The organism is Haloquadratum walsbyi C23 (genome assembly GCF_000237865.1).
In the GTDB taxonomy this organism is placed as follows: Archaea; Halobacteriota; Halobacteria; order Halobacteriales; family Haloferacaceae; genus Haloquadratum; species Haloquadratum walsbyi.
In genome coordinates this window covers 1,554,236-1,611,906 of the sequence record NC_017459.1, presented here as the reverse complement: position 1 = coordinate 1,611,906, position 57,671 = coordinate 1,554,236, and the positions used below count along the sequence as shown (strand labels likewise).

At 48.0% G+C, this 57,671-nt stretch carries 56 protein-coding genes and 2 pseudogenes (1 of these 58 cut by a window edge); 33 read left to right on the top strand and 25 right to left on the bottom strand.

All coding sequences use genetic code 11. From position 1 onward, the window contains the following. Nucleotides 1-73: 73 nt before the first annotated feature. Nucleotides 74-550 carry a cupredoxin domain-containing protein gene (locus tag HQRW_RS07140; RefSeq protein ID WP_014556061.1) on the bottom strand — a complete coding sequence of 159 codons (477 nt, stop codon included), beginning with the start codon at nt 548-550 and terminating at the stop codon, nt 74-76. Nucleotides 551-863: 313 nt separating this feature from the next. Between HQRW_RS07140 and HQRW_RS07135 the strand changes: the two genes are divergently transcribed. After that, nucleotides 864-1,562 carry a protein sorting system archaetidylserine synthase gene (locus HQRW_RS07135; protein WP_014556060.1) on the top strand — a complete coding sequence of 233 codons (699 nt, stop codon included), beginning with the start codon at nt 864-866 and terminating at the stop codon, nt 1,560-1,562. A gap of 142 nt (nt 1,563-1,704) precedes the next feature. Here HQRW_RS07135 and HQRW_RS07130 read toward each other — a convergent pair whose 3' ends face one another. Next, the gene (locus HQRW_RS07130; protein WP_011571601.1) at nt 1,705-1,986 is read right to left on the bottom strand and encodes a DUF7111 family protein; all 282 of its coding nucleotides are present in this window, start codon (nt 1,984-1,986) and stop codon (nt 1,705-1,707) included. Nucleotides 1,987-2,146: 160 nt separating this feature from the next. On the opposite strand from HQRW_RS07130, the pseudogene HQRW_RS07125 reads away from it, so the two are divergent. The 3 genes and pseudogenes from HQRW_RS07125 to HQRW_RS07115 all read left to right on the top strand — a co-directional run. Then, nucleotides 2,147-2,521: pseudogene (locus HQRW_RS07125) on the top strand (zinc ribbon domain-containing protein); the annotation flags it as partial. 152 nt (nt 2,522-2,673) lie between these two features. Next, nucleotides 2,674-3,747, top strand: a complete 1,074-nt coding sequence (locus tag HQRW_RS07120; protein WP_014556059.1) for a phytoene/squalene synthase family protein — start codon at nt 2,674-2,676, stop codon at nt 3,745-3,747. Between the two features lie 149 nt (nt 3,748-3,896). Next, a complete protein-coding gene (locus tag HQRW_RS07115; RefSeq protein ID WP_014556058.1) occupies nt 3,897-4,757 on the top strand; it encodes a cytochrome c oxidase subunit 3 in 861 nt (286 codons plus the stop codon). Between the two features lie 10 nt (nt 4,758-4,767). Here HQRW_RS07115 and HQRW_RS07110 read toward each other — a convergent pair whose 3' ends face one another. Continuing rightward, the gene (locus HQRW_RS07110; RefSeq protein ID WP_014556057.1) at nt 4,768-6,429 is read right to left on the bottom strand and encodes a potassium channel family protein; all 1,662 of its coding nucleotides are present in this window, start codon (nt 6,427-6,429) and stop codon (nt 4,768-4,770) included. Nucleotides 6,430-6,881: 452 nt separating this feature from the next. Here HQRW_RS07110 and HQRW_RS07100 point away from each other — a divergent pair, with 452 nt between their 5' ends. Together HQRW_RS07100 and HQRW_RS07095 are read left to right on the top strand one after the other, a co-directional pair. Next, nucleotides 6,882-7,106 carry a DUF7123 family protein gene (locus HQRW_RS07100; protein ID WP_011571597.1) on the top strand — a complete coding sequence of 75 codons (225 nt, stop codon included), beginning with the start codon at nt 6,882-6,884 and terminating at the stop codon, nt 7,104-7,106. A 112-nt stretch (nt 7,107-7,218) separates the two neighbouring features. Then, on the top strand, nt 7,219-7,671 hold the full coding sequence (locus tag HQRW_RS07095) for an SRPBCC family protein (protein ID WP_014556056.1): 453 nt from the start codon (nt 7,219-7,221) through the stop codon (nt 7,669-7,671). 498 nt (nt 7,672-8,169) lie between these two features. On the opposite strand, the gene HQRW_RS07090 is transcribed toward HQRW_RS07095, so the two are convergent. Both HQRW_RS07090 and HQRW_RS07085 read right to left on the bottom strand, forming a co-directional pair. Then, nucleotides 8,170-9,003 (bottom strand): RIO1 family regulatory kinase/ATPase domain-containing protein, encoded by an 834-nt coding sequence (locus tag HQRW_RS07090; RefSeq protein WP_014556054.1) that lies wholly within the window; start codon nt 9,001-9,003, stop codon nt 8,170-8,172. Nucleotides 9,004-9,117: 114 nt separating this feature from the next. After that, on the bottom strand, nt 9,118-9,561 hold the full coding sequence (locus tag HQRW_RS07085; protein WP_011571593.1) for a universal stress protein: 444 nt from the start codon (nt 9,559-9,561) through the stop codon (nt 9,118-9,120). A 289-nt stretch (nt 9,562-9,850) separates the two neighbouring features. Here HQRW_RS07085 and HQRW_RS07080 point away from each other — a divergent pair, with 289 nt between their 5' ends. Then, nucleotides 9,851-10,195, top strand: coding sequence for a helix-turn-helix domain-containing protein (locus tag HQRW_RS07080; RefSeq protein ID WP_014556053.1), 345 nt, complete (start codon nt 9,851-9,853; stop codon nt 10,193-10,195). Nucleotides 10,196-10,293: 98 nt separating this feature from the next. Here the strand turns inward: HQRW_RS07080 and HQRW_RS07075 are convergent, their stop codons facing one another. Next, entirely contained in the window at nt 10,294-10,983 is a 690-nt protein-coding gene (locus HQRW_RS07075) for an FAD-dependent oxidoreductase (protein WP_014556052.1), read from the bottom strand. A gap of 608 nt (nt 10,984-11,591) precedes the next feature. On the opposite strand from HQRW_RS07075, the gene HQRW_RS07070 reads away from it, so the two are divergent. Next, nucleotides 11,592-11,804: a DUF7576 family protein gene (locus HQRW_RS07070; protein ID WP_014556051.1), complete on the top strand. Its 213-nt coding sequence runs from the start codon at nt 11,592-11,594 to the stop codon at nt 11,802-11,804. 84 nt (nt 11,805-11,888) lie between these two features. Here the strand turns inward: HQRW_RS07070 and HQRW_RS07065 are convergent, their stop codons facing one another. Next, nucleotides 11,889-13,073 carry an MFS transporter gene (locus HQRW_RS07065; RefSeq protein WP_011571589.1) on the bottom strand — a complete coding sequence of 395 codons (1,185 nt, stop codon included), beginning with the start codon at nt 13,071-13,073 and terminating at the stop codon, nt 11,889-11,891. Between the two features lie 244 nt (nt 13,074-13,317). On the opposite strand from HQRW_RS07065, the gene HQRW_RS07060 reads away from it, so the two are divergent. Both HQRW_RS07060 and moaC read left to right on the top strand, forming a co-directional pair. Continuing rightward, nucleotides 13,318-14,820 (top strand): bifunctional ADP-dependent NAD(P)H-hydrate dehydratase/NAD(P)H-hydrate epimerase, encoded by a 1,503-nt coding sequence (locus HQRW_RS07060; protein ID WP_014556050.1) that lies wholly within the window; start codon nt 13,318-13,320, stop codon nt 14,818-14,820. Further along, nucleotides 14,813-15,352 (top strand): cyclic pyranopterin monophosphate synthase MoaC, encoded by a 540-nt coding sequence (moaC, locus tag HQRW_RS07055; protein ID WP_014556049.1) that lies wholly within the window; start codon nt 14,813-14,815, stop codon nt 15,350-15,352. The genes HQRW_RS07060 and moaC overlap by 8 nt, the downstream gene beginning before the upstream one ends. A gap of 422 nt (nt 15,353-15,774) precedes the next feature. On the opposite strand, the pseudogene hflX reads toward moaC, so the two are convergent. After that, nucleotides 15,775-17,061: pseudogene (gene hflX, locus HQRW_RS07050) on the bottom strand (GTPase HflX); the annotation flags it as partial. Between the two features lie 328 nt (nt 17,062-17,389). Here hflX and HQRW_RS07045 point away from each other — a divergent pair. Both HQRW_RS07045 and HQRW_RS07040 read left to right on the top strand, forming a co-directional pair. After that, nucleotides 17,390-17,722, top strand: coding sequence for an FUN14 domain-containing protein (locus HQRW_RS07045; protein WP_014556047.1), 333 nt, complete (start codon nt 17,390-17,392; stop codon nt 17,720-17,722). A gap of 110 nt (nt 17,723-17,832) precedes the next feature. Continuing rightward, the gene (locus HQRW_RS07040; protein WP_014556046.1) at nt 17,833-19,257 is read left to right on the top strand and encodes an IS4-like element ISHwa2 family transposase; all 1,425 of its coding nucleotides are present in this window, start codon (nt 17,833-17,835) and stop codon (nt 19,255-19,257) included. A 205-nt stretch (nt 19,258-19,462) separates the two neighbouring features. Here the strand turns inward: HQRW_RS07040 and HQRW_RS07035 are convergent, their stop codons facing one another. The 3 genes from HQRW_RS07035 to HQRW_RS07025 all read right to left on the bottom strand — a co-directional run bounded on the left by HQRW_RS07035 (nt 19,463) and on the right by HQRW_RS07025 (nt 21,167). Then, nucleotides 19,463-19,663, bottom strand: a complete 201-nt coding sequence (locus HQRW_RS07035; protein WP_011571584.1) for a hypothetical protein — start codon at nt 19,661-19,663, stop codon at nt 19,463-19,465. A gap of 21 nt (nt 19,664-19,684) precedes the next feature. Further along, on the bottom strand, nt 19,685-20,170 hold the full coding sequence (locus HQRW_RS07030; protein WP_014556045.1) for a 2Fe-2S iron-sulfur cluster-binding protein: 486 nt from the start codon (nt 20,168-20,170) through the stop codon (nt 19,685-19,687). A 112-nt stretch (nt 20,171-20,282) separates the two neighbouring features. Next, nucleotides 20,283-21,167: an NAD(P)H-binding protein gene (locus HQRW_RS07025; RefSeq protein WP_014556044.1), complete on the bottom strand. Its 885-nt coding sequence runs from the start codon at nt 21,165-21,167 to the stop codon at nt 20,283-20,285. A 189-nt stretch (nt 21,168-21,356) separates the two neighbouring features. On the opposite strand from HQRW_RS07025, the gene HQRW_RS07020 reads away from it, so the two are divergent. Beyond that, entirely contained in the window at nt 21,357-22,394 is a 1,038-nt protein-coding gene (locus HQRW_RS07020) for a sodium:calcium antiporter (RefSeq protein ID WP_014556043.1), read from the top strand. Nucleotides 22,395-22,700: 306 nt separating this feature from the next. Continuing rightward, nucleotides 22,701-22,847 (top strand): hypothetical protein, encoded by a 147-nt coding sequence (locus HQRW_RS16105; protein WP_011571580.1) that lies wholly within the window; start codon nt 22,701-22,703, stop codon nt 22,845-22,847. Between the two features lie 418 nt (nt 22,848-23,265). Here the strand turns inward: HQRW_RS16105 and HQRW_RS07015 are convergent, their stop codons facing one another. Further along, nucleotides 23,266-23,958, bottom strand: coding sequence for a class I SAM-dependent methyltransferase (locus HQRW_RS07015; RefSeq protein ID WP_014556042.1), 693 nt, complete (start codon nt 23,956-23,958; stop codon nt 23,266-23,268). 225 nt (nt 23,959-24,183) lie between these two features. Beyond that, entirely contained in the window at nt 24,184-24,975 is a 792-nt protein-coding gene (locus tag HQRW_RS07010; RefSeq protein WP_011571578.1) for a hypothetical protein, read from the bottom strand. A 112-nt stretch (nt 24,976-25,087) separates the two neighbouring features. On the opposite strand from HQRW_RS07010, the gene HQRW_RS07005 reads away from it, so the two are divergent. From HQRW_RS07005 to HQRW_RS06985, 5 genes are all read left to right on the top strand, one after another. Then, entirely contained in the window at nt 25,088-25,378 is a 291-nt protein-coding gene (locus tag HQRW_RS07005; RefSeq protein WP_014556041.1) for a hypothetical protein, read from the top strand. A 203-nt stretch (nt 25,379-25,581) separates the two neighbouring features. After that, a complete protein-coding gene (locus tag HQRW_RS07000) occupies nt 25,582-26,271 on the top strand; it encodes a rhomboid family intramembrane serine protease (protein WP_014556040.1) in 690 nt (229 codons plus the stop codon). A gap of 74 nt (nt 26,272-26,345) precedes the next feature. After that, nucleotides 26,346-26,771, top strand: coding sequence for a DUF4864 domain-containing protein (locus HQRW_RS06995; protein ID WP_014556039.1), 426 nt, complete (start codon nt 26,346-26,348; stop codon nt 26,769-26,771). Between the two features lie 102 nt (nt 26,772-26,873). Further along, a complete protein-coding gene (locus tag HQRW_RS06990; RefSeq protein ID WP_014556038.1) occupies nt 26,874-28,730 on the top strand; it encodes an ATP-dependent DNA ligase in 1,857 nt (618 codons plus the stop codon). Nucleotides 28,731-28,867: 137 nt separating this feature from the next. Next, nucleotides 28,868-29,866, top strand: a complete 999-nt coding sequence (locus HQRW_RS06985; protein ID WP_014556037.1) for an MBL fold metallo-hydrolase RNA specificity domain-containing protein — start codon at nt 28,868-28,870, stop codon at nt 29,864-29,866. Nucleotides 29,867-30,267: 401 nt separating this feature from the next. On the opposite strand, the gene HQRW_RS06980 is transcribed toward HQRW_RS06985, so the two are convergent. Continuing rightward, nucleotides 30,268-31,683: an FAD-binding oxidoreductase gene (locus tag HQRW_RS06980; protein ID WP_014556036.1), complete on the bottom strand. Its 1,416-nt coding sequence runs from the start codon at nt 31,681-31,683 to the stop codon at nt 30,268-30,270. A gap of 104 nt (nt 31,684-31,787) precedes the next feature. On the opposite strand from HQRW_RS06980, the gene HQRW_RS06975 reads away from it, so the two are divergent. Next, nucleotides 31,788-32,405: a peptide-methionine (S)-S-oxide reductase MsrA gene (locus tag HQRW_RS06975; RefSeq protein WP_014556035.1), complete on the top strand. Its 618-nt coding sequence runs from the start codon at nt 31,788-31,790 to the stop codon at nt 32,403-32,405. A 136-nt stretch (nt 32,406-32,541) separates the two neighbouring features. Here HQRW_RS06975 and HQRW_RS06970 read toward each other — a convergent pair whose 3' ends face one another. Together HQRW_RS06970 and HQRW_RS06965 are read right to left on the bottom strand one after the other, a co-directional pair. Continuing rightward, on the bottom strand, nt 32,542-32,943 hold the full coding sequence (locus HQRW_RS06970; RefSeq protein ID WP_014556034.1) for a hypothetical protein: 402 nt from the start codon (nt 32,941-32,943) through the stop codon (nt 32,542-32,544). Between the two features lie 334 nt (nt 32,944-33,277). Further along, the gene (locus HQRW_RS06965; RefSeq protein WP_014556033.1) at nt 33,278-34,477 is read right to left on the bottom strand and encodes an ISH3-like element ISHwa12 family transposase; all 1,200 of its coding nucleotides are present in this window, start codon (nt 34,475-34,477) and stop codon (nt 33,278-33,280) included. Nucleotides 34,478-35,380: 903 nt separating this feature from the next. Between HQRW_RS06965 and leuS the strand changes: the two genes are divergently transcribed. Next, nucleotides 35,381-38,104 carry a leucine--tRNA ligase gene (gene leuS / locus HQRW_RS06960; protein WP_014556032.1) on the top strand — a complete coding sequence of 908 codons (2,724 nt, stop codon included), beginning with the start codon at nt 35,381-35,383 and terminating at the stop codon, nt 38,102-38,104. A 653-nt stretch (nt 38,105-38,757) separates the two neighbouring features. Here the strand turns inward: leuS and HQRW_RS06955 are convergent. Beyond that, a complete protein-coding gene (locus tag HQRW_RS06955; protein ID WP_014556031.1) occupies nt 38,758-39,513 on the bottom strand; it encodes a sugar phosphate isomerase/epimerase family protein in 756 nt (251 codons plus the stop codon). An 89-nt stretch (nt 39,514-39,602) separates the two neighbouring features. Next, nucleotides 39,603-40,286 carry a MaoC family dehydratase gene (locus tag HQRW_RS06950; protein ID WP_014556030.1) on the bottom strand — a complete coding sequence of 228 codons (684 nt, stop codon included), beginning with the start codon at nt 40,284-40,286 and terminating at the stop codon, nt 39,603-39,605. A 172-nt stretch (nt 40,287-40,458) separates the two neighbouring features. On the opposite strand from HQRW_RS06950, the gene HQRW_RS06945 reads away from it, so the two are divergent. From HQRW_RS06945 to HQRW_RS15835, 6 genes are all read left to right on the top strand, one after another. After that, complete coding sequence (locus HQRW_RS06945) at nt 40,459-40,773, top strand: AbrB/MazE/SpoVT family DNA-binding domain-containing protein (protein WP_014556029.1); 315 nt, start codon at nt 40,459-40,461, stop codon at nt 40,771-40,773. Between the two features lie 5 nt (nt 40,774-40,778). Next, nucleotides 40,779-41,243, top strand: a complete 465-nt coding sequence (locus HQRW_RS06940) for a hypothetical protein (protein ID WP_014556028.1) — start codon at nt 40,779-40,781, stop codon at nt 41,241-41,243. 178 nt (nt 41,244-41,421) lie between these two features. Further along, nucleotides 41,422-41,976, top strand: coding sequence for a poly(R)-hydroxyalkanoic acid synthase subunit PhaE (locus HQRW_RS06935; RefSeq protein WP_014556027.1), 555 nt, complete (start codon nt 41,422-41,424; stop codon nt 41,974-41,976). Next, nucleotides 41,973-43,388: a class III poly(R)-hydroxyalkanoic acid synthase subunit PhaC gene (gene phaC / locus HQRW_RS06930; RefSeq protein ID WP_014556026.1), complete on the top strand. Its 1,416-nt coding sequence runs from the start codon at nt 41,973-41,975 to the stop codon at nt 43,386-43,388. Before HQRW_RS06935 ends, phaC begins: the two co-directional genes overlap by 4 nt. 170 nt (nt 43,389-43,558) lie before the next feature. Then, the gene (locus HQRW_RS06925) at nt 43,559-44,302 is read left to right on the top strand and encodes a beta-ketoacyl-ACP reductase (RefSeq protein ID WP_011571561.1); all 744 of its coding nucleotides are present in this window, start codon (nt 43,559-43,561) and stop codon (nt 44,300-44,302) included. Further along, nucleotides 44,283-44,441: a hypothetical protein gene (locus HQRW_RS15835; protein ID WP_158307740.1), complete on the top strand. Its 159-nt coding sequence runs from the start codon at nt 44,283-44,285 to the stop codon at nt 44,439-44,441. Before HQRW_RS06925 ends, HQRW_RS15835 begins: the two co-directional genes overlap by 20 nt. A 26-nt stretch (nt 44,442-44,467) precedes the next feature. Here the strand turns inward: HQRW_RS15835 and HQRW_RS06920 are convergent, their stop codons facing one another. Both HQRW_RS06920 and HQRW_RS06915 read right to left on the bottom strand, forming a co-directional pair. Then, on the bottom strand, nt 44,468-44,854 hold the full coding sequence (locus tag HQRW_RS06920; RefSeq protein ID WP_014556025.1) for a Zn-ribbon domain-containing OB-fold protein: 387 nt from the start codon (nt 44,852-44,854) through the stop codon (nt 44,468-44,470). Continuing rightward, on the bottom strand, nt 44,851-46,017 hold the full coding sequence (locus HQRW_RS06915; protein ID WP_014556024.1) for a thiolase domain-containing protein: 1,167 nt from the start codon (nt 46,015-46,017) through the stop codon (nt 44,851-44,853). Before HQRW_RS06915 ends, HQRW_RS06920 begins: the two co-directional genes overlap by 4 nt. Nucleotides 46,018-46,171: 154 nt before the next feature. Between HQRW_RS06915 and HQRW_RS06910 the strand changes: the two genes are divergently transcribed. From HQRW_RS06910 to HQRW_RS06895, 4 genes are read left to right on the top strand one after another with little or no spacing between them, the layout of a single operon-like run. Continuing rightward, nucleotides 46,172-46,852 (top strand): energy-coupling factor ABC transporter permease, encoded by a 681-nt coding sequence (locus tag HQRW_RS06910; protein WP_011571558.1) that lies wholly within the window; start codon nt 46,172-46,174, stop codon nt 46,850-46,852. Continuing rightward, nucleotides 46,852-47,172, top strand: coding sequence for a hypothetical protein (locus HQRW_RS06905; RefSeq protein WP_014556023.1), 321 nt, complete (start codon nt 46,852-46,854; stop codon nt 47,170-47,172). Before HQRW_RS06910 ends, HQRW_RS06905 begins: the two co-directional genes overlap by 1 nt. A gap of 5 nt (nt 47,173-47,177) precedes the next feature. After that, entirely contained in the window at nt 47,178-47,993 is an 816-nt protein-coding gene (locus tag HQRW_RS06900; protein WP_014556022.1) for an energy-coupling factor transporter transmembrane component T family protein, read from the top strand. Further along, nucleotides 47,990-48,826 (top strand): energy-coupling factor ABC transporter ATP-binding protein, encoded by an 837-nt coding sequence (locus HQRW_RS06895; protein WP_014556021.1) that lies wholly within the window; start codon nt 47,990-47,992, stop codon nt 48,824-48,826. The genes HQRW_RS06900 and HQRW_RS06895 overlap by 4 nt, the downstream gene beginning before the upstream one ends. A gap of 136 nt (nt 48,827-48,962) precedes the next feature. Here the strand turns inward: HQRW_RS06895 and HQRW_RS06890 are convergent, their stop codons facing one another. Further along, nucleotides 48,963-49,826, bottom strand: coding sequence for a 3-hydroxyacyl-CoA dehydrogenase family protein (locus HQRW_RS06890; protein ID WP_014556020.1), 864 nt, complete (start codon nt 49,824-49,826; stop codon nt 48,963-48,965). A gap of 291 nt (nt 49,827-50,117) precedes the next feature. On the opposite strand from HQRW_RS06890, the gene HQRW_RS06885 reads away from it, so the two are divergent. Both HQRW_RS06885 and meaB read left to right on the top strand, forming a co-directional pair. Next, nucleotides 50,118-50,534, top strand: a complete 417-nt coding sequence (locus HQRW_RS06885; RefSeq protein ID WP_011571553.1) for a cobalamin B12-binding domain-containing protein — start codon at nt 50,118-50,120, stop codon at nt 50,532-50,534. After that, nucleotides 50,531-51,805: a methylmalonyl Co-A mutase-associated GTPase MeaB gene (gene meaB / locus HQRW_RS06880; protein ID WP_014556019.1), complete on the top strand. Its 1,275-nt coding sequence runs from the start codon at nt 50,531-50,533 to the stop codon at nt 51,803-51,805. Before HQRW_RS06885 ends, meaB begins: the two co-directional genes overlap by 4 nt. Before the next feature lie 96 nt (nt 51,806-51,901). Here meaB and HQRW_RS06875 read toward each other — a convergent pair whose 3' ends face one another. From HQRW_RS06875 to cobN, 4 genes are all read right to left on the bottom strand, one after another. Beyond that, a complete protein-coding gene (locus tag HQRW_RS06875; protein ID WP_011571551.1) occupies nt 51,902-52,438 on the bottom strand; it encodes a cob(I)yrinic acid a,c-diamide adenosyltransferase in 537 nt (178 codons plus the stop codon). Nucleotides 52,439-52,828: 390 nt separating this feature from the next. Then, nucleotides 52,829-53,611 (bottom strand): cobalt-precorrin-7 (C(5))-methyltransferase, encoded by a 783-nt coding sequence (locus HQRW_RS06870; RefSeq protein ID WP_014556018.1) that lies wholly within the window; start codon nt 53,609-53,611, stop codon nt 52,829-52,831. Then, on the bottom strand, nt 53,608-54,387 hold the full coding sequence (locus tag HQRW_RS06865) for a precorrin-8X methylmutase (protein WP_014556017.1): 780 nt from the start codon (nt 54,385-54,387) through the stop codon (nt 53,608-53,610). The genes HQRW_RS06870 and HQRW_RS06865 overlap by 4 nt, the downstream gene beginning before the upstream one ends. After that, nucleotides 54,377-57,671: the 3' portion of a cobaltochelatase subunit CobN gene (cobN, locus tag HQRW_RS06860; RefSeq protein ID WP_014556016.1), read on the bottom strand. Its footprint extends 638 nt past the window's final position; only the last 3,295 of its 3,933 coding nucleotides appear in the window; its start codon lies off the right edge, out of view; the stop codon is at nt 54,377-54,379. The genes HQRW_RS06865 and cobN overlap by 11 nt, the downstream gene beginning before the upstream one ends.

Sequence of the window (57,671 nt, the reverse complement as noted above, 5' to 3'; positions counted from 1 at the left end):
TTTATCTCTATCTCTCGATTAATTTCGAGAAACTCCAGATTGAATAGCTGTTCTCTCTCGATAGCGAAGTTAGTTACTCAACAGGTTCTACAGTGACCGTCCCAATCATGCCCTGTTGTTCATGTGGGATACAGAGATACTCATATGTCCCTGGTATATCAAAGGTATATTCCCATGTCTCACCGCCGTCAATTAGTCCACCAAGGTCATTTCGAAATGCCTCACGAGCCGCATCCTCAGTTTCATAGCCACCAGTTGCAAAATATGATGCTGCATCAGGAATTCCTGATTCATACGCTGTTACCGTGTGACCACGGGAACTGGTATTCTGCCACACAACACTCTCACCCGCTGTAATCGTGATCTCCTGTGGTGTATACGCAATTGCTGTCATCCCGACATCGTATGCATCACCGCTTCCAGGCTCAGACCCTCCGCCAAGACATCCAGCTATACTTGTCGTCATAACAGCACCGACACCGGTCCCGAATGAAGTAAGAACTTGTCGACGCGATGGAGTATCCGTGTTGTTCACCGCTTTGTCGTTCATACATTATTCTCCAAGCGCAAACGGTATATCAGTTATTTGTAAGGGTATTTTATGATAGTTATCATGTCGTCCACCAGTCGATTATATGCTGAGCAGGCGCAATACTACGGCGTTTAATACTCCTGAAAACTTACTGAGAAATTCAATTCAAAATCTTGGCATAGAGTAGCTGCTGATACTGCTGCATAGGACCGATGGTTCAAAATGTTTCATGAAGTACTATACGCGGAGGAGGATGTCAAAAATCTAGGATGCGGTGATATCGAATAGACAGATGTAAAGAGGTAAATTGGTCCTCTGAATTGCTGGGAGTATGGAACCACGGTTCGTCGGTCGGATTGGGCTTGCCGACGTCGTGACTATCGCCAATGCTGCTGTTGGGTTTCTTGCTACAGTAGCTGCAATAGTGGATATTACACTTGCAGTACGGCTTATTCTACTCGCAGCGATTGCCGATGCGCTTGATGGGGTCATTGCTCGACATCGTGGGGGAACAACTGTCGGTGAATATCTTGATTCACTTGCAGATGTCGCTTCATTCGGTGTTGCACCGGCATCAGTAGTTGCGGTGGTCATCCTTGACGTGTGGCATCAATCAAACTGGTGGGGGCTCGCTCTCGGTGGCACGGCACTGTTCGTCGCCGCTGCAGTCACACGACTTGGTCTCTATACAGCATATGATAGTGCAAGCAACGAGACTGAGGGTGTCCAAACAACATTGGCAGCCACAATTCTTGCTGCAAGCGTGCTTGCTGGATTCACAAATCCAGCGATTCTGTCCGCTCTAGTGGTGATATTGACAGTGCTTATGCTTGCACCAATTACATATCCTGACCTCCATGCACAAGATGCGATTGTGATGGGATCTGTTCAAACAGCAGCGATTGGACTAACTGGATCGTTTGGGCATCACATTGCTGGTACACTCGGAGAAGGATTCGCCTTTGGGCTATTATTCTTATCTCTTGCTTATCTCGTGTTTGGACCGCAGTTTTATTGGCGACGCGAGTGACAAGTATGTCAAGTATGTAAAATATATAAAATATATTATATACGGTCTGAATGCTCGAGTGATTTACTCACGTCTAGTTATTGCATGTGACGTGACTCAGCGCGAGCGAAGGCATGGTCACGAACGCAATTGTAAACAGAAATTACATTCCCATGTCCGAAGCAGGTTCAGGGATTGGAAGATCATGAACATTGACACGAAGGAGTTCTGCAGCGTGATCGAGTGCCATATCAAATCCATAATATCGCTCTAACTCATCACCGTTCGCGTTCGGTCTCACCTTCAACATTGCATATCCCTCTCGGTTCTGTGCAACCGCGGCTGTTTGCCCACCAGTCTCTGATTCGAATTCAAGCACGCGTTCGGTCTCAGTCTCGCGATATCGTGCAACAATACCATCGGCTTCTGTCTCATGCGCAGACATAGTAATCGCTTAGATATCGAGACAGTCGTATCTACCGGCCGTACCATGACCAGCCACCCTGATATAATGAACATACCTCGAATCTATATTCCGTAGCGCTAAGATGTAATCTGATATATTTTTATTTCTTCTACTCAATTTAATGAAATTTCAATACGTGTATTGCCATGATATGTTCTCGAACATCCTCGAATACAAGGCGAAGGGTGAGGGAATCGAAGTTGTCGAAGTGTCAGAGCGCGACACGAGCAAAACGTGTTGTGTCTGTGGGAGAAAAGACGAGAGTCAGCGTGTTGAGCGTGGTCTGTACGTGTGTGAAGAACACGACGACGGCGACGGGGATGCGTTCAACGCTGATGTGAATGGGGCGGAGAACATCCGTCTCGACATCAATCACACAGAAAGTAACTCTGAGTCTGCACCCGATTTGGGTGGTGATAGCAGTACCGGCTGGTTGGCACAGCCTGGAGTCTATCTTCATGACCTTTCCCGAGGATTCCAACCTCGGACAGAGGTGGGAGACTACAAACCGTAATATCCCAACCCAGCGGTGCGGTGCCGTTGGATTCCTCCAAGTTCACGCGGAGGAGGATGTCAATCTGGATAACGTGCACTGAGAGATACTAAATTGGAATCGCTTCCCGCGAACCTTTTTAATCCTTACTTCGTAGTAGCATAATATCCCGAATGTCTCAGCAGGATGACCATCCGAGAGTCGACCAGGCTGATTTACGTTGGTGCCATCGGTCGGTGCAGGGCGTTTCACGGACTTTTGCACTCACCGTCGACGTCCTTGACGAACCGATGTCGTCATACATCTGCCTTGGATACCTTGTTTGTCGAATTGCAGACACAATCGAGGATGCCTCACACATCTCATCAGAAACGCAAGCTGAACTACTTGAAACGTATGATGCTGCGCTTGACCCAGAGAACGAAATAGACGCCGCCACCTTTGCGTCTGCCGTTGAACCGCATCTCCCAACAGGTGAATTAGACGATGACTGGACTGTTGTTCGCAATGCACCTCGTGTTCTTCGTACGTTTGGGGAACTTCCTGACGAGGTTCAAAAAGCTATCATCCCACCTGCAAGGGAACTTGTCCAAGGAATGACTACCTTTGTCGACCGATACTCCGACACTGGCGGACTTCGTATCCAAACGCGTGAGGAACTTGAAGAATACTGTTATTATGCGGCAGGAACAGTTGGAAATCTTATCACGAATCTTCTCACACGAGGTAGTGTCGCCTCAGAGCGACGACAGCAACTATATGAGACAGCAGAGGAATTTGGATTGCTACTGCAGTTAGTGAATGTCTCAAAGGATGTCTATGACGATTATACCGATGAAGATAATATCTATCTCCCAGCAGAGTGGCTTGCTGATGAAGATGTCCCACAAGATCAACTTGTTGATCCTGAGCATGAAGCTGGCGCGGCGACTGTAGTTCGGCGGACGGCATCACTTGCTGGTTCGTTTCTTGATGACGCCGAAACATATCTTGAAACAATCCCCCTTCGAGACGGGAATACACTTGAAGCATGGGCTATCCCATTTTTATTGGCTGTTGGCACTCTTCGTGAACTTCTCTCACGCCCTGAAGATGCCCTTTCGGAGACAGATGTGAAGATTTCTCGTGAAGAGGTATTTGCGGTTGTTGAAGAAATGTCAGGAACGACTGACCGTGATGTCCTCAATCGACTTCGTACACGAATTGCTGAGGAGCCATATCACCGACGTCCAACAAGCGCTGACTAACGCTGATTAGGTCTGACTCTGAAACGACCGCACAAGCACTTGTGCAGTCACGCTGACTAATAGAATAATCAGTATTCTACTGCAGATATCAGATATTGCAGACACATGTTTGAGTGGGTTTTTAATCATCGAATCGCAACGGACTCTATATGGGTACCGAAGAATCACATGACGATCATGGGCATCATCTTCCAGCAGTTGAAGACTGGCCTCGGGGCTTCGGCGAAGCGAGTTGGTGGCCGTTCGTCACTGCAGTCGGGGCAGCAAGTGTCTATGTCGCAGCAGCATTATACATCCTTGGGCAGAGTAATAGTGACCTTGTTGGACCGATGGTGGGTCCTGCAACCATGGTTGTCGCTGTTGGTGTCTTTCTTGCTGGTCTGTATGGCTGGGTGTATCATGCTTTTGTCAGTCACTTTTGGTCACGAGAATCAAGTGGACAAAGTGCGAATAAACTCCGCTGGGGAATGTTAGCATTTCTTGGATCTGAACTAGCAACATTCGGAGCGTTATTTGGATACTATTTCTATATACGCGCTGGAAACTGGGGTTCAATTTTTGTTGGGATTCCAACCCTCACAGGGTCACTTGTACTGATTAATACGACATTGCTGATTGCATCGTCTGTGACGCTTCATTATGCGCATGTTGCAATTCGAAATAACAAGCGAAAGAAATTCATTGGCGGCCTCTTGGGAACGCTTCTCCTTGGAATAGTGTTTATTGGTGGGCAGGTGTATGAATACTATGAGTTCATCATTCACGAGGGCTTCACACTCACTTCAGGTATCTTTGCATCAGCATTCTTCGGATTGACAGGGCTGCATGGAGTCCATGTGAGTCTTGGTGCGGTACTGATCGGCGTCGTCACGCTTCGTGGATTACTTGGACAGTATTCGGCTGATCGGCATGTCTCTGTCAGCACTGCATCCATGTACTGGCACTTTGTTGATGTTGTCTGGATTTTCCTTGTCGTTGTATTATACCTCGGTGCTGAAGTCGGAGCTTAGACGACTTGTTTTATGTTGATGCTAATTTATTGAATCTGTTAATCCCAGCATCAGTGCCAACAACAACGAGCGTGTCCCTCTGTTGAATCACAAAATCTGGACCAATGTTGGTATGTAAGTCATCATCGCGCTCTGCGGCGACGACCGTGCTTCCAGTTCGAGCTCGGATGTCTGCTTCGACAAGTGATTGTCCAGCGAGTCCTGGTGCGTCAGTGCGAACAACCTCAATCTGTGATTGTGCAACAATAACATCCTGCTCAGCTAGGCTTGACGCAAGAATGCGACCACTGACTGTCGATAAGGCAAGCACATACTCAGCTCCGGCGTGATAGAGTTTTTGAACACTCTCAGCATCATTTGCTCGGACGATAATCTCTGTTTGCGGGGAAAGTTGTGAGATGACAAGTGTTGCAAAAATAGCTGCTGTATCATCATCGATTGCAAGAAGAACACTCTCAGCGTTTTCAATTCCTGCCTCATATAATGTCTCAGCATTGGTCACATCCCCAATAATATCAACATTGTCGGGTTTGGACTGATCCTGGTCAATAATGACGTGTGTGAGGTTTGCAGATTCAAGTGTCTCAGCAGCACATCGACCAACCTCACCATACCCAGCAACAACAACACGTCCACGTCGATGTCGTCGTGTTTGTGATTGTGCAAGTACATGGAGTCGCTCAAGTTGCTCTTCACTCCCGGTCACAACCAATACGGAGTGTTCATCAAGTTCAGCTTCCGGTGATGGTGGCGAAACAAACTCACCACGGAACCAAATCCCAATTATATTAACCCCAGTGCGCTGCCCAATTTCGCTGTTGATGATCTTTTTACCAACGAGCGTGCTATCTGGGTGAACAAGCACTTCTGCGATTTCGAAATCATCGCCGATTGGAACCGCATCATTGAATTTCGATGCAATTGGTGATGCAGCCTTTTGTGCAAGACTCTCACCAAGCAGTTGTCGCGGGGAAACGACCTCATCAGCACCGGCGTACTCGTGATAATCGGATACTTGTGGATCCTCAGCAAAGCTCACAATCCGAAGCTCACTTGTCAACTCACGTGCTGCGAGGATAACACTTGCATTTCGGCGGTCGTCACCATCAGCGATAAGCGCACGAGCAGTCGATACGTTTGCATTCGCTAATGTATCGACCGCTTCTGGATCACCGTGTATCACCTCATACCCCTGTTGTGTAAGTTCGACTGCTCTATTCCGATCAGGTTCGATCACAACATGTGAGATACCCTGTGATTGTAGCTCATTGATTAGAACTGCGCCACGATCTGTAAACGCAGAGACAACAACGTGGTCTTCGATTGTCGTTGTCGTTGGAGGGCTTCGTTCAAGCGCCTGCTCAACGAGTGGAACAACAAATAACGGGAGGGTCGTGAAAATAAATGCAACCCCAGTCAATTGCATTAATATTGAAAGCACAAGCAGCGGTGCTGAACTCCACTGGTCAGCATCCTCACCATACCCTGTGGTTGTAAACGTCTCGATGACAACGTGAAGTGCTTCAATCCAACTGACAGAGATACCCTCAAATGTCGCCATTGACCATTGATAAAGAGCGGTAAAAAGTATGATCGAAATAGATGCAGTAAGAATATAAAGCCCAAGTCGCCGTCTCGTATGTGAGACTGGCTGCTGGGTATTAGACGCCATGTCGATTCGACAACGGGGAGGGTAAAAAAATCGCCGAAGCAGGACGCTAGCAGTGATATAGCATTAATTATTGATACATGACCATGGTGAATACCGCAATCTCAAGTACAAGCTCTCTCAATCGTTCAACTGACACAAACTGCCTGCACATCGAATGAGTTCGGTATTCTTCGCGGTTTGCTTGCCGCAAGCAATCAAGCATTGATACCCGCCGGCACGAACTCAGAAGAGCATATCGGTGTGATATATTACGCTCTCTATGTGCTCCAATATATGAAATTTTGACAATAATAATTCCACGATATAAATATGATCCGACATATTCCAGTTCCATCGATGTTTACCAATATCCAGAAATGAAGAATGATCATCAGATATAATAAGTGTGAAGTTGTGTATAAATCGAGTAGACAAGAAACGATTAAGCCCAAACCGAACATACACCCATAATGATGAGTGAGTACACCGAAGAGGAACGGCAGATTGTCGCGTATTTGCGCGATAGCGTCGCTGCGGGGGAGCGATACTTCCGTGCGAAAAACATCGCCGACGCAATTGGCCTCTCGGCGAAGCAAGTCGGTGCGCGGCTGCCTCAATTGGCAGAGAAATCCGATGATGTCGATATTGAGAAATGGGGGCGAGCAAGATCAACGACATGGCGTGTCACCCGTGGATAATAACCAGAGTCTGTAATCTCCCGGAGCAGTTCTATAGACTTACCCTGCCACATGTCGATGTAACCAATTCCAAGGACGGGGTGTTTTTATCATCGCCATGTATAACCGCTGTATGACGGTACGGGTCAGGCGCGTTTTTGAGTTCACGGTACCGCCTTCAGATGTGTGGAAGTTTATTGCTGACCCATCAAAACGGGCGGACGCGATCAGTGTTGTAGATACATATGAAGTCGATACGACAAACACCGATAGCGATGATGTACCAATATCCGCAACGTGGGAGGTGGCGTTGCCAATTCCACTCATTAGTTCAACAGCAACAGTTAACACCGAAGATGTTGACAGAGATCCGCCGACGCATGTCAAGTTTGTCGGGAAGTCATCTGTAATGAATGTGACCGGTGAACATACAATCGAACATGATGAACCAAACCAGACGACACGATTAATCAACGAATTCGTCGTTGATGGTCGTGTTCCAGGTGTTGAACGGTATTTTAAACGGAATCTTGATGACGAACTCGACAATCTTGAGTCAGCACTTCGTCGGAGCTTTGAAGCATAACCAAACGGTTACTCGGTGGATTTATACCGGTACGCTAACTAATTATTATTGCCGACGCAAGACGCTTTTCTCGTCGAGTCGGCAAACCTAACCACCGCACACCGCATCACACTCATACCGCAGTGTTTCGGGGTCCGCTGCGGTTACCGCTCGCTCCCGTCGCTCGCTGTCACCATCGCCTTCGTTCCGCCTTCACTTTCGCCTCCCGGGTTCACTCTGGGTTCTCACCCACCCCTCTTCATATGTAAACTACTATTAATGATCGACTTATCACTCAACAGGTGTTACCCCGTCCTCACGAAACAACCGAAGAGGCCGCAGTAGCGAGAGGATATAGCGTCCGTCAGCGCAAGCAGGGCAAGGATGTCACGACACATTATATTTGCATGAGCAATATCTCAGCAGTATCTTCATCATGAATTATTTTAGTATCTGATATGGAATGCGTTATTAGATATCAAGCAATAAATGAGAAATACATTTCAAGTAGTGTATGTCTTATATTGCTGGATTTGACTCAGCGGATGCAGCTCGCGTTTCGATTTCACCTTTGAGAACAGCAGAATCAAAGTCATGATCCGGACGAATATTAACAAAATCAAGAAAGCGTGCTGCCACAAGGAGCTCTGAGAGCGTATATGAGGAAAGAGCTGCATCAATGGTTGATTTGACACCGAGATGTGGTTCAAGTGCTCCCAGTGCACAGGCAATATCATATGCCATTGCATCAGCAACACTCTCTTCATTCACATTTGTCACATCAATAAAATACACATCATCCTCATACAGAAGAATATTCTCTGCACGAAGATCACCGTGATAGAGCCCATCCTCGTGCATCTGTCGTAACATCTTGAATATGATCGGTGCAACATCTGTCTCTGCTTGTTGATTTAAACTATCAAGCGTCTGGAAATCTGGGAGATACTCAGAGACGAGAATACCCAAATTATCTACTTCAAACGTTTCAATTGGTTTCGGAGCGTTAAGTCCAAGCTTACGCATTCGCTTTGCAGCCGTGAACTCATGTTCTGCCATCTCTAGTGGTGTCGCAAAATGCTCAAAAAATCCCTCGCCTTCGGTTCCAGCAGAAAAGGCTCCGAGGTTTCGACCAGCAGTCAAAAGCGCGTGAACAACAGAATTCTGTTTTGAGATAATCTTAACAAACCACCGCTCATTGACAATCATCGGCGTTGAAAGCCAATTGTCAGCGTCAAGAAACTCAATATGAAGCGAATCAGCCGTGTGACCGTATCGGTCGGCAAGTTCGCGAGCGACCGCCTCTAACCGCGGCCACTCGATGTGCCCACGAACATATCGGCGGACTTCCATATGATAATGTATTGTTACGTGGGTATATTACTTATTCGTCGCTCACTTCACTGCATCTCATTTGGATCTGCAAATAAGCAGGGCGAGTATCTCGGGGCTTATCCCTGAGATACGCTACGTTCCGTTTGCATCTGTACGCACAGTCAGCACTGGGACTGATGAACGCCTGACAGTTCGTTCAGTTACACTCCCAAGAAGATATCGCTCAAGCCCAGTCCGACCGTGTGTTCCTATAACAATGAGATCGATATTATGCTCCTCAGCGTATGTCACAATAGCATCATCAGGAATACCAGCCTCAACTGCCGGTGTGACACTAATGTCAGTGTCAGCAGCACGGTCTGCAACAGCATCAGTCAACTCATGTGCGTTCTCGCGGAGCGTTGATTCGACCTGTGCAGGGCTGATTGTTGGAGCACCGTGACTGACATCTCTTACATCAACGACCGATAATACATGGATTTCTGCGTCATACTGTTCTGCAAGGTCAAGCGCATGCGTGACCGCCTCCTCTGCACACTTGCTGCCGTCCGTCGGTATGAGGATATGATCGTACATATACCAGCAATATTCACCAGCCACTGGCTTATACATGATGGATTATTTCCAATAAATGGGATATCGCATTGCGAATACAAATTAGGCATGATTGATATCCTCTCCGCGGTGAACTATTCCACACTACTCGCTCACTGCGTTTACTCCTTGAGGACGCGGGCTTAGCGCCTGCATCTAGCTAAAATCGCGAGGTATACTCGGTTTACACTACTGCAGTATTACGAATAGTTCATTACCCTCAGACATGCTTAATCGGTATGTTAAAATAGAGGGGCAGAAATGCTACAACATGTTAAATACGGACATACTTGCCGCGATTGGAACTAAGTATAACGCAGATATCCTCCGCGCGAGTGGTCAACCGCAATCTGCACAGGAACTAACTGAGAAGCTTGATATCCCGATCGCGACATGTTACCGTCGAATTGAGCAACTAATCGAAGCCAATCTTCTCACTCTACACGATTGTGTTCTTTCTGATCAGCACCGACAGACGAATATCTATCAACGTCATATCGATGAAATTACGATCCAATTCCGAAAGGATGGCATAGAAATGAATCTGTCTCGTCCATCAGCAGTCATTTCACAACTTAATCGAGTGCGAGACAGTAACTCAAAAGAGGAATTCTAGTACTGTCTGAGCTTTTTTACAATATACGAACACCGCCTGGGCTTGATATCGAGGAGATTCTCACAACAAGAATCCAAGGCTTCAGTCATAGGCGGATTTCAAGCTACTTGTGCATCTTCCCAACCTTCTGTATGCACCCGATCAGATGGAATTCCTAATTCGTCTAATCGCTCCTTTGCAGCGACAACTGCTACCGGCACGCCACAAATGTAGTAATCTGCATCAGATCCCAGCGAATCGGTCACACCTGAGAGTTGTTCTTGAATATACCCAGTGTGACCATGCCATTCTTCACGCGAAAGGGAAAATCTCGTTTCGACTGGGTATGTGAGTTCATATTGTTCTAACAGTGGTTTATACAATAGCTGCTCCTGTGTTTTCTCCCCAAACATAAAGACTGCCTGTGGACCTCCGTTAGCAAGATATTCCTGTAAAAGACCAATAAGCGGTGTAATACCGGTCCCAGTCCCAATAAACACCGCTGGTCGGTCTGTCTGCTGGAGAGTAAGACTTCCAGTTAGTGTTGGTTTCACCTGAATGGTATCTCCAACTGACCGTTCGTCCATATAATCGGCGACACCGTCAGTCCCGTATGCGCGAAGCATAAGACCAATCCGTGTGTCATCAACAGCAAGAACGCTGTATGGTTTCACCCCATTTTCGGTTTGAATTGCTGTGTGTTGTCCAGGCTTACCGTTAAAGCTACCATCATTCAACTCGACAATATATTGTTTACAATCTGGGCTGATCTCGCTAATGCTCGTAATCGTTGCCTCAGAAAAAGCCATTGTATCAAAAATAGGGTCTTGAGAGGGGTAAACCCCTGGTTGAATGAAAAAACTGAATAAATATCAACAGTGGTATCTCAGATGCATTTTGCTGTACTCATGCTATATTGCTTGGTGAACCCATCTTGGGTTCAAGCCGACACCTTTCAGTGACCCGTCATATGCAATCTGATTGGTGATTAGATAGCGATTGTGATGGTCAACGTGTCTGGCTGAGAGTCTCATCACACGGGCGGTCAGACACCACGCATCGTCCAACTCAGAGATAAATTGTTCCAAATCAACGTCATCCAAGAGACGAAGTCTCTCGTGATCACGAAAATCTTCGATTTTCAAACGACCCGTGTAGACTGGAACCGCTCTGAAACGACTCTCTCAGCGAGAGTGGGTTTGTCAATTCTGTCGAAGAAACAGGAAGCCTCGAGGCTTTGATATTGATGTTGATGTGGATGTTGATGTGACCCCGAGGCAGGTTCACAATTATAACGATACATTGACACATATTGGTCAAGAGTCGTAATAAATCGCGATTCAGTCATCACCACGCTGAGGCAATTTCCGCCGCCTGAGACGGAATAAAGTGTGGTCGCCCGACAGTAGATAAAGAGATGGTAGACCCGACTTCGGATCTTGGAGAAGATGTCGACGAATCTAATGCCTCGACATGTGCGACCTGTGGCGAAGCAATCGTGCAGTTACCAACTCACCATGTCGTCACATGGATTGAGGATGGAACTGCTCAACATCGACATTTCTGTTCAGAAACATGTCATACTGAATTTGAGTCTAATTCTAATTTCAATTCCAACAGTGAGAACTGATCAGGCTGAGTTATCGATTAAGTAGTGACACTGTTCATCATTTGACCTTCGTCTCATCCTAGAGAAAAACACATCTCATGTCGTTTATTCACCAGTCGGCTCCACTGCTGCTGGTTGTGGAATCGATCCACCGTGAAAAGCGATGAGCAGTGCTATTAATACAACAGCAACTCCGGCGGCGAAGAGGGTAAACACGGCATCGAAGGTATATCCTGCAGCAGTCAGTAACCCAACAGCACTGCTTCCTGTTGCCTCAATCAAAAGTGCAATTCCACTGAAAACAGCATACGCGCTTGCACGAACCTCAGATGGAAGAACACCAAGCAGCCATGTATCCAATGCCGGAAAGAGACTATGGATTGCGAATCCAATGAGTATTGAGCAGCTAAGAATGCCGACAATACCGGAAACGCGGGTAAGCATAAATAATGATGTAGCGTACACACCGAGCATTGTGAGGATGTATGGGACTGGTGCAAATCGGTCAACGAGCTGTCCTGAGAGCCAGAATGCAGGAACACCAGCCGCAAAGACGATTGTGAGATATCCACCTGCTTGTGCAGCAGGGATTGATTTAGCGTCAATCAGATATGAAACATAAAAATTGAATACACCCTGCCAGACGAATCCGGCAACGACAATCATAATGAGTCCAACGACGACAACACGCCAGTGTGTGAGTACTGCAGAGAAGTCTCTGTCAGGTCCAGTGCCGATTTGTCCTTCAATGGCACGAGCTGTACCAGCAAGCAGTATTGTTGTTACTGCTGTAGTCACTGCAAGCGCCCAAAAGGCTGCACGCCAATCAAGCGCTGTTACCGCAGCAACGGCAATAGGTGCCGCAATGACGGCTGCTATTTGTGCAGCCGTTCCATGAATTCCGATTGATCGACCAACCCGGTCCGGTCGGAGTTCACCAATCAATGGGATGGCAGCAACAAAGTATCCACCAGAAGCAATACCAATTGCAAGTGCTCCTAGTTGAAGCGTCCAAATGGACGTTGCACTTGCAGTAAATGCTGCTGACACCGAAAGGAGTCCGCCCGCTGTAAGAACAACATGGTGTCGTGGAACACGGGTAAGCACGTATCCAACCGGAATACGTGGGAGTGCACTTCCGACCCAGACAAGTGTCGTTACAAATCCAATTGTCGCTGGACCAACACCAAAGGCTACTTGAAGTGGTTCAACGAGTGGTGCAAACACCGTCCGTCCAAAATTAACGAGGAGGACCAATCCACAAAGAGTTCCAAAGAGCCGTCGCGTCACATACTAATTTTAGTTTGGAGCCAACAGAAGGCTTCCGGATTTCGATCACTATGTAATATATTATGCATTTCATGACGATACAGTTCGAAAAATAGGGCGTGACTACAGATATATCGGTAGGGAGCTAATTCCTGTGATCGATGATTCAGGGTGTCTCACCTCTATATATGCTAGTTATTTTTTGTCCTCATGAGGTCATGATTCGACGTTGGATTTTTCGTGGCTGGCCTGCGAGGGTGAGATGATGATCACAAGTGCACGCATGGCAGCTGTGGATCGTAACGCTGAGGCACTGGGGGTCTCTCCACAACAGCTCATGGAATCAGGTGGTAACGCTGTTGCGAAGACAGTGCGGGAGCTGACTGATGTAGACGTTGAATCAGAGACACCACCAGTCGCTGTTATTGTTGCAGGACGTGGAAACAATGGTGGTGATGGCTTTGTTACCGCTCGATTCCTTGATGAGTATATTGTGAGTGTTTTGTTATTAGGGCGTCCAGAGACAATCCGAACATCAACCGCAAAGCAAAATTGGGAGGCACTCATGAAGGGTGGGTACGACACAACAGTTGTTCAAGATACATCGAGTATCGAAATCGTCGGACCAAATGGCGAATCACCAGACATTGTCGTTGATGCAATGCTTGGGACGGGAGTCACCGGTGCTCTTCGCGAACCTGAGGCAACAGCAGCCAGCCAGATCAATCATACTGATGCGACCGTTTTATCAGTTGATGTGCCCTCAGGGGTCAATGCTGATACAGGTTCATCCACAGGTGTTGCGGTTGAGCCAAATCATGTCGTTACATTTCATGATCAAAAACCAGGACTCACGGCGATTGATGCAGGTGTAACAGTCGCAGATATCGGTATTCCACAGGCAGCCGAGCAGACTGCTGGACCTGGTGATCTGTATTCGCTTTCACGCCCTACACAAAGTCATAAGGGTGACTTCGGTGAGGTGCTTATCATCGGTGGTGGACCATACACTGGTGCTCCCGCATTGAGTGCACAAGCAGCACTACGGGCTGGCGCTGATTTGGTTCGTATTGCATGCCCAGTGGCAATCGCTGATGAAATACAAAGTTACAGTGAGAGCCTAATCGTTAGGGCATATCCTGGAGAACGACTTACACCAACTGCGCTTGAACATGTGCAGTCACTTGCGGCGGATCATGATGTCACGGTACTTGGTCCAGGGCTTGGTGATGATGAAAAAACACTATCAGTCGTTGCTTCGTTTCTCCGCGGGCACACTGGAACGGTCGTTGTCGATGCTGATGCACTGTCGGTTGTTCCGACGGTTGACCCTGCTGGTGAGATAATCTGCACACCACATCAAGGCGAATTAGAGGCAATGGGGGGTGAAACAGCGGATGACTGGGAGCATCGAGCAAAGAAAATGTCAGCATTCATCTCAGAACTTTCTGATAGTCATACATTACTTGTCAAAGGAGCAATTGATATCATTAGTAATGGCGAAACAACCCGAATAAATCGAACTGGAAATCCAGGAATGACAGTCGGTGGTACAGGCGATATCCTCGCAGGTGTCGTTGGCGCACTTGCATGCGTTCTTAGCCCGATTCAAGCAGCAACCGTCGGTGCATACGCTAACGGTCGGGCTGGCGATATCACCGTTGAGAAGCGCGGAAATGGGCTGCTTGCAACGGATCTTTTAGAGACAATACCAACTGCATTACAGGATCCAAAAGATGTGACAGCAGGGGTGAGCTCAGATGACTGAGGATATTAATACACAAACAGACACCAAACACTCTGATAATGAAAATCAAAGCCCTGATACAGAATTGACGCATGTCAATGCTGACGGTGATGCACAGATGGTTGATGTCGGAGCGAAACCGGACACAAATCGACGGGCCAGCGCTCGTGGGGAGATCGAACTCACACAAACAACAGTTGATGCGGTCCGCGACAATGAAATTGGAAAGGGCGATGTCCTTGCGACTGCACGGATCGGTGCTATACAGGCAGTCAAACATACATGGGAGACCATCCCAATGTGTCATCAAATCCCAATTACAAATGTCGACACGGTATTTGATCTGCATGAGACTGCAGTTGAGCTACGTGTCACCGTTGAGACAACTGGTAAAACCGGGTGTGAAATGGAAGCACTTGAGGGTGTGACAACAGGATTAAATGTTATTTGGGATATGGTAAAAGCTGCTGAGAAAGATGACGCAGGGCAATATCCTAAAACAGCAATCACCAATATCGAGGTTGTAAATAAACAAAAACAAAGTGAAACGTAGAATGACAAACGAGAAGAGAGAATATACCCCTACTCAGCTTTAGAATTCGTGTCAGTATCGGATGAATTCTTTTCACTCATGAGCGGGTAATTCACATCGATATCTACTGCGTCTATATGATCTTCCTGAGTGACATCATCCTCAGTGACCTGTGACGGATTATTATGGTGAATCTCGCGAGTCGAGTCTGACATGCGATCAGGAGGACTATCTGAAGCAACTTGGTGGGTAGTATCAGACTCCTCATACGATGTCGACTCACGGTCACTTGCTGTGTCCATTCGCTCCGGGTTTGACTCTGATTCCATTATTTCATTGTCATGTCTGCGCTCACTCAGTTGTGCTTGTGTTTTGGTATTCACTCCGTTTGAATCGTGTGTGTTTGCACTTTCATCTGACGCTCCTTTTGATGGGGACTCCTCAAGTTCGGCTGCTTTCGCGCGTGCTCGCTTAACAATCGTTGATCGAGCAGAGAACTCGATAAGCACTGCATCGCCGGTATCAGTGTATTCTTCATTTTCGACATGACCGTGATTATATAACCATGAAACGAGGCTCATTGCATCGTCCGACAACGGCAGAAGCAGCCGCTCGTCGTGCCATGACGGGAGTTCATTCTCGATTCGATTCGTCAACTGCTCAATATTTTCACCAGTAAGCCCTGAAACAGCGACCGGATTCGGTGCTAGCGCATCAAGCGATTGCATCTTCCGATCAAGTTCCCCTTCCTCAACACAGTCGGTTTTATTCAAGACAGTAACAATTGGAGCTTCATTACGCTCATAGAGCGTATCATGGCTGGTGATGAGCTTCTCACGCATTGCATCAATTGACTCTGAGGCATCAACCACAAGTAAGACAAGATCGGCTCGGTACACTGAGTCGAGTGTTGACTCAAACGATTCAACAAGCCAATGTGGGAGATCGGAGACAAACCCAACGGTGTCGGTCAGTAGTACATCTCGCCGTCCGGTATCGGCTCGCCGTGTTGTCGTTCCAAGTGTGGTGAACAATCGATCCTCAGACTCAGCCGTCTGCTCGAGATCTGGATGTCGATTTTTATTCTCGGTAATATCAAGATCATCCGCAAGTCGGCGAAGTAATGTTGACTTCCCTGCATTCGTATATCCTGCAAGGGCAACAAGGTCGAAGCCAGACTCACGACGCTGTTCACGACGTGTTTGCTCTTTTTCAGCAATTGCATCTAGTTCTTGACTGATTCGTGAAATTTGCGCTTTAATATCCCGCTCGCGACTTTCATCATACTCACCAAGTCCCATGAACCCTGGTCGTTCATCACGTTTTGCGAGCGATGATTTTGCCTCCACTCGTGGCAATTCATATCGTAGTTCAGCGAGTTCAACTTGGAGTTGTGCCTTTCGGGTGTTCGCCCGTTGCCCGAAAATCTCTAAAATAAGCGTAAACCGGTCAATAACTTCAACTCCGGTCGGGAGTTTCCCCCCAATGTTATATGTCTGATATGGTCCAAGGCGATTGTCAACGATAACTGCCTCTGCGTCGGTTTGCTTGACCAATCTCGCGAGTGCTTCTATCTTTCCCTCGCCAAAGTGATATGCTGCATCCTCTTCCCGCGATTGTGTAAGGGTATTGCTCACATCATATCCAGCCGCTCTAGCGAGATCAGCAATTTCGCTTAAGTCTGCGACTGCGTTGGGGTCGACTCGTTGTGCAACAATGACTGGAGATATCGTCATAATCTCACCTCAATCCCTTCTGTCTGTGCGATATGACCTCGAACAGTGATTGCAGTAAAGGCGGTCCCAGCATACATCTTCCGTGCTATGCAACCTGTGTTATGCGGTTTCCGCCAATGTATATTTGATTCCTGCACTGTTTCATCATGAATAGAACGTCAAGATACTTGAACACTATCAGCCCTGCTGGCACAGATATACATTATACAAGTACAACAGTTATTATCTGAGTCGATGTGCAGGCGATCGAGTCGACTGCCCTGGGGTGAGTTTAATTGTATCATTACACAAATGATTTATCCGCAAACAGTAGAAACGTAGCATGGTCGACTTACTGCAGCTATCACTGGATCCAACACAACTTGGGATTGAATTTGGTAGCGGAGCGGTCATTGGGGCAGTAATTGGATTTGCGGCTAAAAAGGTTGCAAAGCTGATTGCACTACTCGTTGGGATTGAACTTGCAATATTCAAATTTCTCGAATCACGAGATATCATCTTTGTTGATTGGAGTCGGCTGACTGCTGGGCTTGCTGAAACGACACAAAGCGCGGCTGACGGCACGCCGCCCGGATGGATCTCAACAATTCTCTCGACGCTTTCAGTCTCGGTTGGGTTTACCGGTGGATTTCTCGCTGGATTCAAGAAGGGATAATCTGAGTGTCAAGGCAATACCTATCTTTAATCAGCGAGAGAATCCCGCCGTTTATAACCTGTCTCTTACCCACAAGTGTAATACAAGAGTAGACGAACCAAGATTGGTAGATGGGGCGTCGCTCACGGAGTTGGAAGCCAGAACTCGATGAAGATGGGCAGCTGTGTGACATGGATGTTTCAGGATGGATTCAAACGGAGTTTCGATCAGCCGAGTTTGGAGACAAGCGCCTGAGTGACCGACTAGTACAACTTGGGGATGAACTCGGCAGCTCACCTGCCGAGTCCATCCCTGCTGCCTGCGGAGACTGGGCGTCCACAAAAGCTACATACCGATTTTGCGATAATGAGAGTGTGGATCCCAACGAGGTTCTCTCTGCTCACAAGCAGCAACAGCAATCAAGAGTGAGTCGGTCAGACGAACTCCTGATTGTCTCCGATACCACCGAACTCGTGTTTCCGAGACACCCCTCCAAGGAGGGTCTCGGCGATATTGGCAACTCTGAAATGGATCTCGAAGGTATCAAGCTTCACTCCACGATCGGAATCAATCCACGGACCCATCGAATGACTGGGGTCATCGATCAGCAGCCGCTGATCGAGGACCAGCAGGCCGATGAGAAGTACGATGCCAACGGCAAAGCAGAGCCGATTCAACTTGACAGTGAACATGAGAAATGGAGCCGTGGCGACAGGCAAGCCAGAGACTGGCTTGCCGACGATATCCGCCCGCTATTTATCCATGACCGAGGCGCAGATTCATTCGCGTTCTACGAGGGAGTCACCAGAGAGATGGAAAATGCTGGCTTCATCATCCGAGCGAGTCAAAACCGACGGATTTGGACTGATGATGGTGAACCTGGAAAACTCTTTGACTGGAGCAGCGACCTTGCCGAGCAAGGTCGCAAAACAATCGAGATTCAACAGGGAGGTGGGCGCGAAGCGAGAACAGCGGAGTTGTCGATAGCCACTGGAACGTGTGAGTTGCGCGCGCCAAAGAATAATCCTGAACAAGAGGGTTCAATCGAGGTGAATGTCGTGAGAGTTGACGAGGTCGGTGAAAATGACGACCCGATTCAGTGGGTGTTGCTCACCACTGAATCGGTCGAAGAGTTTGAGGAAACGCTGACACTCATCGACTATTACGGTCTCCGCTGGCGAATTGAAGACTGGCATAAAGTGCTCAAGAGTGGCTGTAACATCGAAGAACGGCAACTGCAGACTTGGGAGCGGATGGAAGTGTTGTTGAGCATGTATTCAGTGATCGCGTGGAAAGTTCTGGAGCTACGAGAACTTGCTCGTGATGATAGTTCAGTATCTCCGGCGGTCCTGCTGAGTGAGGCAGAGCGCACAATTCTGGAAACGAAATTTCCAGAATTGAGCGGTCAAGATGGGAAATCATACGCAGTGAGCGTGGCTAAACTCGGCGGTTATCTTGATCGTGGTTCAGATCCGCCACCAGGGTGGAAGACGATGTGGAAAGGACTCCAGAAGCTACGCATGTGGGCTGAAGGATACGAACTCGGTACTGAATGAGCGCGCTTCGCGGCTCATTCAGCAGAACCCGCCGAAATAACGAGTTCAGCTGAGCTTTCCAAGCGGCTTCATGGATACTTCTCTAATCTTGGGCAGATACTGATGGAAATTTGATTGATTTCTTCTTTTCATGCCTGATTTGGTCGAAATTACCCTCTAGTATTGAGTTATGGGTAAGAGACAGCGTTTATAACGGGCGAGGATGTCACGACCGCGGAAATGTCGCACCACACGTTTGGCAGACATCAGCATTTGTCTCTGAGTGATATTCCAGTCGACCCTCGTCACAAACTCGACACGGTGTATATGTGACAGATTGCCCATAATTAGGTGTCTCTACAGGAGGATCGTCGTTACCCCACATCGTGAGTGCCCCGCGAACGATATCGACTAGTTTTCCAATCATCGATGTAACTCCTCTATGTCATTATTTGTCTTGGTCATCATCAGTGTGATGCCCCCACAGTCCATCGTGTTTTATCACCCTAATGTCGTCAAGAACACGCGTTTGACACGCAAGTCGGAGTTCTGAATCAGATGTGTGTGGCGGGACCGACAGTCGAACGCGCTCAATAGCTGTGCGCGAGTTAATACGAGCAGCTGCATCACCGGATTCGCGATTATTAGTTGAGTTCTGACTACTGGATGTGTCGATGTCGGCTGTCATCTCGACAGAATTGTTAGTATCGGTGGAAGTAATAGTTTCATTCGATGTTCCTGTATCCTTCCTGTGATGGTTATTTGATCGTATTTCGACCGCGCAAGTTCCACACGTCCCATGACCACGACAGTTGATAACTGATGCAGCGCCATTGTGTGGGTCTATTCCAAGGTCATATCGTTGAAGCACGTCACGAAGGATTGCCCCGTGGTCACACTCAATGGTGGTTGTTCCAACCGTAACAGTCGGCATAGTAGATAGTAAAGTCACATCCACAAGTACAAGTGCTCACCGTTCATTTCTGGAATATCTGAGTTGCGTCACCACAGTACACTATTCTTCAGAGCTGAAAATGAAACCCAGACTAGTTTGCTGTGAGTGCCTGATTAATTGCAGTCTTGATTGGGGTCTGATCAATCGGAACGACATTTTGAAGATCCCGATCATCATCAACTGTCACCGGATGTCGCATGCTTTTCGCCAGTGGTCTTGCAATGCGATATTGGACATCGGTCGTAAGTCGAAGCCAATGTGAAGACAACTCGGGAGTTAGCACAGGAACGGGAATAATCAATACGCGTTTGTTTTTGACGTTTGCAGTCATCCGAAGGAGTTCTTCATATGAGAGTACACTTGGACCGCCAATATCGAAGATTTTCCCCCGTGTCTCCGGTACGCTGAGCAATCTCACAAGATACCTAACTGCATCATCAACAGCAATGGGATTTCCTGGAGTGCGGACCCATGTCGGAACCACCATCAATGGAAGACGATCTGTAAGATCATCAACAATTCGGAAACTTGCACTTCCGCGACCAATAATGACGGCTGCTCGAAGGACTGTCAACTCATACTCGCCTCCCTCTAAGACAGCCTCAACTTCTCGTCGTGATGCAAGATGTGGTGAGAGATCCCGCTCATTGCCACTGATTCCACTCAGATAGATAACACGGTCGACGCCTGCTGTCGATGCACGCTGGCGAAATCGGCGTGCGTATGTTCGATCAAGCTCAGCGAAATTCTCAGCGGTCAATGAGTGAATAAGATAATATGCAACATCAACATCATCACACATTCCCTCAAGCGATGCAGGATCGCCAAAATCACCCTCAAATGGCTCGACACCTGAAGGAAATCCAGCCTCACTGGCGCTTCGTGAAAAAGCAACAACGTCGTGATTCTGGTCGTGAAGAGCACGGACTAAACGACGACCAACGAATCCGGTCGCCCCTGCAACGAGGATTTTCATATATATAATATGTGAGCGCACACGTATCAGTTGTTGTATAACGGCTCATGGAATCACACTATTGCTTACGTATCATTATTTAATTTCCACAAACACAGACTGATGGCGATTTTAGAGATAATTTTGAGTTGATTCGGATAGATAATATAATCGGGAGATTCAGGAGGGAGGTCTGCATGGTGAATCATAATGGTTCTTGCAGGCGTGGTGCCACAGACACCATCTGTATTCATTATTGTCATCTTAGTAGCGACTGGACTTGTATGGATTGGGACGGGATGGCTCGAAGGAGCAGCAGAACGTCTCTCAACGTACTATGGGCTTCCACCCGTCGTTCAGGGTTCAGTTGTTGTTGCGATTGGGTCGAGTTTTCCTGAGTTTGCAAGCGTTGTATTCACCGCTGCAGCAGGTGTCTTTAGTATGGGTATTGGCACTATTGTTGGATCCGCAATATTCAATATCCTCGTCATTCCCGCGTTATCTGGGATACTTGCACAACAAGGTGTTGAGTCGAATCGAAATATTGTGTATAAAGAAGCCCAGTTCTATATGATCGCTGTTTCAGCGCTTATTGTGACGTTTGCACTTGCAGTTATTTATCTTCCAGCACCAAATCGTGGAGAACTTGTCGGGATGATTACTCGTCCCCTTGCGGTAATCCCGTTATTTGTGTATTTACTATATTTATTCATTCAATGGCAGGAAGTGAGCGATTATACGCAGGACGTATCAACGGATTCAATCGCTGTTGGACGAGAATGGGGACGGTTGGTCGCCGGATTAATTGCGATTTTGATTGCTATTGAACAGATGGTTGGGGCTGTTGAGGGACTTGGTTCGATTATCGGGATCCCTGAGTTTCTCGCTGGTGTGACGATTATTGCCGCAGCGACGAGTTTACCTGACACACTTGTGAGTGTCCGAGCGGCACGAAGTGGGGATGGGACGACAAGCCTTGGAAATGTCTTAGGGTCGAATACATTCGATTTGCTTGTTGTCATTCCTGTTGGCGTGTTGATTGTCGGGACGGTTCCGGTTAACTTTGCAACGGCTGTACCAATGTTCGGAGTTTTAACACTTGCAACTGTATTACTCTTTACTGTCCTGCGAACTGACCTCACACTCACACAACGTGAGTCATATGTTCTTGGTGCCGCATACACATTATTCATCATCTGGATTATCGCCGAATCAGCCGGTATCACTGGCATATTAAAAACTGTGTGAGATCTCAAATAAATCAGATACTGCAAACAGCGCGTTCGCTTTCTGTGCTATTATACAGATTCGAGGAGAGGAGTACCAGGGGCTAAGATGTGGCACTCCCAGCAGTCCCACTCAACTCGCCACAGTCCGTGAACCCCGAACGGATTCTCACCGTGCTGTGGTTCGGGGGACTGCAAACCTGCAATCTCCACCACTCACGCTCACGCTCAGGATTTCTCCGTGTTCACGCCGAGGAGGATGTCAATATGACAATTAATATATTTGAGGTGGAAAACAATTATACTGAGTTATCTATAATATATATTTATGATGGTAGACGAATCAACTGGACAGACGAAGCGAGTAGAGCTTAATTGTCCAAACGGACATGAAAACGATATTGATGAATGGCGAATGAAACGGTTTCGTGTTACCTGTGATGAGTGCGGCATTCGGTGGAATCCAGCGAGCTAGCGATTATAGAATACAAGGAGAAGACCCGAGTCTTCAGGGCTGTCTCTTAGTTATAAGTTCACCGAGTCTCAAACGGCTGTTTCAGCTACTTTCGGACCCAATCTGTAATCAGAAGATCGAGGCGAGGAGCGACTCAAGTAGGGGATATCGACGGTGGGAGGTTACTGAATGCTGATAAACGAGATCAACAAGATTGTTCCATAGAGGTGTTTCATCCGTGAGTATCAGGATTTTTATCGGATTCATCGATCTCGACAGCGACTCGATTTATGCGTAAAAGACAGGTCTAAAGCCGCGAGAGGATATCAAATTGCTGATAATACTATCGAGTGATGGAGATGCCAGTGTCCACGGGCGGTGTGAGTTGAGCCATTCTGCCCTCTTCCACTGACTCAGGGGAGATAGAGACAGTGCAGACTTATTGCTTCTCATGGGCTTCGTTGGTGCTTTCTCGCCCGGCGTGAATAACAATCGTCCCAAAGAGATGCCGTGTCGTCACGATAGAATCCATTTGTGTTTCAAGTGCATGTCTTGATGCTGCTGTTCGTGTTGCTAATTGCGTAAGCGCATTATTGGTATCACTCGCAAGATCGAACAGTCGCGCATTTAATCGTGTGAATGCCCAAAGCCCAACATTAGCAATCGCATTCTCGCCTGGAACAAAGTTTGCAACTACAACTGTCTCAGCAGTGTGACACCACTCGTTTACAACCACCTGTGGGTTGTCAAATAATGACGTCACAAACGTCGCAACGACAGCGTCAACAGAGTTAATCGGCGGAGTTGTTGCATCAGCGCAAATAACTTCAACATTATCCCAGTCACGGCGGGCAATCAATGACCGAGCACGGTCAATCATTGGTTTTGTCACATCGATACCAATAACCCGCCCAGTCGAACCAACAGCCGCTCGGAGTGCTGGGAAGTTTACTCCTGGTCCACAGCCAAATTCGACAACTGTTGCTCCAGGCTCAAGATTAAGCTGGTCGACACACGCTGCTCGAATACCACCAATGGATGCTGTTGCTCGCGCAAACCAATCATATGCAGGTGCCCATGTGCCATAGTCCGCACGGATACGCTCAAGACGAGAGGTGTTATGTTCGCTCACACTGTCAGGATATTTCTACTGCATATAACTCTTGAACCCAACCACTCAGAATTCATATTTGATCTTTCATCGTTGGATAACTCGGTGAATTGATTTAGCTATGATCTGATTGGGTTTGATATTATGCCCCTATAGCATGTGGTGAACAGACCGATATGTCGAGTACAGATAAGCGAGGAACGAACAACATATGACTGTTTCATGATGATGAGTGCGTGCGAGGTATTATGATAATAATGGTGTCTCGATATCCATTGTAGTCGCGACTGTCGTTGGTGGCATATGCGGCCATTTTCGCTCTGGACTTTCACGAGCAACGGTTGAATGACACTGTGTTGCGTTATTGCATGCTCGTGGTCGTTGATAGTCGATTCCACGCTCTCCCAGATATGTTACATAACCATCATCAACTCGGTCCAGCTTTTCATGACAGACCCAGCGATCACCACACTGCTCGGATCTGATATCTCGATATGGACATGTAAATCGGGTACGTTCAGCACCCCCATCACGCATTGTTTCATCGATACGGACTCCAACAGCTTGATATGCAACTCGGAGTCGACGTGCAACGGCTTCTGGCGTACGTGCTCCGAGAAAGAGTCCGTGGGCGAGTGCGTATCCAAAGTCGTGAAGCATCCGCTCAAAAAATGTCAACTCTTGTGGCGTATCCTCAAGCAGCGATCGAACTCGGTGATACCATTGACTCACCGCAGCCACCGCTTCAGACTTCTCTGCAGCATGAACAAGTCGCTCTTTTCGCTCTCGAAGCGGTGCTGCACCATCGGAGAGATGGAACGAGGGAATTGACTCAACATGTTCAAGTACGTTTTCTCGAAGACATGTTCCTGCTTCGTACGCCTCAACGTACTCGGTAAGTGTATCGTACCATGCGTCGGCTATTGCACTATATGTCCCATTAAGAAGTGCATCTGCTTCAGCAAACCGCTCAGTATCAGGGGGTGCTGGAAATTGATTGACCGCACGTTGCAACTCGGCCGGAGACGGCCCTGCCATATGCAATACTTATCGGGAATAAACTTCAATCTGTATGGTATCAATAAATCAGTGGGTTGATGCTACTGATTACAGGGTAAGGTACTCACGGATGCGAATATAATTATGCTGTATGCCAGATGAACAAAGTGAAGATATCGAAGAGTATCTTGATCCAGATCTTGATTCGGATCTCAGCTCCACGACGTCACAACGTGATGATAAACCACTTCCAGGTCCATTCTCGCTCACCCAACTCGTTGGCGGAATCCACCTCTTAACAGCTGCTGCTGTGACACCGTTTTTATGGATAGCATATCAGAATGGTAACCTTCCGCAGATGGCATCGCTCGGTGGATTGATGATTCTTATCATTATCGCCGGTGCCGCTGCATCTCGAATTGCGGCTCGTCGGGTAGATTGACCGTGAGGAATGCAATATTATGAAAAGCCTCAGAGTATTCGCCTTTTCTGTAAATAAATCTGATTAAACTCCTGCTCGCGCTTCAGCTTCGAAAGGATTCAATGTCGTAGCCACTATTTCAAAACGACGGCTCACCTGCTTGTTCGTCCGGTGAATCCGATATCCATACGAGTGTTTTTCAGTCTAAGCAACGTATATTGACCATGGGCAATCAACAACCGCGGCGGTCACAATCGTCCGGGAAGAGTGGTGATGAAATCCTTCCACGGACCACAGTCCGCGGCGGGCGGAGTCCAACCGCCGAGACAGTTGTACTCCTCTGTGGGTTCTTTCTCATACAGTACCCATTATCTGCAATTGGTCTTGTTGGATTATTCGCATTAAGTCCGATTGTCGTTATCGAACCATGGACGCTCATAACAAGCACATACGCTCATGGTAGCATTGGTCATCTCATGAGCAATCTGATCGCACTTATTCTCTTTGGCGCACTTGTCGAACGAACAACAACGCGGCTTCGGTTTCACACATTCTTCATTCTTACTGGTGCGCTTGCTGGCGTTGCAGAGATTACACTTGGAAGTCTGCTCGCGTTTAGCCCTCGGGCTGTGCTTGGCGCTTCTGGAGCGGTGTTCGCACTGTTTGGATATCTTATCACGAGTAATGCCATCGCAGATACACTCATCGACACAATTGATCGAGTAACAGATATTTCCTGGGCTGTGACTGCAGTGCTTATTATTGTCGCTGCTGTCATGGCTATCCTCCTGAGTGGTCCGGGAACTGCACTCGTTGGGCATGCCGCTGGGCTTGCAATAGGGCTGGTCGCTGGTCGCATGCGGCTACTTAGAATAGATAATTCATCATCGACATCTGCTCAGCGTTCGGTATAGCTATCATCACGACGAATCGATATATCTGAAATCACGAAATACAGACGCACACAATCACAACTCATTAACAACATATGACAACAGAATATACTTATCCGATTACGACAGTTACAGTCCCAGAATCAACATATGATGCTGAAGAGGTTATTGCAATCCAGCTATCAGCGTTTGCAGATAACGATTCACCGGTTCCGGACGCTGGGATTAAAACGGCATATAATTTCGCTTCGCCAGCAAATCGCCGTGCGACCGGACCATTCGATCAATTTCGACAGATGGTCCAAAATAACCGTTACGCACCGATGATTGATCATAATGAAGCAGTGACAGGACCGCTTGAACAAGATGGTGACAGTGCACAACAGCGAGTAACACTCACTGGCGAGGATGGTCAGACCGTCACCTATCGCTTTGGTGTGTCGAAGTATGAGTCCACACCTGAGGACGAAACCATACCAGAACCAAATTGTTGGCTTACAGACCGTGTTCTTCGAGAATAACAGACAGAATTCAAGATTCAAAATGCAAGATGCAAGATGAGGATTGAGAGTTGAGAAAATAGCATATCATCGACATAACCGAGGGTAATATTCAATTAAACTGTGAAGTACTCTGAACTCGCTGAGGTATATACTGACGTCGCTGCGACATCAGCAACGACCCAGAAGGGGACGCTCCTCGCTGATTGTTTCTTAGATGTCTATAATAATACCGAGAAATCGTTGCTTCCGGTTACCGTTCGACTTGTCCAGGGTCGTGTATTCGCTCGCTGGGAAGCAGCGGAAATTGGTGTTTCAACCGCTGGTGCTGCAGACGCGATTAGTAAGGCAACCGGTGTCGAGAGCGAACAGATCGAGACATGGTGGCGAGAGGAGGGTGATCTTGGTGATGCTGCTGCATACGCTGTTGATGATCGCGTACAACAGACACTCACTGCAACACCGCTGACAGTCACCCGTGTATATGAGACACTCCGCGAGGTTGCTAGTTATGCAGGTTCGGGTAGTCAACAAAAACAGCGAGACGAAATTGCTGGACTCATCTCTGATGCATCACCACTCGCTGCTCGATATATCGTTCGAACCGTAACAGGATCAATGCGACTTGGTGTTGGTGAAGGAATCGTTCGTAATGCACTTGCAAGCGCATTCCTTGACATGTCTGATGATGCTGCGGATGCCGTCCAGCGAGCGATTGACTTAACCAACGATGTTGCTGTTGTCGCGCAGCGTGTTGCTGAGCAGGGGCAACCCGGGTTAGATGATGTTGATCTTGAGTTATTTCGTCCAATTAAGCCAATGCTCGCAAAGCAAGCAGAGAGTATTCAGACTGCGGTTGATGAACTTGCCGCAGATCCGAAGCACATTGAGAGAAATCATAATATAGAGTTATCACACAGTGGAGCAGTCCTCATTGAGTTCAAATATGATGGTATTCGTGCTAAGATACACCGCGATGGTGATGAAATACGAGTATATACACGACGACTTTCTGATGTGACAGAGCAGTTCCCGGATGTTGTCTCAGCAGCACGTGATCATATTGATGCTGAGCATTATATTATTGAGGCAGAGCTTGTTGGATACGACCCACAAAGTAACGATGATACCCCAGTCACATTCCAAACGCTTGCACAGCGTATCCAACGAACCGATAACGTCGCCACGATTGCGAAGTCGATTCCGGTCACAACATATGTCTTTGATTTACTTGCCCTCAATGGTGAATCATTGCTAACGGATACGCTTGAGATGCGGTTAGAACGCCTCAATACAATCCTTAGCACAAAGGCGACGTCAGATAGTAAATCCGCCTCGACACATAATGCTCACTCTTCAACGTCTGTTACGACCGTGAGTAATGATCAATATCAATCCAGCTCATCACTGAGACGGGCACAGTGTACGTGGGCAACAACACAGACAACAGCAACGGAGTTCTATGAGGATGCACTTGCTGCTGGTCATGAGGGTGTGATGATAAAAAATCCGACGCGACCGTATCAACCCGGGTCTCGAGTTGGATATCAGCGGAAAATAAAGCCAACAATGGAGCCACTCGATCTGGTTGTTACCCGGGCAAAGTGGAGTGAGGGGCGTAAAAGTGACTTTCTCGGTCGACCGTACCTTGCATGCCGAACTGCTGATGGTAATCTCGCAGAGGTTGGTCGGATGCATACCGGATTCACTGATGATCAACTTGAGACGTTCACAAACCGTGTCGAACCATTGATTGAACATGTTGAAGGGAGAGAAGCAACGCTCACACCTGCTGTTGTGCTCGCGGTTGAATATGAGGAAATACAGATCTCATCAACATATGATTCTGGGTATGCACTTCGATTTCCACGATTGAAACAAATCCGACATGACTGTGACCCATCGCAGGCAGACTCACTTGAGCGCGTTGAGCGGTTGTATGAACAACAATCACTCGATGAGAGTCAAACGAGTGTATAATACAGCAGGTGATGAAGATCGGATAGATGTTAATCCTACGTTGCTCCTGGTGAGTCGTTTGATACACAGAAAGTCTTCGATTTCTTGACAGTAGAGAGAAACCAATAGATACACGCAACACAGAGGTTACTGTACGCGTGGCTCCCGGTGTGTATCTTCGTGATGGTGTTGAAATTGAATTTGCAAGTGGTGAACGAATTGTCTGTGATGGAGTCCCAAAAGGATCCTCAAAGCAAGAGGTAACAACAGCTGTCAGTCATGCTCACGGTGATCATCTGGTTGATACTGCGGGTGAAATTGTTGCCTCTGAGCTTACCGTTGCACTTGCATCTGTTCGCCAGTCAGAGTGTAAGCCAGAGAAAATTACCCATCCAGCAGTTGATTTGATACCAGCGGGTCATATTGCTGGGTCGAGAGCGGTCCTTCTCACTGATCCTGAAACGGATTGTCGGTATCTTTACACCGGTGATTGTCGATTATCTGATCGATTATATCTTGATGGATTCGATCCGGTCGACGCAGATGTCTTGATTCTTGAAACGACGTATGGTGACCCAAAATATCGCTTTCCATCACCTGAAAAAACACATGATCGAATTCGTGAGTGGCTTGCTCAAACGATGGATGATGTCGTAATTTTGTTCGGATACGCACTTGGTCGGGCACAAAAACTACAAGTATTACTTGAATCGACAGCGCGTTCACGCGTGTTCATCACGGATGCAATTGCAGAACTTAATGCAGTCATTGAGTCACACCATGAGATTAGCTTTGATGCACGCCGATATACTACAGATGTCACACTGCAACCTGGTGATGCAGTTGTATTACCGATGCAGACAACACGTCTTGGGTGGATTGAATCACTTATTGAGGCGACTGATGCAATGACTGCCGGATTCTCTGGGTGGGCAATCGATGATTCATTTATTTATCAGCGTGGGGTTGATAAAGGGTTTGTACTCTCGGATCATTGCGATTATGATGAGCTCATTGAGCTCGTCACGACTGTTGATCCAGAGCGTGTTTATACACAACACGGGTTTACTGAGACGTTCGCAACACGACTTACTCGTGAGCACGGATATGATACACAAGCGCTAAAATCGAATCAATCAACGCTTGGTGACTTCTGATGATCATATCGCCAACCTATCAAACTCACTCCCGAGTCACGTCCAAATCTCACAGTCTTTTTTCACCGTTGTATCAACTGTTGATGCTGTGATTCTTTGACTCAAAATAAAGCCAAAAACTGGCGTTCCAACTTTGCTGAGTGCGGTCTTGTAGAGACAGACGAATCATGATGTCATCACTCATAAGTATCATCGCCGTTACAGAAAGAGGAAACCAATCGTAAGATTACAAAATCCTCGGGTCAGTCCGCACGGAGTGAACTGCGTGAGTGATAGCAAGTGTAACAGGCGAGATTTTATTCGACATATGATAACTGGTGGATGATTAGATTGATACGCGCACTTCACTGCGGCTGAGTGATAACCGATATGATAGTCGATACAGTCACTTTGCGCATTTATTATTCTGTCTTTGGAGTGACAGAAAGCCCATGATCAAATATTCCAGCAGGATCATAGCGAGCTTTGAGTGTGCGCAATCGGTCGTAATTATCATCGAAGATCTTTCTCTCCCACTGTTCCCACTCACCCTCTTCGACGCCAGCGTACCCTGCGTATGCACCTTCACCACCTACCTCACGGAATCGCTGTTCAGTCTCATGAGCCCACTCGATATGAGCAGGATTGTCATGGTCCTCCCATGCAGCCTCGATGAGAATAAGATATGACTTATCTCTCCACGCATATGCAGTCTCAGAGTCATCGTCGATAGCCCCGCCCATCGACCAAATACCAACACCATCCATCTCACCAGGTGCTGTGTCGGTTTGGGTTATGACGAGCTCGAGTATCTGCTCGGTGAGTTCGTCCACAAAGACAGAGCGGTTGATGTATTTCCGCCCCCATGGATGCATCAACGTCCCCATTTCGTGTAGCGCGGTATATGCCATGGGCTCTGTTGCATCAATCAACGGCTCGGTAATTTCCCGAAGTGGAGCGAACGCATCCATCGCTGTCTCAGGATTGCCAGCATAACAACCGATAATTCCAATCGCTGGTTCACCCTGTTGGGACTCAGGAATGGGCGGCACAGCAGGTACTTCTCCATAATTAACGATTGACGACATCGCCTCTGGCTCGGTGAACTCAGAATATGTCTCAAGAACCGTTCGTGCAGCATCTGCCGGATAAAATGTGATGAGTCCACCGATAAGCGGTCCCACATCATATAGCTCAAACTCAAAGTTAGTGACAATACCAAACTGACCGCCACCACCTCGCAGTGCCCAAAACAGGTCGGCATTTTGATTCTCACTTGCTGTGTGTGCGGTTCCATCAGCCGTCACGACCTCCATTGAGCGGAGTGAATCGACTGAGAGTCCATGTTTTCGACGAAGCCACCCGATACCGCCACCCAGTGTCGTTCCGCCCATCCCGACACAACCCGCACTTCCGGTCGGTGTTGCGAGTCCATGCGCTTGTGTCGTCTTGATTACCTCTTTCGTTTGAGTTCCAGGACCGATATTCGCGATCCGTTCCTCAGCGTCAATATCGATGTGATCAAACGCTGCAAGATCAATGACTACCCCATTGTCCACGATTGCCTCACCAGCTTGATGATGGGCACCGCCACGAATCGACAATGTGAGATTCTGTTCACGTGCGAAATTAATTGCTGCTGCCACGTCATCGCTGTCGAGTGCCCGGACGATAACTGCAGGATATCGATTGATTAATCCATTCCAAACATCGCGAGCGTCATCATACTGCTCATTATCCGGTAAGATCAGATCGCCGGTTATTTGATCATCGAGTCCACGAATTGTTTTTTCACCGAGATTTTTGATAATCCCCAATGGGTGTCTGTCTGTCGACATTTGCGGATATCAATATGTATGATCAAACACTCACATGATTATTGGGTATCGGTATTCTGTGTGATGTGCGGTGTGTATATTCATGTTGACGACACAGATTATATATGGAAGTAACATCCGATGATATTCAGGAGTACGATGAATCAGCTCCAACATCCGCAGAGACAGAGACGGCAACATTCGCTCTTGGTTGTTTTTGGGGTCCAGACGCACGGTTTGGTTCATTCGATGGGGTGATTCGCACACGAGTTGGCTATGCTGGTGGAACGACAGCGGATCCGACATATCATGACATTGGCAACCATACTGAGGCAGTTCAATTAGAGTATGATCCAAGCGAAATCACATATACCACACTTCTTATGATTGCGCTTGAGAGCCATGATCCACGTCGACAGCCATCAAAAAGACAGTATCAGCATATCCTGTTCCCAACATCATCGCAAAAAGAGACGGTGAAAACGGTCCTTGATTCAAACGGATTTGATATTAATTCAGTAGCAACGCGTATTACTTCACCACCATCGCCGTTCTATCATGCTGAGGACTATCATCAAAAATACCACCTTCGCTCAAAGCGCTGGGCAATTGAAGCATTTGATGACGCTGGATATGATGAAGAAGCATTGCGAGAATCACCGACTGCAGCGATATTGAACGCTACTGCTGCAGGTCATGAGACTCACATTACTGAACCAATTGCTGATACTCCGAATCAGTAATTTAATTCCATCTGATTACCATCTCACAGATTCGATAGAAATAGTGGTACATATTTAATAACGCGATCACGGTTATGAGACGAAACTGGGACTAGCCCTCGTCACCCGGAGGGAATGCCCATGTCGGTCAAAGTGATTATATTTCTTCTTCAACCCGCCTCAACATTGCATCCAAATACGCCGCAGCAAGCAATGGCTGGGTCTTTGTTGTTGCATCTGCATCAGGATCGGATTCAATTGCAATCCGAACCCGCTCACATCCATGTTGAAGCCGTGTCTGAAGCAATCCAGTTGGGAGTTTGTTCGTAGACACAGTTTCGATAGTGTCAACTGCCGACCGTATCGTCTGAACTTCATCGGTCATCGACGATTGCTCACATTCGATTGATGCAGTATAGTGAGTGTGAGAAATACTATCTTCATCTGTGTATATGTCATCTGCGTTCTGACGAGTGGCAATTGTAAGCGCTGCCTCGTGACTGGCTGTCAGCAATTGTGTCAGCACTGCCTCAACATCAGCAGGGACATCTACAGCCATATATATCATATAATGAAGCGCCGTATGAAAATCCTTGTACTAGTCTCAGTGAATCTACATCAAATACGTAGCTCGTTTTGTCCTTTCTGTCCCTGTAGTATCTGTATAATAGCCATATATTCGCTAGTTGTCCACTCTACCGATAACCGCAGCCGCGAAAGTAAGACTTCACGTCCGGAAGACGTCGAAACAAGACAAAGACGCCAACAGCTGTCTCAGTGACCTAAACAGATATCGAGTTTACTACTTGTCTCTACTGAGCTCTGTGTTGAAGCCGCAATTCAGATACAGCTGTCGCTGGTCGCCAGCCTCGCTTCGCCCGAAGCGAGGCGGCTTACCCGAGTCCGTGTTCGTGCCCTGCTGGTAGTCCCTGGCCGTTCGTCTGGTGTTCATCTTTCCAGCCGAGCTCATCGTCCAGCACCTCTTCGACCCCATGGAGAAACGCGTTGTTGAACGTGAAATCGGTCGGAAGTGCTCGCCCGCCACGCCGTGGTCGGGCGAGCACTGCCCACTGCAACACAACCCACAACTGCTCCAGCAGGAACCCAACGCCCACGTAGAACAGCCGAATCGTCGTCGATGGTGTTGTTGTCAGAGCACGCGCTTTCCGGAATGTCTCGTAGCTCTTCTCAATCTGTGCCCGGTGGTTGTAGACCTGCGCCACTTGCCGCGGCGTTCGGTCTTCCAGACCGTACGCCGCGTATCCTGTCTGTTTGAGCCCTGACTTCCCGCGATCTCCGTTTTGATACGTGACGTTGACCGCCAGTGGATACGTTTGTTCGTGCTCTTTCCCTTCGCAGATTATCTCCTCAGTCATGTACGAGGAACCCGTTGTGAGCTTCTCTTCGAGGGTTTCTTTCCCGGTTCTCACCGGAAAGACCGGCGGTGCTGCCTCACGGAGAACGCCGATTAACTCGCCACAGAAGGCGTCTCTGTCCATGAGAATCTGATCGATCTCGAACGGATAAGTCTCAACGCGGGCGAGCACGCGCTCGACCGCGTCGGCCTTGCTATCTTTGCCATCAACCGGTTCAACCGCCAGCGTCAGCGGCTTCCCCTGTGCAAGAACAAACGCTGTACAGTAGCGGTGACACTTTGTAGTGCCGTCGCGGGCACTCATCCGCCGGAATTCGTCTTCATCGTCTGGACAACCGTGGAATGGGTTGTTCATGAAGTCGATGCAGATGGTTCTCGACCCGTCGCGGTCGAGAACCGTCATAGCTACCAGCGCGAGAATGTCGTTGACAGCATCAAGCATTGTCTCTTTTTCCAGCGTGTGGAGCCAATCCATCACTGTCTCCCGGTTTGGTGTGTCCTCAGTGCTGGTTGTGACACCGTTGACCGATGTCTGGTCAACAGCAGCTCGTAAAACGACTTCCATGATCTGGTCGGAATCGAGGCCGGAGCCCTCGATTCCTTCCATGGGTATCAACTCAAGCAACTCCATGCTAAGAGATTTCAGCTGGCTGTTCGAAATGAACTCGTCCGGATCGGTGAGGATTCGTTTGAGCTTTGGTAGGTTCACGTCACCCACATCCGGGCAGCGGATGAATCAGCTTCCTGATTCACCCGCTTCATCTGGCACTATATGTCAGCGACGGCATCACTGAGACAGAGTGGACAACTAGCGATATTCGATATCTCGTGTAATTTCATTATAGTTTTCAATATCTTAGGATGGAGTCCCCTTCCTCAAGACAAGAGCAAGGCGAATGAGTAGGGAGGGGAGGAAACGATGGCAAATCAAACCGTTATAGCTAAATAATATATCGATATCAGACACTGAGTATCACCGTCGAACTGCTATCACACGGCTTGACGGCTCTCCCAACAAGACCACGAGCTGCTCCACGCTACCATGGAAGAGTAGCTTGACAGATGCAACATCAGATCCAATCTCGCGTGGGAGAAGTCACGATCACAAACCGGACTCAAAAAAGACTTAAATCAACAGTTGAGAGCCCGAGTAATCCGTTCAGTTTCAGCCTATCTCAGAACACGATGATTTCTGGGGAGAGCCTGAACAACCCCACCACAAGGGTCGGGGTTCTCGCCCTGCTCCGCCTATAGATATCTCCATTTCGACTAATAAATCGAGTGAGGTGTCAGGTACAATTACATTTATCGCGGAGTCTATCGAGAACGGGACGGACATTGAAGCCGCTCGGCAACTCAGATTTAGTGGCACTTCTGAGCTACCAACGCGGTGTCTATTCACTCAAAATCAAGGGGCGAAATCACAGACAATCACTTCCGGAGGGAGTTCTAGTGAGGTGAATATCACCACCCTGTTACCAGAGAATCTGCTTTTCCAGATATGCCTAACGGTCATTTTCTTATACTCCTGTCTGTGATATGCCAATTGGGTATCTCTTTGTTGAGCCCGTTGCGCCAAGTTGAAAATATGGCGTCGCTAAGAGGCATTTAGTATCAACTGATGACGAAGGGAAATTATGATCACGCTGCCGTTGAAAGTCATTGGCAATCCGCGTGGGATGATGCTAACGCCTACCGAACGCCAGATGATCCAGCAGACCTCACCTACGTCTTGGGTATGTATCCATATCCTTCCGGAAAATTACATATGGGGCATGTCCGAAATTACACCATTACCGATGCATACGCTCGGTATCGTCGAATGCGTGGAGATGATGTTCTTCACCCGATGGGGTGGGATGCATTCGGTCTTCCTGCAGAAAACGCTGCAAAAGAACGCGATACCAACCCTCGCGATTGGACGTATGATTGTATCGAGACAATGCGTGAGCAAATGGAATCGATGGGGTTTGGATATGACTGGGACCGCGAAATTACAACATGTGACCCAGAATATTATCAATGGAATCAATATTTCTTCCGTGAGTTCTATAATTCCGGAATAGTCGAACGACGAGACGCCGATGTTAATTGGTGTCCATCATGTGAGACCGTCCTTGCCGATGAGCAAGTCGAAGGTGAGGCCGAATTATGTTGGCGATGTGACACCGCGGTTGAACAGCGTGAGTTAGCACAGTGGTTCCTCAAGATCACTGAGTGGGCTGATGAACTTGTTGATGACATTGACCGGCTTGAGGGATGGCCAAACAATGTAACACAGATGCAACGAAATTGGATTGGTCGGCAATACGGCACGCTGTTGCCGTTTGAGATCGATGGATATGGCACAATCGAGGCATTCACAACGCGCGCAGACACGATTTACGGTGCAACGTTCTTTGCAGTCGCGACGGATCACCCAATTGCTGATGAGCTTCGGACAGAGAATGCGGCTATTGAAACATTCATTACAGACGAGGCTGACCCTGATGGCGATGAACCGAACGGTGTCTCAACTGGATTGACTGCGACGAATCCCGTTACTGGTGATGAAATTCCAGTATACATTGCTGATTTCGTTCTTTCTGATGTTGGCACGGGCGCACTGATGGGTGTCCCGGCGCATGATGAACGTGATCATGCGTTCGCAACGGCGATGGACATTGATATCATACCAGTTGTTGCTCCTGAATCAACTGATATCAATGACAGCACTCCAATCCCCCCAGACATTTCTGACACAGCATACACCGACGACGGCGTGCTAGTCAATTCTGGGCAATACACAGGGCTTGACAGTGAGACCGCACGTGAGAAGATTACAGCCGACACTACCGGGGCTGAATTAGATACACAGTATCGACTTCGTGATTGGGGTATCTCTCGACAACGATACTGGGGAACACCGATTCCGGTTGTCTACTGTGAGGAATGTGGTCCAGTGCTTGTTCCCGAGAAGGACCTTCCTGTTGAACTTCCACCGTTTATTAATACAACTGGGAATCCGCTTGAAGCGGCGACTGATTGGAAAGAGACAAACTGTCCTGAGTGCGGTGCTGCGGCGACTCGTGAGACAGATACGATGGATACCTTCGTCGATTCCTCATGGTATTTCTTGCGGTATGTCTCGCCAGATGTTGAGACTGAGCCGTTCGATATTGAGCGAACAAACCAGTGGATGCCAGTCGATCAGTACGTCGGCGGGATTGAGCATGCAGTCATGCATCTGCTGTACTCGCGATTCTTCACAAAAGTGCTGGCTGAAAACGATGATCTTGCTGTCACCGAGCCCTTCGAGAACCTACTGGCTCAGGGAATGGTTCAATTAGATGGTGAGAAAATGTCAAAGTCAAAAGGGAACACTGTCTCACCGCAGCGAATTGTCGAGGAATACGGTGCTGATACCGCACGATTGTTTATGATGCAGGCAGCACAACCTGAGCGTGATTTCGATTGGTCAGAAGAGGGTGTTCGCTCAACCAATCAGCTATTGACGCAACTCATCGAACTTGCCGATGTAATCGCCGACATAAACGTTGACCGAGCGGTTCTTGAAAATCATGATGCAGTAACTCAGCCATCAATCTCGAATACTGAGACCACACTCACAAATGAACGGACACCGATTGCATCATACGTCGATACCGAAATTGATGCTGCTGTTGCAATCGCGACTCAGGAGTATGATGAGCTATCTTTCAGTGTTGCGCTTCGAGAAGCGCGAGATCTTGTCCAGACCCTGAGACAGTATCGAAACTACACGACACCACATGTCGATACATACCGCCATGGGCTTGAGACTGTCATTCGACTACTTGCCCCAGTCGCACCACACATAACAGAAGAGTTGTATTCAGCTCTTGATCACGATGGGTTTATGACCGACGCATCATGGCCACAGACAGACGTTGACCGTGATATAGTCACAAAACGACGGGCACTGGTTGAGGATACCAGAGAGGATGTTCGTCAAATTATCACTGTTGCCGATATCGATGATCCAAAGACAATCACGATTGTTGTTTCACCAGCATGGAAGTATACCGCGTTGGAAACTGCAATTGAAAGCGATGCTGACAATCTTATCGCTGAGTTGATGCAAAATCCGACCATCCGTGAACAAGGTGATGCGGCTGCTGATTATGGACAGCAGTTACAAACTGAGCGTGAGGCATTAGCAACAACGCTCCCACCGGAGCGCGAATATGAAATGCTCCGTGCTGCAACATGGCTCATCGAACGCGAGTTTGATGCCCCTGTCAATATTATCCATGCTGAGGATGCCCCAGCAGGGGTCGCCCGACAGGCTGAACCTGGTCGTCCGGCTATTGATATCGATGAATAAGTATCACCACGATGACTCAAATGGCGTGAATGTGATTACTCCGGAGGCGAGCCCTGAGATACGTGGATGATCGGTTATAACCATTCAATTACCGCGATTACCCTAATCATCCCTAAAAAACATCTTCAGCCTCTCAGAAGCATGTAAGTGTCAAAATATATTGGAGACCACGATTCGGAGACAACAAGAAAGTGAAATAATTGATCTGTAGGCTGAGTTAACTGAACGTCCCGAAGTATTTCTCACCCTCCAGAAATAGTTTTACCTGGGAACCTGCCTTGGTGTCATATCAATATCAAAGCTCCGACGATTCCTGCTTTCTCGGCAGGACTGACAAACTCACTCTCACTGAGAGAGCCGTTTCACAGCGGTTCCGGTCTCCACAGGTCGTTCGAAAATTGAAGGTTTTCCTGATCACGAGAGACTTTGTCTCTCGGACGACGTTGATTTAGAACAATTCATTTCTAAGTCGGACGGTGCGTGGTGTCTGACCCCCCATGTGATGGGACTCTCAGCCAGACATGCTGACCATCATTATTTAATCATCAATCGTGCTCATATTATGGGTCAATTAGAGATGTCGGCTTCACTCTCGGGTCAAGCTCCGAGGCAGCCGCCTTGACAATCTGTACAGCATGTTTGAGGCTATGCTATCAGCCGTCAATATTCTCAGTCAGTTTAGCAAATCGTTGTCGTGAATCTGTGAGGTGTGCAGCGTCATCTGTAAATACCTCAATTGTCGCTGTTGCGTCAGGAACGAACTTTTGAATAAGCGGTCCAATGTCAGCCATTGCAACATCACCACTCCCAACTGTAATATGTGTATCACCACGATGTCGACCGTCGTGAATATGGAGGTGCTCAACGATGTCACTGTATTGCGTGAGCAATGTTCGTATTCCACTTACTCCTGCTTCAAGATATGCGTATCCGACATCAAGACAGATCGCGCCATCGACATTGTCAATAGTTGACCCAATACGCTCAAGTGCGAGATCACCGGCATACCCGGTTGTCTCAAAACAGATAGTGATATTATGTGCTCGCCCGATTTGAACAAGGCTACGTAATTGCTCATGAAATTGATCGGAGTCTGGGGCAATCCCCCGACGTGTTGGATGTGCCACAGCGGTCGTTGCACCAAGAGCACTCGCTGTTTCTAACACTGAGTCAAGATATGAAAGTGTTGCAGAATCAATTGCATCCACAGCAGTCGCCAACGGCTGATAATACGGGAGGTGAACGGTAAGATCAAGATTCTGTTGTTCAAGTCGTCGAGTGATCGAATTGATATTAACCTCGCCAATTGGACGTTCGCCTTCGCCTAATCCAACTTCGACATACTCAAATGCGTCTGGGATAGTTTCGATGCGGTCGAGATACGGTCCAATTGAGACACCAATATTCATGACTGTGTATATCTTATAAGACGAGCGCAATAGTTGACACGACCGTCTTTGCTCGTTCGGATCGACGAGGACGCTGATACTGCGTGAATCTATTCGGTTGTACTTGCGTCTGCGTCTGCGTCTGCGTCTGTTTCGGGTGCTGGTGGAGTGTCGATGAGGACAATTGCCTCACCATCAATGACAGTAGTTCCATCTTCTGTTTGTACCGTTGTGTCGAGTCGGTATCGGTCACCATCGAGCGTTTCAGCAACACGAACAGTTGCTTCAACCGTTGTTCCAATGTCGACAGGTCGTTCAAAATCAAGATCCTGTGACAGATATACAATCATGCCAGGAAGGCGTGCAAGTGCAGAGCTAATTAACCCCGACGCCAGCGTGCCATGAACAATCCGGCGACCAAACCGGGTATCTGAGGCGAACTCATCATCAAGATGAAGTCGATTTGTATCGCCGCTAATGTCTGCAAACGCGTGCACATCGCTATCTGTTAATTCCTTTCTGAATACGACTTCATCACTAACTTCAAGTTCTGCGACTGTGTCAACTGACTGAACTGTCGTCCATGACGATTTACTATAGGCGATTGAGTCATCACCAGACTCTCGACTGGGTGAATCTGCTGGAGCCATTGTTTGCGACCATAACTCGCGATTGGCTGCAGCAATATTTGAGTACATTTGAGCCATGTTCTTCGAAACTGCCGTTGAAGATTCAATCCATGCAGTAGCCATTCCCTCGAATGAGTCAGTCATTGATGACTGATCTGATGCCATATGATGCTCCATGTCATCATCGTTGATAGCAGTTATGGATTAATCGAGAAAATACCAGTTGACGGAAATAAAGACACATTTGAGACAATCAAAACCATTTGATTACATTGAGTGGTAATGAGTGGTAAAAATAGTAAGATTTATTATCTCAAGCCGTATAATTGATATTGAGATGACAGACGATTCGGATGATGAGACGCCCATCTGGTCGCCAGCGGCTGTTGCGAAACAGTTCCAAGAAGCGACGCAGAAGACAACGCAAAGTCAGCAGGAGCTATTCGAGCAGTATCTGCAGACCAGTATGAACGCTGGCGGACTCGGTGATTTCTCGCAGTTGAGTGCAATGACGATGGGAACAGCGATGTTCAAAACGCGCGTCCAAAGCGGTGGGCGAATTTCGATCCCTGATGCGGAGCGAGAGGCACTTGATATTGAAGAGGGCGACATTGTCCAAACAGTTGTCATCCCAGTTAAACGAAATCGGTGATTATAATGAACGCAGATCAAAATCCACTCAGCAGCATGTTCGAGATGCAACGCACGTACATCGAAGCAAGTCATCAAGCGGTAACGCAGTCGATTGAATTTCAAAAAGAGGCTGCCGAGGCGGTTATTGAAAGCTTTGGTCCAACCGCAAGTGCTCAACAAGATGGTGTTGAGATGACCCGTCGCGCATTCCATGCCGCTATCGATGGAATGGAGCCTGGGCTTCCGGCTGATACCACTGAGGAACTTCGAAGTGCTGTCGATGATCAATATGATGCGTTAGTTGAAGTCCACGGTGAGACGTGGGAATCACTCGAAGACACGGCAGAAGACGCAATTGAGGGTTATGATGAGCTCACTGAAACACAGACAGAGATGGTCGATGAAATGTATGAAATGATGTCACAAGCAATGACAGACGCAGAGTCAATGAGTGACGGCACTACGGTCCCGCTATCAACAGACGAATAAAACTCCAATTTAGTTCCATTCAGCCACTTTCGTATTATCCATGTGAAAAGCACAACTCACGTGGATATTGCGGGAATTATGACACATATACTACTTCTTAATTAACGTCGAAAGTATGATACTAAATCAAAACCCAAACACTGACACCATATCCGTAATATAATATACACGAATAACAATGAGCAATAATGCAAACGACCCCACAGAAATGATGGGGACAGAGATGATGGAATCGATGTTCGAGCAGTTTTCACAAACATACACTGACGCGCTCAAACGCAACATGGACGCACAATCTGAGTTTGCGGACACGTGGATGGACTCAGTTGATGAGATGCTCTCTGAGGAGCAATTTGATGATGCCTCAGAGGGTGCTGCAGAAGCGTATGAGTCCTGGATGCAAGCTGCAGAATCCTCATATGAACGAATGGGCGATATGATCCAAGGTGAAGATGTCGACCCAACAGACTTCCGTGATATCTGGTTGAATGCCGCAAATGAGGCGTTCAAAGAGTCGATGTCAACGACTGCATTCGCAGCGATGACCGGTCAAAATCTCGAGAGCGTGCTTGATTTCCAACAGCAGATGAACGACACAGCCGAGGAAACGCTTCATGGGATGGGATTCGCCACGACCGGTGATATCCGTGAGATCGGGGAACGACTCGTTGAGGTCGAGCGGCGACAACAAGCAATTGAGTCAAAATTAGACCAACTCATCAATCAGTCATGAATCCATTCACATATCCGATTGATGCACAGCGAAATCTTATCGATTCAATGACTGAAACGACTGAGTCGATACAGGCACTCCCAGAAAGTCTTGAGACAATGGCAACCATCGAGGTTGGTGAGACACCAAGTAATGTCGTCTATGAGGAAAATAAGCTTGAGCTCATCCATTATGATGCTGAAGCGGCAGGCATCGACCCTGAAGAGAGTCGCGATGTGCCGATCCTCATCGTGTATGCGCTGATTAATCGACCGTATATCCTTGATCTTCAGCCTGACCGGTCCGTTGTTCGGCGACTGCTTGAGGCTGGCTTTGATGTATATCTGATTGATTGGGGTGAGCCATCGCTACTTGATCACGCATTATCTCTTGATGATTATGTTAATCGATATATCGACAACTGTGTTGATGTTGTCGCTGATCGGTCAGATGTTGATTCAATCAATATATTGGGGTACTGTATGGGTGGGACAATGAGTGTAATGTACAGTGCAATTAATCCCGAAAAAGTTCGAAATCTCGGACTGATGGCAGCAGGACTTTGTTTCGCTGGAACCGGTGGTATTCTCGAAGAATGGGGTGATGATGAGTATTACTCTCCACAGGATGTCACTGATGCATTTGGGAATGTTCCAGCAGAATTCCTTGATACTGGATTTGCTCTGATGGATCCGGTCAACAATTATATCTCGAAATATACCACGTTGTATGACAAACTGGATGATCAGGACTTCGTCAAGAATTTTGCACGAATGGAGCGATGGCTCTCTGATGGAATTGATGTTGCAGGGACAGCATATGTTGAGTTTCTCGAAAAGATCTATCAAGAGAATCAGCTTTATCGTGACAAATTAGAACTCGGTGATGAGTCAGTCAGGCTATCGGAATTAAACATGCCGGTATTGCAGGTGATGGGCGAGTATGATCACCTGATTCCACCGGAAGCATCTCGACCATTCAATGATGTCATCCCGAGTTCGGATACCGAAATTATGGAGGCATCAACTGGACATATTGGACTGTCTGTCTCAAGTAGTTCACATGATGAACTGTGGCCAAATGTTGCTGGATGGTTTGCTGAGCGTTCAACCGTTGAGTCGGCATCGAACCTCTCAACAGATGGGGCAACCGAAGTTGTTGATGATACGGCTGTTGAGATCCCCGTTGGTGATAATACTGAGTCCAATGAGGATACAGACCAAACAGACGCTCAGACCGAATCCACAGACGACCCCGAATTGGAGTCAATCCAGGGCATTGGTCCAGCATACAGTGAGCAGTTAGATAATGCAGGAGTTGAAACGGTTGCTGATCTCGCTGCGGTTGACGCTAAAAGGCTCGCTGAGACAGTTGATGTCAGTGCATCACGTCTCCGCGAGTGGAGTGAACGTGCGGATGAATTGATCAAATAGTAAGCTTAGTTTCTCTCATACTAACCAGCGATTATATCAGATAACAGTATATCTGATTTTCATACATGAGATTATATATTTTAGTATATGTTACCCAAATATTATGACCATGGTATCATCATATTAATTATCTGCTGAACGAATAACTGGACAGCAGGATTCCAACAATGATGAACCTCGAAAATAGAACCTGCGTTGTTACAGGTGCGTCGCGAGGTATTGGTCGCGGCATTGCCGAGGAACTGGCTGATGAAGGAGCTAATGTAGCAGTTAATTACCGATCATCAAAGGCAGAGGCAAATGATGTTGTTGAGACGATTCGTGATGCCGGCGGTACTGCAATTACCGCTCAAGCAGATGTCACTGATTTTTCAGCCATCAAGTCGATGCGTGATCGAGTCCATGACAATTTCGGAGCAGTTGATATTCTGATTAACAATGCTGGTATTACCAAGGATACAACGTTCGAAAAGATGACACCTGATCAGTGGAAGTCGGTCATCGATGTGAATCTTAATGGGACATTCAATGCAACAAAGGTTTTTTTTAGTGATATTAAATCCTCAAATCAAGGTCGACTGATCAATATCTCCTCAATTGTCGGCAAACAGGGTAACTTTGGACAGGCGAACTATGCAACCTCAAAATCGGGTATTTTTGGATTTACGCGTACGCTCGCCCTTGAACTTGCCTCCTCAGGGTCAACAGCGAACTCGGTTGCGCCAGGATTCACGAAAACTGATATGCTCACAGATGTTCCCGATACGGTCAAAAACTCAATTAAAGATGATATCCCAATGAGTCGATTTGGTGAAGTTGAGGATATTTCACATGTTGTGAAGTTCCTTGCAAGTGAAGAGGCATCATATATTTCAGGCGAGGTTATCGATGTGAATGGTGCAATGGACCTTTGAGTTTCTATTGTTCACAGATACACAAGGAGAATGCCCCGAGGCGATTCACCACGCAATTTTTGATACTATTTGTTCACTTCGTTCATTTTTTGAGGAAGCGATTGTGCTCTCGGAATTAAATCAAAAACGTGCGAGCTGAGAAAACGTCTGAATGCTAAGCGCGTGTTATGTCTCAGCTGGAACAAACGTCACAACAGGCTCACCGGTTTTTGTTGCCTCACCGAGTTGCACTGTCACGTCAAGTCCATGTGCAATATCATCATCAGCACCAGCGAGTTGACCTGTCAATTGCACCTGTCCGTAATCAACGATCACAACATCATATGGAGCGTCCTCGCTAAACCGTGGAGTTGGAACATGAACCTTCGTGTGCGCAACAACTTCGCCTGTATCAGGGAGTGATACTTCTTTGATATCGGTCGAACCACAATGTGGACAAACACGTCGTGGCGGCAACGATCCATGTTCGTTCTCGCACTCAAGATAGTATCCATCACCTGCATCAATTGCCTCAAGCAATTCATCGTATCCAGCATCGCCAACGTCACTCATTGGTCCACCTCCAGAACATGAACAACAGTGCTTGCGACGGTTCCACCAGCATTGTGTGTTATTCCAACGGAAGCATCGGAAACATACTCACTATTGTGATGGTCACCACGCAGTAGCCGTGTCATTTCTGCGATCTGTGCGGCACCTGTTGCCCCAACAGGATGTCCTTTTGCTTTGAGTCCACCAGAGAGGTTGACTGGGATGTCACCCTCAGGAAGTGTATCACCGCGACGTGCAGCGTTAATTCCGTCGCCATGGTCAAAGATTCCCATTGATTCGAGTGCAAGAACTTCTGCGATTGTAAAGCAATCATGTACCTCTGCGACATCAACATCATCAGGACCAATCGCAGCGTCATCAAAGGCTTCATCCGCAGCATTAGTCGCTGCTGGGGTCTGTGTAAGATACTCGCGATCTTGCAGGGCAAGATTATCTGAGCCCTGTCCAGACCCTGTCACACGGACAGGAATATCAAGATCATTGTTTTCAGCATATTCCTCACTGACGATGACCGCTGCTGCGGCTCCATCAGTCACCGGACACGCATCATACAGATGCAGTGGCTCTGCCACTGGTGGCGCATCAAGCGCATCATCGATATCAATTTCATATTGGAACTGTGCAAACTCATTATCAACGGCATTTTCGTGATTTTTCTGTGCGATATGCGCAAGATCCTCTCTTGAGCCACCGTATTCCTCAAAGTATGCATCTGCCATCAGGGCGTATGCACCAGGGAAAGTAATCCCAACACGGACTTCATACAAGTCATCTGCAGCAAGCGCGAGTGATGCTGTTGTTTCAGCAGTCCCAAGATTATTCATCCGCTCAGCACCGCCGACAATCACTGCATCGGATTCGCCAGAACGTACATTTTTGATCGCTTCACGCACAGCAACACCTGAAGATGCACATGCGCTCTCAATTCGCGTTGCAGGGGCGTCAATACCGAGCGCCTCTGCCGAAATTGGTCCCATGTGTCCTTGGTCCTCAGAAACCTCACCGATGAAATTTCCATAGAAAACCCCCTCAATGTCGTCTGTGTCGACTCCAGCGTCATCAAGAGCCGTGAGACCAGCTTCTGCAAACATATCGCGTGTCGTGCGTTCAGGATGCTTCCCGAAGTGTGTGAGCCCAACGCCTGCTACTCGTGGGTGACCCATACTACATATATTATTGAGATTGCATAAAAAGACTATGTGCATTACTTGGAGGACATATTAGCAACAAGATCCTCTAATAATTGAATTGTTACTATATTATTCTCTAAACAAAGCCAACATTATTATATCTAGATGCTGAATTAGTAAAATAGAGATGGCACATATTCATCTTGGCGAAGGCTCGTTTCCTCTCTGGGCACTTGCCCTGTGGACGACCGTTGGTGTTGCACTCATCAGCGTCGTTGTTTACCGGATCCGCAAGGACAGTATCAAGACCCATCAAATCGCTCTTGCTGGAATCGGAGCGGCAGCAAGTTTTGCAATCTTCCAATTGAATATTCCCGTCTGGGGTGGTATTCATATGAACCTTACCGGTCTTGTCGGTATTCTTGCCGGACCGCTGCTCGGCGCACTGATTGCTCTTGTGGTCAATATTTTCTCAGCAGCACTGGGTCATGGTGCTGTTGGTCTACTCGGCGCAAACACGCTGGTCAACGCCTCTGAAGCCATTGTTGCCTACTATATATTTAAAGCACTGCTTCGGATGGACTGGGACAGTTTCCCTGCCAGTACCGGCGCAGCGACCCTTGGGCTTTCAGCTGGTGCGATCTTGATGGGTGCAATCATCGTCATTAGCGGTGTCAACGGCAGTGCCCTCCCCCGTGGCGACCTGACAATCGCGGTCGCCGGGTTGGTCGGGCTCAATCTTGGGGTTGCCGTCATTGAAGGGATTTTAACTGGCTTTGTTGTCCAATTTCTTGTCTCCGTCCGACCTGACCTCATTGGTCTTGTTGACCGAACCACGACTGAGGACTCTGCTGGGGTGACAGCCTAATGAATCGCTGGAAACAGTATGGTGGACTCGCTGGATTATTTGCAGTCTGTCTTGCCGCTGGTCTTTGGGGGTTCACCTCAACTGGCGGCGCACTTCCATGGGCGAAACGCTCTGCGCAGGCACTCCAGCGCGGCGCACGAGATGGCGGTGGGGCGCTCATCGACCTCAGTCGTGGAGTCCTTGTCGCTGGTCCGATTCGGAAAGGTGGTATGATGCTCGAATTCCTCGGTATTGTTATTCTCCTCGTCGGTTTCGGGATCGGGTTATATGTATATGTGAGTCGGTCCGGCAGGCTCGACGACTCTGAACGTACGGCTTAATAATCGTGACGACACTCTCAAACCACGTCCCGGATCCACGACTCATCACCGCGTACGCTGAACATCAAGAGGGACCCCTTCATCGGGTCAATCCATGGACAAAAGTTGGCATAGTTGGCGCGCTTGTCTTTGCCGTGACAATCATTGATACGCTCACCGTCCTTGCAGGGCTCTATGCTGTGATACTGGTAACATATGGTGTTGCCGGACTTCCATATCGTCGGCTTATCTATTGGTATACACTGCCATTATTATTCATCGTCTCAGTTGCGGGACCGTTGGCGTTTCTTGAGCCAGGGGTACCAATTGGTGAAGCACTCGCTACCCCCGTTGGTAGACTCTCGGTCACGTGGGCAGGCGCCTCGTTGTTCGGTGAGTTGACCTGCCGATCACTTACGGTTGTAACATTTACATTAACTACAACGATGACGACTCGATACGCTGATATCGCCTACCTACTCGGTCGGTTACTTCCGCGACCAATCGATCAGGTCGCATTACTCACCTATCGATTCACGTTTGTCATGATTGAGACGCTTGAAGACCTGGTAAAAGGTGTCCTCGCTCGCGGGGCGTCTCTCTCTGATTTCTGGGCGAACCGTCGCACCTATGCCCGAATTCTCGGGATGACGTTACTGACTGCAATTGAACGCTCCGAGCGACTGGTCAAATCGATGGAAGCTCGCGGTTATGACGGTGATATTACGTTATATGGTGATGTCTCACGACCACCTGCCAGTGAGGTCGTCATTATTGGCTCTTGCTACAGTGGTGTCGTTATTTACGCGCTCATCGTCGTTTATGAGGTGATTCCGGTATGACTGCGGATCACTCAGGGGAACGGACGCCGCTGGTTGATCTTCAATGTGAGGCTCATACCTATCCTGACGGCACCGTTGGAATGCATGAAATTGACTTTTCTGTGTATCCGAATGAGGTGGTCGCACTTGTCGGTGGGAATGGCGCCGGCAAATCGACATTGCTTGAACACCTGAACGCCACTCTTGTTCCTGATGAGGGCGAATTAATTGTCGATGGAACTGCAATCACTGAGGATAATAAAGCGCATGCCCGGAAGGCAGTTGGATTTGTCTTCCAAGACGCCGATACACAATTAGTAGCGCCCACGGTTTTAGATGATGTGTTGTTCGGTCTGCAAAACTACGGCATAACCGGTGAGGAGGCCGAGCGTCGTGCCCGCGAAGCACTGGCGACAGTTGATGCGTCACATCTTGAAGACCGGATCCCACACTATCTCAGCGGCGGTGAAAAACGCCTCATTGGTCTCGCCGGTGTGCTTGTTTTGAATCCTAGCGTGGTCGTCCTTGATGAGCCACTCGCTGGTCTTGACCCCGAGCGATCACGATTAGTCGCTAAACGAATCCGACAGATTCACCAGGAGGGTATCAGCGTCGTGTTATCGACACATGATCTAGAATTCGCCGCTGAAATCGCCGATCGTGTCTGCGTGATGGCTGATGGTAATATCATTGAGAGTGACACACCACAAGCGGTATTCTATGATGATGAGCTATTAAATAAAGCAAATCTTCGCCCACCAACAGCGGTCCGCATAGCGCACGATATTGGCGTTGATTCTACCGCTCACCCGGTCACAGAAGCTGATCTTGTTTCGATTTTTTCTAAGACGTAGGCTGAGGGAATGAGAAAAGCCAGGGGTCACCCGACCCGTGGTCGTTTACGATGGTTCATCAGGATCACCCAATAATGCTAGCGGGGACTGAATATCTCTTCTCGTAATTTATACTCCAACTGTGAATATTGCGTGCTCAATCATAATCATAAAATCCACGACCGGTCTTTTTTCCAAGATCACCAGCTTCGACCTTTCGCTTGAGAAGGTATGCTGGCTTATATCGATCACCAAATTCATTATATAGGGTTTCAGTCGCATGCAAACAGATATCCAATCCAATATGATCTGCAAGCGTCAGTGGTCCCATCGGAGCATTCGTTCCAAGTGTCATCCCCTTATCAATATCTTCCTTTGTTGCAACATCTTCATCATATGCACGGATCCCCTCATTAATCCATGGCATGAGAATCCGATTTGTCACAAATCCCGGTTTGTCATCAGAAACCCATGCTTCTTTTCCAAGTATGTTAATAAATGACTGAGCGAACGATAGGACGTCATCAGCGGTTCGTTCTCCGGCAACAAGTTCAACACCGTCCATTACAGGGACAGGATTCATGAAATGAATACCAATGACGCGGTCAGGATATTCTGTGATACTTGCAATGCTCGTAATTGATAACGTGCTTGTATTTGTTGCCAACACAGTATCGTTATTTGTCATTTCATCAAGATCACTGAAAATGTCCTGTTTAATATCCATATCCTCGACGGCTGCTTCGATAATGAGATCACATGTTGTGAGGTCATCAAGCGCCGTTGTACCAGTGATACGGTCCTGTATCATTGCTGTTTCACTCTCGCTTCGGCGTTCGGCTTCGACATCGCGATCAAGTCGGTCAGCAATAGCTACAAGTCCATCTTCAACGAATTCAGTCTTAATATCTCGCAAGACAACGTCATACCCTGCCGCTGCTGTCACTTGTGCAATCCCACTGCCCATTGTGCCTGCCCCGACAACGCCAATCCGTTCGACAGATTCGATATCACGTGTCATCAAGCGGGCGTCGGTGTAGTACTCACCTAATCCTTTCGTTTGTGCGCACAACTCAGAAAATCAGTCGTCTGGCGAAGTCAGTATTCTTCTCGCTCACCCAACCCTTTGGATCGCTCCATTTGCGGGAGCAGACGGAGTTAAACCGAATTACAAAAGCCACGAGTCACTCAACCAGTTGTCATTTATATATTATTAAATATTCAACCACTGAACAATTCCTGCCGGTTGCGAGAAGGCTGTCAGACATGATAATCCGATAAAGTCATACGGTATGCTCGGGTATTGTTAGACATGAGCACAGAAAACAAACAACAGAGCGTCCGATGCATGATCGCGAAAGTCGGACTCGATGGGCATGACCGGGGTGCTCATGTTGTTGCCCGAGCGTTCCGTGATGCTGGGTTCGAGGTTATTTACTCTGGATTACACAAAGCACCTGAAGAAATTGTTCAAGCAGCTGTGCAAGAGGATGTTGATGTTCTTGGTATCTCCATCCTCTCTGGGGCACATAAGACACTTGTTCCAAAGATTATGAATGGACTTGAAGAGTACGGCGCTAAATCAGAGACACTTGTTCTTGCTGGCGGTGTGATTCCTGAGGAGGACCGCGATGATCTGAGAGATCATGGAATTGCTGCGATTTTCGGTCCAGGAACCTCAATCGATGAAACAGTTGAATTTATTCGTGAAAACGCGCCACAGCGATGAGTATGAATGCAAGTGATGAATCATTACTTGAATCGTTACTCGCAGGTGAGCACCGCGCGCTCGCACGCACCATCTCAAAGATCGAAAACCGTGAGACAGGGTATCAATCGCTTGTCTCAGCGTTATATTCACACACTGGTAATGCAGATGTTATCGGAATAACGGGAAGCCCAGGCGCAGGGAAATCGACGCTTGTTGATAAACTTGCAGAGGCGTATCGTGCCCGTGATGAGACTGTGGGAATTATTGCAATCGATCCCTCTTCACCATTCACCGGTGGTGCTGTTCTCGGCGACCGAATTAGAATGGCATCAACAGTCGGTGATATGGATGTATTTGTCCGGTCAATGAGCGCTCGTGGAGCGCTTGGTGGTCTCTCAACAGCAACTGCAGACGCTGTCAAAGCAATGGACGCCTTTGGGAAAGATAAAATTATTATTGAAACTGTGGGTGCAGGACAAAATGAAATCGATATTGTCCAAACCGCCGATACGGTGGCTGTGTTGGTACCGCCCGGTTCGGGTGATGATGTGCAGACGCTGAAGGCAGGCATTCTTGAAATCGCAGATGTGTTCATTGTGAATAAAGCTGACCGCGATGGGGCTGATAGGACCGTCCAAGAACTCCGTGAGATGGTTCATCTTGGTGAAGGAAAGCAAACATCTCGTGATACAAGTGGTCATCACGGTGTTATGAGTACTTCTGGATCGTCAACAATGGACACTAATGGTCAGAATAATCACTCAGGGACAACAGTAGGTGCTGGAATGGATGGTGGAGGGCATGCACAAACAGAGTCAAAGTCAAAATCTGCTGATTTGGCGACTCATCAGACTGATACATCGAACATCACTCCAGAGGAAAACAATCATGAGACAGTGTCACCATGGTCAAAGCCAATCATTGAGACAGTTGCAACGGAAGGATCCGGCATTGAAACGGTCATTGAAGAATTCGCAGAGCATCGGACATATCTGAAACACTCTGGTGAGAAGGCTGAGCAGGCACGACAGCGTTACGCTGAGGAAATCCGGACACTCCTTCGAGGAGATATCAATCAACTCATAGAAACGAGACTTAATGCAACGAGCAGTGTTGACGTGCTTGCAGAGGCAGTCCGTCGAGGTGAGACCGACCCGTACACAATTATGAATGAGATTGTCAATTCAGTTGAGCCATGTCTCGATAAGCAAGCATTCGAGGGCGTTTCTGATCTCACCCATTATACTGACCAGATTGATAGTGATTCCAGCGATAGCAATAATATCTAGCAATATTAGGAAAAATCACTAATCGTGATGATAGCATTCATATTCATGGTAATTGCAATTCGTGAACTCGTGGGTTTTATTTTATAGTATATATATTTAGTAAGTTGGGTTTTCCTCAGCAACGTCATCACGTTGGTTTGTAACGCGTGCAAGCGTAAATAGTAGATCTGAAAGCCGATTGAGGTAGGTGACTGCGACGTTATTCATATCCTCAACTTCTGATTCAAATGAGACGGCACGCCGCTCAGCGCGTCGACATACCGCACGTGCATGATGAAGTTTCGCACCTGCCTCTGCACCCCCCGGAAGAATGAAATCCTCGAGTGGTTCAAGTTCCTCATCTATGGTATCGATCCATTCCTCAAGTTCTTCAACGTGTGACATATCGACGGTTGGGTCATCCTCATCAGGGTCAGGATTCGCGAAGTCAGCTTGGACAATATGGAGATGATTCTGTATTGAGTGAAGAATAGTATCGATATCATCATATCCTGTCGGACGAACCGTTCCGAGCAATGAATTGAGTTCATCGGCATTCCCATACGCTTCGATACGTGGATGCTGTTTTGAGATACGTGACATATCTCGAAGGTCCGTCTGTCCACTGTCACCGCGTTTTGTGTAAATCTTCATGCTATGTAATTAGTTATGTATGTATGATAGGGTTAGTTTCGATTCGATTCCTGTCTTGTGTGTTTATAACAGTTGTTTGGACTGTGACTTCCATATCCGAAGCGGAACACGCACACAGGCGTTCCAGCCGCAATCAGTCTGCATGTGGGTTCGGATAGAAACAGTGGTCATATTACCACCGACTGCTGAAGACAATAGAACACACGAAGTGTCGTATCGCGTAGCTGAAGTCATCGTAGATTCACTCAGAATCCGTTGTTTTTGATCGGACTCATTGCGCATATGACTGTTCGCTCAGTAGTTTCATACTTAGACTTAACAGAGAGTGTTTCTCACATCGAATACGGAATCTGTGCTTGATTGCGATTGCTCTGGGGCTTGGATATAAAATTACGTTGTATTCTGTCTAATCGCCAGAACAGAGAGATCTGAGAAGTCAGTATCTTCCCGTGTTGGTTCTGCGACCGCTGTGTCCGCTGCAAGTGCGCCAAGTGTTGATTGTGTTCGTGATTCATTTTCATGTGTGAGTCGCTCGAAGACAAGAGTCTCAAGCTCTGGATTTGCCCCAGCCTCACACAGCATTGCTGCAATCGACTCAGGCATCCAATCGAATGGGCGTGGAAGGATGAGAAGATTGCGTGTCCCGACATCACGTCGGATCCGTGTGAGGGCATCATCAATCTCTCCGCTTTTATGTAAGGTAACAAACGTTGTTGCCTCCATCGGCGTTCGCGCTCGACTTGCAGCAATCTGTAATGCAGAGATTCCTGGAATAATCCGAACGGGACGGTCAACGACACGTTGTACCTTCCCGACAAATTGATACCCAGAGTGATTTGGATCACCCATTAGAACGGCTGTTCCACTCGCCCCTGTTGCAACACGATCGGCAAAGTTCTCTAATGCAGTAGCCTCGTCACGATATCCACATGTGAAAACCGTCGTTTCATCGCCGATGTGATCACGGATGAACTCAACGACAGTTTCAAATCCAACAATCACATCGGCTTCGGTAATCGAACGCTTCCCCCGTGGCGTAAGATACGCAGTCGACCCTGGTCCGATTCCGACTGCATGAACTGGATTGGCTGCTTCTCTCGACTCCGGGTGATCAGTTGCGACTGTCGCTGGATCAGGTCCAGACTCAAGATCGTATTCGTCAGTCTCGCTCATCGTTCGACCTCTCTGTGATCATGTCTGTTCGATTCTGTTTGTGCGGTCTCAAGTGTAACTTCGCCATCACGTACATCGCTGGCTACGTGAACAAGTTCGTTTGTCAGTCCCGCTGCGAGTCCACTTCCACCGCGTCGTCCAACAGTTGTGATTGCCGGGACACCATATTCAGTCGCAACGGCTCGAATTCGATTCCGACTTTCAGCCGCCTTAATAAATCCAACCGGGGTTGCAACAATCGCGGCAGGACGGGTCCCCGATTCGATACAGTCAGCAAGTGCAAGCGCTGCAGTTGGGGCGTTTCCAATCGTCGCGATTGCATCATCATAGACACCCTGTCGGTCTAACTCAAGCACGGACGCGGCTGTTCGAGTCATGCCTGTCTCAGCGGCGAGTTCGGACCCATTACCGATCGCTTTTTTTACCGGACACTGATGACCACGACCGGTAATTCCGGCTTTCACCATCGTAATATCAGTCACAATTGGCTGCTCAGAGAGAACTGCACGAGCACCGGTTCGAACGGGATCACCTGCAAATCGAACAAGATGCTGAAACTCGGGATCGCCGGTCGCGTGGACAGCCTTCTGCCGAAGGCGGTCTTCAAGCGTCTCATCAGGAACGAGTTCGCGAACACGATCCATGCTTGACTCCGCAATCTCCATCGCATCAGAAGTTGTTGCTCCAAGGTCCGCATACTCCTCGTATTCATCATTAGTGCTCCCGCTCCCGCCATCAGTGGATAGATCCATGTGTGCGTTTTTTTCAGTCGTCATCATTTGTCACTCCTGGCTCGGAATCGGTCTCAGACATTCCATGGTGTGTCGAATTACGGTCACGAGCTTCAATATCACCGTCAACAGCAAGATTAAGATCGCGGAGTCGTTCAATTGTCTCCGTAGACGCATTCCAAAGATCGCGCTCGGCGGCCTCAAGCAGCGTATCAGTAATTGATTCAAGTGCCCATGGATTGACATCACGAAGCCACTCTTGTCGGTCTGCATCAAAGGCATATGCATCTGCAACATCTTCCCATAGCGTATCGCTAATTACGCCTGTTGTTGCATCCCAGCCAAGCACGACATCGACCGTCGTCGAAAGGTCACCAGCGCCTTTATAATCATGATCTTTCATCGAATCAATCCACGCTGGATTGAGGACGCGTGCTCGCATTGCTTTGCGAACTTTTTCTTCATTCGTGTAAATAGAGACGTTGTCAGGGTCACTTGAGTCACCGACGTATGAAGCCGGCTCTGAGTCAGCATGCTCACTGACTGCGGTAATAAACCCACCGTGAAACGCATACCAATCAGAGGAATCGAATTCATCCTGCTCGGCGGTATCCTCGATTTTGACAGTCGCCTCAACAGTGCTCAATCGTTGTTTGAATGCCTCATGTGCATCAGTTACCCGTCCACGACTTCCGAGTGCGTACCCACCCCACTGGACGTAGACGGATGCAAGATCACTTTGATCATCCCAGTTTCCTTCATCAACCGCTTTGTTTGTCCCAGCACCGTATCCGCCAGGTGTTGTTGTGAACACCCGATGCATTGCAGTGCTTCGGGCATCGCTCTTATCCATACCATCGGCTTCATGTTCTGCTGTCTCGGTCTCGACGTGTTTTTTGATGTAATTCTCATCATGAGACTCATCAAGTTCGACAACAGTTTCAACCGCATCATGAATGACACTTGCCGCCTGTGGGAAGGCATCTCGAAACAGTCCGGACACGCGTGTTGTCACATCAATACGAGGTCGGTCAAGCTCTGACAGTGGGATTGGCTCAACATCGTCAATCCGACCGGCGTCGGTCCACTGTGGCTCGACGCCCATCAATGCAAGTACCTGTGCAATCGTTTCTCCGCGAGTTCGAACTGTTGGTGTCCCCCATGCGACAATACCGATCTCCTCTGGGTATTCGCCAGATTCGGTGTGATGTCGTTCGGCAACGCCAGCAGCAACCTCACGACCAACACGCCAAGCACTTTTTGCTGGAACCTTCCGTGGATCGAGTGTGTAGAAATTTCGCCCAGTTGGGAGAAGATCAACGCCACCGCGTGTTGGGGCGCCTGACCCACCGGGTTCAACATACGCACCATCGAGTGCGTCTGCAGTCTGTGGGATTTCTTCCTCGGCTGCAGCAACACGCGGGGCAGCTTCTGTGCAAATAAACTTGAGCACCTCCCGGAGATCATCATGCGCACCGGCGCTTGCTCGGGCGTCACCAATTGTATCAATATCGACGACCAGCAAATTCATATTCACTTCATCATGTGGACCAGCCTCGCGTTCAGATGCTGGAATCTCAAAATTCTCAGTCGCGAGTGTTTCAACGAGGTCACAACTTGTCTCATAGACAATATCCGCAGCAGCAGCATATGTCATTCCAAGAGCTTCATCATAGACTCCGGGGTCATTACGGAGTCGGTCATAATCAACACCAAGAACACCAGCGACTGCCTCACGAAGACTTGGCACTCCAGGATTCTCAAGTCGTGTGAGTGCAACGAGATATTCGATAAGACGCTCGTTGATCGGCGGCTCGCTCATCGTATGGAGCCCCATTCGAATTTGGGTTGTTTTTATATCCGTTAGATATTCGTGAATACGTTCGACAAGGGTGTCAATAGTAACGATATCACCCGTCACACTCCCGGATGCAAGTGTCGATCCCGCAGCATCAGGACCGCGAATATCTGCTTTCTCATCGATAGTGCCTGTAATACCCAATTCGACTGCAAGATCAAGCTCGTCAACATGCTCGCGAATAAGTGTCTCAAGTTGTTCGCCATCGTCGCTCCGAGCATCAGTCATGCCTGCTTCTCGATACTGTTCAGCGAGTGATTCGAGTTCCTGCAGATCATCGTATGTTCCCGCATTTGACATGACGGGCGTGAGATAATCAACAACCGCAGCATATGACCGCCGCTTGGCTTGTGTTCCCTCACCAGGATTGTTGATGATATATGGATAGATATTCGGAAGTGCTGAGACAAGTTGGTCAGAAGCGCTTTCTCCATTCAGTCCAACAGTCTTGCCTGGAAGCCATTCTAAGGACCCATGCGTGCCAAGATGAACGACTGCATCAGCCGCAAACTCTTCGCGGAGCCACCTATAAAAGGCGAGATAGTCATGTGGTGGCTGGAGATCTGAGTCATGATATATCTTGGATCGGTCCATCCCAAATCCACGGGGTGGCTGAACGGTAACAAGAACATTTCCAAACTCAATACCTGGAATCGCAAAGGGTCGATCTGGTGGGGCTCCCCATTCATCACGGAGATTTTCTTGGAATCGGTCATCAGTGTCGAGGAACCACTCTCGATACTGATCAGCGGAAACGACATCAACACTTAGATCACGAACATCTGCTGGGGCAACCCAGCGGTCATCAAGTGTGAGTTGTGCTGTAAGTTGATCAATAAGGGCTTGTCCGCTATCTGGTCGACGACCACCAAGGTCATACTCCCGTTCAGCGAGCTCGTCAAGGAGATTGACAGTGCTCTCTGGCGAATCAAGTCCAAATGCAGTCCCAATACCATCATCACTTGGGGGGTAATTATGCAGTACAACAGCAACACGTTTCTCATCATTTTCGAGATATCGGAGTCGTGCCCAGTTGACTGCGAGACGAGTCGCATGGTCAATCCGATCGGTCATCGGGTGATGCTGCTTCGGTGCACTCCCAATTCCAGCATCATCATCAAGTCGTTCTTTCCCGCTGATTGGGTGGGTGATGACGTTCCCATCAAACTCTGGAAGTGCGACTGAGAGCGCAAGTTCAAATCCCATCACTCCGGTAGTGCTGCTCTCATACCGCGAGCGTGAGCGCATTGTCGTAATAGTCTGAAGAACAGGGACGCCAAGCCGATCAAGGAAAACATCCTCTGCACTGTTTCCCTCGTCACTGGCACTTCGTCCTCGCTCATCCATCGATAATGAGAACATGAATGATGAGAGCACAGCATCAACAATCGGGTCACCATCATCAATTAACCACGTGTCAGTAACCCATTCAGCGTCTTGCTGATCATCGGTGTCGGTTGCTGGATTACAG

Bases quoted from the DNA above. Each gene is read 5' to 3' on its own strand.
- HQRW_RS07140 (WP_014556061.1), bottom strand. From the start codon at position 550: ATGAACGACAAAGCGGTGAACAACACGGATACTCCATCGCGTCGACAA.
- HQRW_RS07135 (WP_014556060.1), top strand. From the start codon at position 864: ATGGAACCACGGTTCGTCGGTCGGATTGGGCTTGCCGACGTCGTGACT.
- HQRW_RS07130 (WP_011571601.1), bottom strand. From the start codon at position 1,986: ATGTCTGCGCATGAGACAGAAGCCGATGGTATTGTTGCACGATATCGC.
- HQRW_RS07120 (WP_014556059.1), top strand. From the start codon at position 2,674: ATGTCTCAGCAGGATGACCATCCGAGAGTCGACCAGGCTGATTTACGT.
- HQRW_RS07115 (WP_014556058.1), top strand. From the start codon at position 3,897: ATGGGTACCGAAGAATCACATGACGATCATGGGCATCATCTTCCAGCA.
- HQRW_RS07110 (WP_014556057.1), bottom strand. From the start codon at position 6,429: ATGGCGTCTAATACCCAGCAGCCAGTCTCACATACGAGACGGCGACTT.
- HQRW_RS07100 (WP_011571597.1), top strand. From the start codon at position 6,882: ATGAGTGAGTACACCGAAGAGGAACGGCAGATTGTCGCGTATTTGCGC.
- HQRW_RS07095 (WP_014556056.1), top strand. From the start codon at position 7,219: ATGACGGTACGGGTCAGGCGCGTTTTTGAGTTCACGGTACCGCCTTCA.
- HQRW_RS07090 (WP_014556054.1), bottom strand. From the start codon at position 9,003: ATGGAAGTCCGCCGATATGTTCGTGGGCACATCGAGTGGCCGCGGTTA.
- HQRW_RS07085 (WP_011571593.1), bottom strand. From the start codon at position 9,561: ATGTACGATCATATCCTCATACCGACGGACGGCAGCAAGTGTGCAGAG.
- HQRW_RS07080 (WP_014556053.1), top strand. From the start codon at position 9,851: ATGTTAAATACGGACATACTTGCCGCGATTGGAACTAAGTATAACGCA.
- HQRW_RS07075 (WP_014556052.1), bottom strand. From the start codon at position 10,983: ATGGCTTTTTCTGAGGCAACGATTACGAGCATTAGCGAGATCAGCCCA.
- HQRW_RS07070 (WP_014556051.1), top strand. From the start codon at position 11,592: ATGGTAGACCCGACTTCGGATCTTGGAGAAGATGTCGACGAATCTAAT.
- HQRW_RS07060 (WP_014556050.1), top strand. From the start codon at position 13,318: ATGATCACAAGTGCACGCATGGCAGCTGTGGATCGTAACGCTGAGGCA.
- moaC (WP_014556049.1), top strand. From the start codon at position 14,813: ATGACTGAGGATATTAATACACAAACAGACACCAAACACTCTGATAAT.
- HQRW_RS07045 (WP_014556047.1), top strand. From the start codon at position 17,390: ATGGTCGACTTACTGCAGCTATCACTGGATCCAACACAACTTGGGATT.
- HQRW_RS07040 (WP_014556046.1), top strand. From the start codon at position 17,833: ATGGGGCGTCGCTCACGGAGTTGGAAGCCAGAACTCGATGAAGATGGG.
- HQRW_RS07035 (WP_011571584.1), bottom strand. From the start codon at position 19,663: ATGATTGGAAAACTAGTCGATATCGTTCGCGGGGCACTCACGATGTGG.
- HQRW_RS07030 (WP_014556045.1), bottom strand. From the start codon at position 20,170: ATGCCGACTGTTACGGTTGGAACAACCACCATTGAGTGTGACCACGGG.
- HQRW_RS07025 (WP_014556044.1), bottom strand. From the start codon at position 21,167: ATGAAAATCCTCGTTGCAGGGGCGACCGGATTCGTTGGTCGTCGTTTA.
- HQRW_RS07020 (WP_014556043.1), top strand. From the start codon at position 21,357: ATGGTTCTTGCAGGCGTGGTGCCACAGACACCATCTGTATTCATTATT.
- HQRW_RS16105 (WP_011571580.1), top strand. From the start codon at position 22,701: ATGATGGTAGACGAATCAACTGGACAGACGAAGCGAGTAGAGCTTAAT.
- HQRW_RS07010 (WP_011571578.1), bottom strand. From the start codon at position 24,975: ATGGCAGGGCCGTCTCCGGCCGAGTTGCAACGTGCGGTCAATCAATTT.
- HQRW_RS07005 (WP_014556041.1), top strand. From the start codon at position 25,088: ATGCCAGATGAACAAAGTGAAGATATCGAAGAGTATCTTGATCCAGAT.
- HQRW_RS07000 (WP_014556040.1), top strand. From the start codon at position 25,582: ATGGGCAATCAACAACCGCGGCGGTCACAATCGTCCGGGAAGAGTGGT.
- HQRW_RS06995 (WP_014556039.1), top strand. From the start codon at position 26,346: ATGACAACAGAATATACTTATCCGATTACGACAGTTACAGTCCCAGAA.
- HQRW_RS06980 (WP_014556036.1), bottom strand. From the start codon at position 31,683: ATGTCGACAGACAGACACCCATTGGGGATTATCAAAAATCTCGGTGAA.
- HQRW_RS06975 (WP_014556035.1), top strand. From the start codon at position 31,788: ATGGAAGTAACATCCGATGATATTCAGGAGTACGATGAATCAGCTCCA.
- HQRW_RS06970 (WP_014556034.1), bottom strand. From the start codon at position 32,943: ATGGCTGTAGATGTCCCTGCTGATGTTGAGGCAGTGCTGACACAATTG.
- leuS (WP_014556032.1), top strand. From the start codon at position 35,381: ATGACGAAGGGAAATTATGATCACGCTGCCGTTGAAAGTCATTGGCAA.
- HQRW_RS06955 (WP_014556031.1), bottom strand. From the start codon at position 39,513: ATGAATATTGGTGTCTCAATTGGACCGTATCTCGACCGCATCGAAACT.
- HQRW_RS06950 (WP_014556030.1), bottom strand. From the start codon at position 40,286: ATGGCATCAGATCAGTCATCAATGACTGACTCATTCGAGGGAATGGCT.
- HQRW_RS06945 (WP_014556029.1), top strand. From the start codon at position 40,459: ATGACAGACGATTCGGATGATGAGACGCCCATCTGGTCGCCAGCGGCT.
- HQRW_RS06940 (WP_014556028.1), top strand. From the start codon at position 40,779: ATGAACGCAGATCAAAATCCACTCAGCAGCATGTTCGAGATGCAACGC.
- HQRW_RS06935 (WP_014556027.1), top strand. From the start codon at position 41,422: ATGAGCAATAATGCAAACGACCCCACAGAAATGATGGGGACAGAGATG.
- phaC (WP_014556026.1), top strand. From the start codon at position 41,973: ATGAATCCATTCACATATCCGATTGATGCACAGCGAAATCTTATCGAT.
- HQRW_RS06925 (WP_011571561.1), top strand. From the start codon at position 43,559: ATGAACCTCGAAAATAGAACCTGCGTTGTTACAGGTGCGTCGCGAGGT.
- HQRW_RS15835 (WP_158307740.1), top strand. From the start codon at position 44,283: ATGGTGCAATGGACCTTTGAGTTTCTATTGTTCACAGATACACAAGGA.
- HQRW_RS06920 (WP_014556025.1), bottom strand. From the start codon at position 44,854: ATGAGTGACGTTGGCGATGCTGGATACGATGAATTGCTTGAGGCAATT.
- HQRW_RS06915 (WP_014556024.1), bottom strand. From the start codon at position 46,017: ATGGGTCACCCACGAGTAGCAGGCGTTGGGCTCACACACTTCGGGAAG.
- HQRW_RS06910 (WP_011571558.1), top strand. From the start codon at position 46,172: ATGGCACATATTCATCTTGGCGAAGGCTCGTTTCCTCTCTGGGCACTT.
- HQRW_RS06905 (WP_014556023.1), top strand. From the start codon at position 46,852: ATGAATCGCTGGAAACAGTATGGTGGACTCGCTGGATTATTTGCAGTC.
- HQRW_RS06895 (WP_014556021.1), top strand. From the start codon at position 47,990: ATGACTGCGGATCACTCAGGGGAACGGACGCCGCTGGTTGATCTTCAA.
- HQRW_RS06890 (WP_014556020.1), bottom strand. From the start codon at position 49,826: ATGACACGTGATATCGAATCTGTCGAACGGATTGGCGTTGTCGGGGCA.
- HQRW_RS06885 (WP_011571553.1), top strand. From the start codon at position 50,118: ATGAGCACAGAAAACAAACAACAGAGCGTCCGATGCATGATCGCGAAA.
- meaB (WP_014556019.1), top strand. From the start codon at position 50,531: ATGAGTATGAATGCAAGTGATGAATCATTACTTGAATCGTTACTCGCA.
- HQRW_RS06875 (WP_011571551.1), bottom strand. From the start codon at position 52,438: ATGAAGATTTACACAAAACGCGGTGACAGTGGACAGACGGACCTTCGA.
- HQRW_RS06870 (WP_014556018.1), bottom strand. From the start codon at position 53,611: ATGAGCGAGACTGACGAATACGATCTTGAGTCTGGACCTGATCCAGCG.
- HQRW_RS06865 (WP_014556017.1), bottom strand. From the start codon at position 54,387: ATGACGACTGAAAAAAACGCACACATGGATCTATCCACTGATGGCGGG.